Here is a 57,671-nt window from a genome sequence, read left to right on the forward strand (position 1 = left end):
TTCTTATGAAGATATATTGGCGATGCCAACGGTGACCGTGAACACGGACATCCACTGCGTTACCCGCTGGTCCAAGTTCGATACGGTATGGGAGGGAATCCTGTTCCGGGATTTCCTGGCGGGGCTGAAGATCAAGCCGGATGCCAAATACGTCATGTTTCATGCCGATCCCGATTACGATACGAATGTACCCATCGAGGATTTGCTTAAGGACGATGTGATGCTGGCCTATCGCTTTAACGGCGAGCCGCTGACGGACAAGCATGGCTGGCCGCTGCGTACGGTTGTACCGCATCGCTATTTCTGGAAGAGCGCCAAATGGCTGCGCGGCATCGAGTTTATGAAGGAAGACCGTCCGGGCTTCTGGGAACGCAACGGCTTCCACAATGAAGCGGACCCGTTCAAGGAAGAGCGGTTTAGCGGCGAGGCGCTGGATATACCTGAAGATGAATGGACACATAAGGAGTTTGACTAATATGTTGATGCCTATTTTGCAAGTGAACTCAGAGGATATACCTGAATTTGTGATCGTCTGCGGCGACCCCAAGCGTGCGGAGACCATTTCCCGCAAGCTTACAAACGCGCGCGAGCTCGCGTTCAGCCGCGAGTACCGCACTTTTGTGGGAACGTATGAAGGCGTTGAACTCGCGGTAACCAGCCACGGCGTTGGATGTCCGGGAGCTGCGGTTTGTTTCGAGGAGCTCATTCGCGCGGGGGCGAAAACCCTGATTCGCGTCGGCACGGCCGGATCCTATCGGGCGGATACCCCCGCGGGAAGCCTTGTTGTCAGCACGGCTGCGATCCGTACGGATGGCTTGACAAAACAGCTCGTGCCGGACGGCTTTCCAGCGGTTGCAGACAGCCAGGTAGCGGAGGCGCTGTACGAATCCGCGGTTGCAATTGGCGAAGGCGTGGTGCGTAAAGGGATTACTGTAACCCTGGACGTGTTCTTTAATGGCGTTGAAGAAGTACCGCACCAGAAGTATAAAGCAGCAGGAGCGCTCGGCGTAGAGATGGAAATTGCGGCGCTGTACGTCGTTGGGGCGATCCGCGGCGTTCGCGCCGGTGCGATTGTCGCCATGGACGGTTTTGCCGACGCCGATCTCGCGGCCGAGTACGACCCGAACACGAATGTGGTTGCCGACGCGGTGGAACGCGAAATTAACACGGCCTTGCAGGCTGTGGTGAAGCTGGCGAAGCAGGTTTAGTAAGGGGTAAGAAAGCCGGGTTTCCTGAGCGTAAGCTGCAGGAGACCCGGCTTTTTATTTTGCGTAAGATGAATTCGGGGGAGTATCAGGAACTTGCAGCTGCAAATCCAGGCATACCCATCTTTACTGTTTGGACGGCTGGACCGTGAAGAAGGGAACCTTCTCAATACCCACAGCTCGAACATAAGTGAATAGTTGCCCTTTATGGTGGATTTCGTGATCGACCATGTTGCTCAGCCACACTTTTCCTGGGGCAACGAACCCGTTAAAGTCCAGCGGCTGCTCCAGCAGGATGTCGGACAATTCATTAAAAACCGCCGTAGACGATTCGGTCGAAGTTTGCACGATATTTCTAATGTCATCAATGGTTTCGAATTCGGTGGAAATAGAGGGTGGAGAGAACGAGCCTTTTACAATGGAGCGCAGGAACATGTCTGAGGACGCCGCGATATGAACTGCTAATGCGCCCAAGGTATAGGCGTTCTCCCACGGTTTATAATCCAAATGCTCGTTCTGAACGTCCTGCAGCAGATGAAGCAAGACCGTGCGGTGTTTATGCCATCGTTCGAATAGCTGTTGACCTTCATGACTCATGATTTGTCCTCCTTGATCGATCACAGAATAAATTTCTTATATGATGCGGCTTAATTTGCGGTTCATAAAAACAGTTCGATAAGAAATAGCGGATTCCTTCCCTATGCGCAAAGCTATAGCCAGATGTTGAATTTAATAATTTTGGAAAAAGCAGTTGCAAAAATAAAGCGTACCGTATATACTGAGTTTGATTAGTTATTGGTCAATCAATAACGATAAGGAAAGGAGGAGGAGAAATGGCTAGAGCTTCAACCTCTGCGAATCGGCGCAATGATATCGTGGCGGCAGCCATCGAAGTGTTTGCAGAAATCGGATATTATCGCGCGACCACGGCTCAGGTTGCCGAACGGGCAGCGATATCCCAGCCATACGTATATCGGTTCTTTACCAAGGAATCGCTGCTTGTGGAATCACTGGCTGTTTCCTGGGAGCGCATTGTGAAGGCATTTCAAGCGGTGATCGAATCCGCTTCTCCAGAGAATCTGGAGCTGGGTTTGATTCAGGCATACGAAGGGATTGTGCAATCGCATCGCAGCGAGATCCTGCTCCAGATGCAGGCGCAGACGATTCAGGAAGCGCCCATCCACGAAGCGATGCAGCAGGGAATGAATGAGGTGAAGGATCTCGTGGAGAATGCCTTTGTGCGAGCGGGATTTGAGGATGCAGATAAGAAAACCTCCGATTTTCTGGCCCGCGGCATGCTGTGCAATGTAGCCATGGCGATGGATATGCCGAATATGATGCCCATAAGATAGAGCATGCCCGGTCGTGCTCTGAAGTGCCGCACCGCGTACCTCAAGGCTGGTGCGCGGTGGAATAAGGGCACTTTTTTATAGATTATTATGAAAGAGAGATTGATGGAAAAAACGATTCTTTTGCAAGGAAGTAATTGATCAATCAATAATTAACTGAAAATTGAATGTAGATTAGCTTTAGGAGGTGATATGGTTGGCTAAACTTCATTTTAAATTCGTTGATGGGATATTCGTTACAGTCACGCTGTTGTGCGTGCTCAGCTGGTGGGATTAAGGACAAGGGACGTAATGTCATATCGGATTAACTAAATGATAGGGGGTGAAATGATCATGAAGGAAAATATGGACTCCATGTGGTTCTCAAAGTATTCGTTCTTGTTCGGGGTTATAACGGTACTGCTGGTATTGTTCTCGATGTGGGATTAAAGGATCGAAGCACGCTGACCACGGGGGTTAGCGTGCTTTTGTGGTTTGCAGTGCTGAGTCAACTAATGAAGAGGCTTAGCATTCGTATCGAGAGATGCCGTTTTTTTCTGTTTGAGCGTAACGAAAGCTACAAGGATACCGATTAATGTTGTTACTGTATTTATAATGAAAGCGATCCGAATGGCTCCGTTCAAATCACCAGGATCCATTGATTCCATAGGCGTATTTGTACCCAAGCTTGACGAGATGATTGCCATGATGACAGCTAATCCCACGGCTCCTCCAATTTGCTGTCCGGTCGAGACGATCGAGGATGCAAGACCTTGCTCGTTCATATGAATATTTGAACTACCGGCAATATACATCGTCGTAAATACGAACGCCTGACCCAGACCGATAATAACCATGCCCGGGATGATTCCCCACGCAGAGCCTGTCTCCGACAATCCGGTAAGAAGCATAAACCCGATAGCACCAAGGCCCATACCTTCGGCAATGGTGCCGGCAACGCCAATGGTAGATATCATTTTGTTTATCAGCTTGGCACCCAGAAGAGCGCTTAAGGTCAGTGGCAAAAAGCTGAGACCCGACTGGATGGCAGTATAGTGAAGAACCTCTTGGGTATACAGCGTTAAGAAGTAGTAGAGCGTTCCGAATGACGCGGAAAAAATGGTGGCGGTTAGAGCGGCTCCGGTTAAACTGCGCAACCGAAACAGTCTAAAGGGAATCAAAGGCTCCCTCGTCCGGGTTTCGATAATAACAAACAAGATGAGCAGGATTATCCCTATGACGCCGGGGATGATCGTTCTGGAATTCAGCCAGCCATCTACCGGGGATTGAATCAGATAATAGACAATCAGCAGCATGCCTGCCGTTACAGACAGCGAGCCAGCCACATCAAAATGGCGTGAACGAGACGATGTTCTGCTCTCCTTCAGGGCGATCGGTGCAAGAATAAGGACAAGAACGGCAATCGGTACATTCACGAAGAACGTGGACTCCCAACCAATGTAACTCGTTAATACTCCGCCGAGAAGAAGTCCAAGCGATAAGCCGACTCCACCCATCGCAGCCCAGATTCCCATGGCACGATTGCGTTCTTGGCCTTCTTCAAAGTTAGACATGATCAATGACAAGGTAGCGGGCGATAGAAGGGCGCCTCCAAGACCTTGAAGTCCCCTTGCAATAATTAACAGGGACTGGGAGTCAGCCAAGCCGCCAAGCAGAGAACCCAGACCGAATAACCCCATGGCGATCATAAACATTCGGCGTCTGCCGAGCAGATCGGATAATCTTCCTCCGATGAGGAGGAACCCCCCGTAGACTAATGAATAAGCGCTGACTACCCATTGCAGATGCAGGGTCGAGAAACCAAGTTCCGCTCCAAGGGACGGTAAAGCGACAAAAATAATGGTGTAATCCAGCGCAAGAATAAGCTGGGATACGGCTAATAGCACCAATGCTAGTCCTTTATAGTTGTTTGGATTCATATCGAACGAACATCCTTTCATCATTATTTTTTTAGACTAAACAGTCTATAATTTGCAAAAAAATTAGGTGTTGAAAATATTCATTCCTAGATAAGTAAAAGGCATAACTACCACCCCCTTTCTAGACTGAATAGTCTGAAATGTCTAAAAAATGATGAAGCGAAACCAATCGCTTCATTATTTTTTCCAGTCTTTATTAGGCATCCAGTGCAGACAGCGTGACTGCAGCGATATCGTCCAATACTGCCGGATTCGTCGAAAGCTTCGCGGCTTGCGTTAACGCATATCGCGCATGATATAAATATCTGGCAAGCGCCCGCAGGTCATGCTGCCGATCACTTAATTCGCCTTGCTGCCGGGCACGGATCAGAGCCGCGTAGAAGGCTCCTTCCAGTCGCTCCGAATCCTGTCGGAACAATTGCGCAATCTCCGGATTGTGAGGAACCTGGTCAACGGCACTGTGCAGGATAAAGCATTCATTGCGGCGTTGCTCATCCTTAAGCACGGTCACGATCTCTTTAAAGATCGCGGCCACAGCCTCCTTCACCGAACCGGGACGTTCCAGGATGGAGACGGTCGTCGCTGATTTTTCATTCACGTAGTGCTTCACAGCTAATATGAACAGATCCTTTTTCGTCCCATAGGTGTCGTATAAACTTTGTCGTGCTATGCCTAACCCGTCAAGCAAATTTTGCAGCGATGTGCCCTCGTAGCCGTAGTGGCCAAAAATCTCCATGGCCTTATGAAGAACAAGCGTTGTGTCGAACTCTTTGCTTCTTCCCATGGTCTTCATGACGCCCCCTTTATTTACACATCATATATTTTCCGGACTGTTTGGTCAAGAATTTTTTTTTTGAGAATCCATCAGTTTCTTTTGCCCAAACGTTATATTAACAGAAAAGACAAAACGAAAAGTGAGAGGTTGGCTAATGCAAGTATGTGATCTCTATGAAAATCTGAAGGACGATGTCCAGCGTTATGCCAGATCCATCGCCAAGCATGCTTACGAAGCGGATGATCTGGTCCAGGATGCCTTTATGAAGGCCATCAAGGAGCCGAACCTGGCAGCTCTGCCCATTCACAAGCAAAAGGCCTGGTTCTTCAGAGTCGTCAAAAATCGCATGATCGATATTAGCTGCCGGGAGAAGCGGCTCGTATCGTGGGAGGATGACCTGGACGTCGCCGAGCTCCCCGTTTCAAGCCGCAATATAGAAATGACGGAATGGCTCGCCCGTTTGCCGCAATCGCAGAGCGATATCGTGTTTAAGCGCTTTTGGCTCGGAATGTCCAGCCAGGAAATCGGCGAGCAGCTTGGCATGCCGGCAGCCACCGTTCGGTACAAATTGCAAACCGCCATCAAAAAATTGAGAAAACTATGGGAGGAAGATATGAAATGAGCAGAATCATTGAGAACGTAGGAATGTTGGATCTTACACAGGCAACGGAGGAAACCGTAACAAGCATCGAACGGATCGGAAACGTGGGTCTTGTGATATACCGGGCAGAGACGGCACACCTGCTCACGCTGTTGAAAAACACAGGCAATATTGGCAAGACGATAGAAATTCCCGAGGGACACCGTTATTACAGCGGCACGCTGCGGCTGGACGAGGAATATTTCCGGCTCTTGGAGCAGCCGGATCGCGTATTCGTTAACGGAACGGTCATCATCGATAAAGGAGTATCCCTTGAAGCATTCCAGAACGGCACGCTGCACCTGGTGGTCAACGGCGAGGTCTATGCTCCCCGGCATCTGGCCGCTGCCGTTACCTCTGCACTCCTCAAAGTGGGAGGTGCCAGCGCGGAGATTCACGCTTACGATTACGAACCCAGGTTCGAGTCCGGGAAAGTGCAGTTGAACAATGCATACCTGTCCTCCAGCAGCGAGCCTATGGAGCTGGTCCTAAACGGCATGGTTCACTTGGATAAGGAGCTGGATATGGAGCAGTTCACGGCCCGGATTGAACGGATCCAAGTTAACGGCAAGGCGATTATCCATGAACATCAATCCCCATATTTCTACGAAAAGTTGAAAACGATAAACGGCTTGGTCGAGGTGATCCCGGCAGGGTTCGAATATGTAACCAAACCGTTAAGGCTAAACGGAAGAAACGTTCGGCGCTTTAAAGGACATAAGCTCTACACGAATAAGCCGCTCATTATCGAGGCGGACGTGACCCGAGACGCCTTCAGCCAGGCCGTGTCGGAGATACAGTCGACTTCCTTTATCATTTGCAGCGAGGAGATCGAGGATCTGGTTTGGGAGCGCTGCCCTAACCTGAATACGGAAATCGTAAGTTACGAGCGGCTGTTTGTGTTCATCAGCGGCGAGGAGACCTGGTCGAAGGATCAACTGGCGGCTTTGGGCCAGCCGGCGAGCTTCATCGTTGACGGAACGTTGACCTTTGACGATGACGTCACCGAGGAAGATATTAAGGCCTCGGTGTCCTCCCTGGATCTTTTTGGCGAAGTCGTTGTAGGGGAAAAAAGAATTAAAGGCATTTTGTACCCTTACCTTCGGGCAAACAATGGAAGTATTATAGTGAAGGGGACGGAAGAGGAGCTTGCAGGTATTGGTAATGTCGGAATGTTGTCGCTATAAAAAGAAATGAGGAATGAAACCATGAATATCAATAATGAAGATATTGCCAAACAGCATGTTCGCGATCTCCGTCAGGAACTGGAACGATGCCGGATGGCAACGAAATGGCGCTCGAAACGCAATGAAGCGGTCCACACCGGAGCGGCTGCACGCACAGTCGAAGGAAAGTGGAAGTCGCTGCTTGAAACCATCACCATGATGGGAAGAAGTATGCTTTAATCGGTTGAGCGATTAAGGCACCAAACGAATTTATACGAATCGTCGACGCGGTAAGCGTCGGCGATTTTTAGTTTTTTTACCTACCGATTCTGGCACGGGAGAAGGCGATGGAGAACGAGGATAAAGAAGATGCAGCCGATCTGCGCCGGGAACTTACGAAGCTGGGCATTACGGTGCGGGATGACGGAAAAAAACAGTATTGGAGGCAGCACGGGCAGAGGCCATAACGCCTCAGCAGCTATAGCAGGCAAAGCCATCATAGCGACATAATGGCTCACTATATACCGGAAGCGTATAATCCCGGCTGAACGACAAGCGGTTCATTCAGATGGCAGTAGTCGCCCAGCTAAAACAGATGATCGCTATTGTCATTCATAAGCCGATGATGCGATCATCTGCTTTTTTATAGGATCTTCGCGTCGCTATGGTTTGTCATTACATTTGTCCCCCTTCTTATCGAACAAAATGACACCTTTCCCGCTCAGTCGAGCCTGCGGCAAACAATATCCCTCTATCGGCAAGACATCCGGCAGTCCTCTCTTCCCATGAGAAGTTTTACAATGAAAGCGATACTTCAGCGAAGGAGATGTCTTATGAATTTTGATCTGAATATCGTACCTTTCAGCCGTAGAGAGTCCTTCTTGGCAATTTCCTTCCTGCCCGCAGCAAAGGACCGCAGACCAGGACTTTACCTGCGCACCGTCCGCGGAGGGGATGACAAGTTTGGCGAGGCGTTTCTGATAGAACTGCTAAACCGGCAGAACGAGCCGGTTCCGTTTGAACCTATTGCATCACCCGACAAAATCAGGCTAACGGCCTCCGATTCGGAAGGCCATGCAGACATTTGCATATCGGACTCCCGGACCGCCCGGTTCCGCTCGGAAGGCTGCGGCATAAGGCTAACCTTTTTCCCCGCAGCGTATGACTACGCCTACGAAACAAATCCGGACAGCTGGGAAGTGAACAGCTTCACGCACGGCTGCCGCTTCATGCTGACCCGGCTTGTTGGCCAGATGAGCATGGAGGTCGAATGGAACGAGATCAAGAGCTCGCGGGTGACCGCCGACTTCTCCGTGGACACTGCAGCCAATACGGCTGAATTCGCCGTAGAAGAGTTCATGACCGTCATGACGCCGCGCACTGACTGGGAGTCCTTCGACGATGCGGTTGAAAGCGTACGCAAGGATTATGCCCATTGGTTGAACAATACCCTGACCGTCTCTGAGCGGTGGCAGGCAGCAAGGGGGCTCGCTGCCTATATTACCTGGTCCTGCGTAGTTCCGGCCGAAGGCTGTTTGACCCGCCCAGCCATGTATATGTCCAAGAATTGGATGACGAACATCTGGAGCTGGGACAACTGCTTTAACGCGATGGCCCTCGTGCGGCATCAGCCGGAGCTGGCTTGGGATCAGTTCATGATCTTTTTTGACCGGCAGGATGAGAGCGGCCTGATCCCGGACTTTGTGAACGATAAATACGAGCTTTGGAATTGCAACAAACCGCCGATTCACGGCTGGACGCTGGCCTGGATGATGCGTCGGACGGATTTCATTAAGGAGGCCCAGCTGCGCGAGGTCTATGGCCCATTATCCAAATGGACGGAGTGGTGGTTCACGCACCGGGACCATGACGGCGACGGCATTCCCCAGTATAACCACGGCAACGATTCAGGCTGGGACAACAGCACGGCGTTTAATAACGGCATCCCCGTCGAGAGCCCTGATCTTGCGGCCTATCTGATTATTCAGATGGAAACGCTGGCTGAAATCGCGGGTTTGCTGGGCCTGTCCGAGGAGTCGAGTCAATGGAGACGGAGAGCGGACGATACGCTGGAGCGTTTGATACGGCACTTCTGGAAGGATGGCCGGTTCACGGCCTGCCGTTCGGGAACGCATGAGCCGTCCGAAGGGGACAGCCTCCTGCTGTTCGTTCCCATCCTGCTGGGAAGACGACTTCCCGATTATATCCGCACGGCTCTGCTGGAAGGGCTTCGGGATGAAAGCCGATTCCTGACGAGCAACGGCTGGGCGACAGAGAGCGTAAACAGCCGCTTCTATAAGGCGGACGGATATTGGCGCGGGCCGATCTGGGCCCCTTCCACGATGTTGCTGGTCGAAGGGGTGGCGGCAGCCGGCGACATGGAGCTGGCGATGGAGATTGCGCAGCGGTACTGCCGGATGGTCAGCCTCAGCGGCATGGCCGAGAATTTTGATGCCCTGACCGGAGCGGGGCTGCGCGATCGGGCGTTCACCTGGACTTCCAGCGTATTTTTGATTCTTGGACATGAATACACCGAATAACGATGACGGACAAACACTTCTTCCCGGGCTTTTTGCCTTGCGGGAGAGGTGCTTTTTCCGTTTTCTCTCATTTTCCATTTGCCGCCTAATTACAAGCTCATTGTTCGGGTTTATAATGAAAGCGGTATCACGGACGGGTTCGCAGTCCTGCCGCATGGGGAACGAGTGGATGTAAGTTTCGCGATACGATACAACAATGGGGAGAGAAACCATGAATCTTCAGGGGATCAAAGATCGAGTGGGCCGGCTGTTCACCGGCACCTATCACAGTATACGAACCAAGCTGCTTACTTGTTTTTTAATCGTCACCCTGATTCCGCTGTTCTCGCTTGGCGGACTTTCTTATGTTCAATCCGCTAAAGTGATTAACTCCCAGTTCGGTAAATACGGCGATAATGCCGTAGCGCAGCTGGAGCAGCAGACCAGTTCGGCATTGGAGCGGATGAAGCAGACGGCGGAGACGATCTATTCCTATCTACTGGACCCGAGCCACTCGGGAATCGGAGCCGGGACGCCATCCACATACGGCGACATTATGGAGAAAAACGACTTCGAATCGTTGTTGAAGTCTCTTCGGACGCAGCTGACAGCAGGAATTTACATCATAACGTCCTCCGGATATTACTATGGGGAGAACAATCTGGATATGAATAAACTCGGCAATATCCCGATGTGGAACACGAGGCCGAAGGCATATGCCGGGACTTATTGGCTCGGTTTTTATAAACAGGATCATTCCATCAAGAGCAGCGATAGCGACAACGTGCCTGTCCTGGGATTGGCGGTGCCGATCCATCACCCGGACAAGGCTCAGGACGGCAGCGTCATTCTGATCGAGGAGAACGCCGAGGAGCTGCTGCGAAGTTATGCCAAGTTCGAGGCCGACACGCATGCCCACCTGCTCATTACATCGCCGGACGGCACGGTCGTGTATGAGACGGACGCTCCGTATACGCCCCATGACAACGATGTGACCTGGTCGCGGACGCTTGACGTTAACCAATGGACCATGGAAGCCAGAATTCCCGCCAAGGCGTTCTATCAATCCTCGGGCATTATCCGGGCGAACACGATGGTTGTTGCCATCGTCTCCTGCCTGCTCGCTTTTGGCATCGCTTATCTGTTCTCCTCCCGGTTCACCTCGCGAATCCGGACCTTGAAGGACTCGATGCAGAAGGTGAGCTTCGGCAAGCTGGATACCCGTACGCCAATCGAGGGCAGGGATGAGCTGGGCAGCCTCGATATGAGTTTTAACCGGATGGTTACGGGCGTGCAGACACTGATTGGCGAAGTGGAGCAGAGCGAGCGGCTGAAAAAAGAGGCGGAGCTGCGCGCATTCCATTATCAGATCAATCCCCATCTCTTGTTCAACACACTCAACTCCATCCAGTGGAAAGCCAGGCTGGAAGGCGCGGAAGACATCCGTCAGATGCTGTATCATCTGACGATGGTGCTGGAGGGGAATTTGGATATTTCACAAGAGCTCGTCACGCTGAACAGGGAGCTGCGCATGATCGGTCACTTTCTGAAAATCCAGGAGATCCGGTACGGCGAGGTGTTCCGTTATGAGCTGGATTGCGATGAGGCGCTGCTGCCTTATTTGATTCCGCGGATGACGCTTCAGCCGCTGTTCGAGAATATTTTTTTCCATGCCTTCACCGATGGTCAGGGAGAGATCCATGTCAAGGTCAAGGAGGATCATGATGAGCTGGTGCTTACGCTTCGCGATAACGGGGCCGGCATCAAGGAGGAGAAACTCGCCCGGTTATTCTCGCAGGAGATGAAGCGGAAGGGCCGCGGCGGGCTTGGCGTACGGAACGCCGATCAGAAGTTCAAGCTGCATTTTGGCCCTCTGTACGGACTCAAGGTGCATTCGGTTAAGGGAGAAGGAACAACGATTACTATACGCTGGCCGAAAAAGGAGGAGTCTTGCGATGATGAAAGCAGGGAACATTAGGGTGATGATTGCCGACGATGAGAGCATTGTGCGGAAGGGACTCCGCTCAACGGTCCCGTGGGACCGGTTCGGGATGGAGGTTGTGGCAGACAGCCCCAATGGTCAGGCGGCCTGGGAGGCTTTTCTGGAGTTTCGTCCGCAAGTGGTCATTACGGATATTGTCATGCCGGAGATGGATGGGATCGAGCTGTCGCGCAAGGTGAAGGAGGTTGCACCGGAAACCCGGATCATTCTGCTCAGCTGTCACCGGGATTTTGAATATGCGCAAGAGGGGATGAGGCTCGGCGCTTCGGGATATCTGCTGAAAACCGCCTTCGAGGACGAAGAGCTCGAAGCGATGCTGGGAAAATTCCAGCGTGAGCTGTCCGATACGCCAGCCTACGGGTACGAGTTGGAAGAGCAGGTATCCGCTCACCTGTTTGCTTGGCTTAACGGTCATAGCGATCGATTCCCGGGAGAACTCCGGCAGCTCTGCAGCCTTGCCGGGCAGGGGGAGGGCAATCCCATCTCGCTGTATCTGATCAAGACGGCGGGCTGCAGCAGCAATTGGGAGGGGATGCTTCAGGAGCAGGGCACCGATGAGCCGGGGTTATGCAGCAGCAAGTTGATTCCTTACGGCGCGGACAGCTGTTATTGGGCCGTACCGGAGCAGTTTAAGGGAGCGGCAGACAGCCTGCTGGTGGAGATCAAGAGCCGGTGCGGGAAGCTCACATGGAATTCGCGGGAATGTCTTCACGATTTAACGGATGTGCAGGCAGCCTTTCAATCCTTGCACAAGGAAGCCGAGCTGGAACGGGTGTACGGTCTGAGCGGCGAGCATTGGCCGGAGCCGATCCTGCAGGCGGTTCATCTGCTGCACGAGCATCCAGCGGACGAGTGGTCGGCAGCGGAGCTGGCCCAGCAAGTCGGGCTGAGCCGCAGCCATTTTTCGATCCTGTTCAAGAAAACGGTTGGCGACAGCTTCATCACATTCCAATATAAGCGCAAGCTCCGTCTCGCCTATGGTCTGCTGCGCGAAACCTCCTTAACGATGCAGGAGATCGCCGAGAAGACGGGTCTTGGCGACAGCAAATATTTCAGCAAATGGTTCAAGCGCTGCACGGGTCAGACGCCAAGCCAATATCGTGCCGAACAAAAAGGGGAATCATTGTAAACAAATGAACACCAGCACGTGCAAGTTCGAACAAAAATACGATCATCTGCGAATCAGCGCACGTTTTGAACCGCTTTCATCCGAGTTATGATGAAAGCGGTTCAATTCATATCAACTCAATACTTTAGGGGAGCTGACAATATGAAAAAGAAAATGTCATGGATCGCGTTGGTTTCGGTGATGACGTTAATGGCATCCTTGCTGGCCGCATGCGGCGGCAGCGGCGGGACTGGGGCATCGAAGGAGCCGGACGGCAATTCATCGGGCGCGGCAACGACGCTTCGCTTCGCTACCTGGGATACGGGAGATGCGCTGAAGATTGAACAAGAGATCGCCAAGAAGTTCGAGGAGTCGCATCCCGGAACCAAGGTACAGGTGGAGGCATATGCCGACGGCTTCGATCAGAAGCTGGCCGCGGGATTTGGCGCAGCCAATCCGCCGGACGTGATGTACATGTGGGATTTTCCAACGTATCACCAGTCCCTGGAGCCGCTGGATTCCTACGCTTCCAAGGACGAGGACTTGAATATTGAAGATTTTTACCAAGGATTGTTTAACTACGGCAAGATTGATAATCAACTGTACGGAATCCCGGCTGGCTTTACGACCCGGGTGGTGTACTACAACAAGAAGATGTTCGACGATGCGGGCATTGCCTACCCGAGCGATGGATGGACATGGACGGAATTCCAGGAGATCGCCCAGAAGCTGACGGATAAATCCAAGAAGCAGTACGGCTTCGGCGTTCGGGCCGAGAATGATACGTATGACCTTCAAGGGTTCGTATGGAGCAACGGCGGTTCCTTTATTTCGGAGGACGGGACAACGATTGAAGGCTACATGAACAGCAAGGAAACGGCGGAAGCCATTCAAATGCTGGGCGATATGCTGAAGAACGGCTCGGCCGTCCTGACCGGAGGCAAAGGGCAGCAGAGCGGTGAGGATATTTTCAAAGCCGGCAAAATTGCCATGTGGGAGAGCGGCATCTGGCCGCTGGAATCCTTCAGGGAAGCCGGAATCGATGTGGGTACGGTGGAAATGCCGGCCTTCGAGGGCAAGCCTGTGAAGGGCGTGTTGGCCGAATCCGCTCTGTCCATCGCGAAGGATTCCAAGAACAAGGATCTGGCGTGGGAATTCATTAAGTTCTACGTATCGGATGAAGCGATCAAAATGCGTGTGGCCGACCTGCCTGTCCGGGTCAGCGTGGTCAACGAGCTGAAGAAGGATCAGGATCCGCTCTACAAGCCGTATTACACGATGCTGGAGCGTTCGGACAATACGCCGGCCTTCCTGCTGAATCCGAAATGGAACGAAGTAAACCGACAGCTGTCGGCAGCCGTGGAAGCCGTCATGTTTGGCAGCGATGCCCAGGAGGTTCTGAACCAGGCGGTGAAGGATAGCGAACGCTATTTGAAATAAACGAAGAAAGAAGGTTCGCGAAAATGGCCCACACTCAAACTCCGTACTCACAACAACAGACAGCGGCCCCGAAGCGACTTGGACCAAAACGTTGGGGTGGGGCCGTGCCCTACCTCTTCATTTTTCCATGGATATTCGGATTCCTGGTTTTTACGCTTGGTCCGCTGCTGTTTTCCCTCGTCATTTCGTTTTTTGATTGGCCGATCGTTGGCCAGGTGACCTTTGTCGGCATCGACAACTATGTGGAGATGTTCTCGAATGATCCGCTGTTCTGGAAATCGCTGCTGGTTACGCTAAAATTCGCTGCTTTGTTTGTGCCGCTGAACATCATCGTGGCTTTGGGACTCGCCATGCTGCTGAATCAGAAGGTAAAAGGGAGCGCGTTCTTCCGCACCGCCTTCTATCTGCCGTCGGTCATTTCCGGCGTAGCCCTGGCCATGATCTGGTCCTGGGTATACAGCGGGGATTACGGGATCCTGAACTATTTCTTATCGCTGGTCGGCATCGAAGGGCCGGATTGGCTGAATGATACGAAGTGGTCCCTGGTCGCCATGGTCATTGCAAGCCTGTGGGGACAGGGCTCGATGATGCTTATTTTTCTGGCGGGTCTCAAGGGAATTCCGAAGGACCTGTATGAGTCGGCCTCAATGGACGGGGCGGGCAAGATTCGGCAGTTCTTCAACGTGACCATTCCGATGATTACGCCAACGCTGCTGTTCAACCTGATTACGTCCATCATTGCCGCATTCCAGCAGCTGACGCTGGCCCTACTGCTTACGGGCGGGGGCCCGCTGAAGTCGACGTTTTTCTATGCGATGTACATGTACGAGAATGCGTTCAAATATTTCAAGATGGGTTATTCCGCAGCCAACGCCTGGTTCATGTTCCTGATCGTGCTAACGCTGACGTTCCTTGTGTTTAAGTCCTCGGAGGCCTGGGTGTTCTATGAGGGTGAGATGAAGAAGGAGAAGCCGAAGCCGAAGCGTGCCAAAGCAGGCGTGCCTGCCGGCAGAGAGGGGCGTTCCGCATGAAAAAAGTAATTACTTACACACTGCTCATCTTGTGCTCGCTGTTGTTCATTGCTCCGCTCTTCTGGGCGATCACAACAGCGCTGAAGTCGCAGCAGGAGCTGTATCTGTTTCCTCCAAAATGGTTTCCTTCCGTGTGGAGATTCAGCAATTTTGCGGAAGCCTGGAGCATTCAGCCGTTTAACCTGTTTTTGAAAAATACGCTGATTGTGACGCTGCTGTCGACGCTCGGGCAGCTCATATCGTGCACGCTGGTGGCATACGGGTTCGCCCGGTTTCAGTTCAAGGGGCGGGATGCGCTGTTTCTGATCGTGCTTGCCACCATGATGATTCCGTGGGAAGTGACCATGATTCCGCAGTATATGGAATTCAACTACCTGGGCTGGATCAATACGCTCAAACCGCTCATTGTTCCGTCCTGGTTCGGTTCCGCCTACTTTATTTTTCTGCTGCGCCAGTTCATCATGACCTTGCCGAAGGAGCTGGATGAAGCGGCAACCATTGACGGGGCGGGCAAAATGACCGTTCTGCTGCGGATCATCGTACCGCTGATGGGACCCTCGCTCATTCTGGTGGCCGTGTTCCATATGATGAGCTGCTGGAACGATTATTTGGGTCCGCTCATCTTCCTGAATGATCAGACGAAATATACGCTGACGCTGGGGTTATCCCAATTCAAGGGCATGCACGGCGTCGACATGCAATCCATCATGGCGATCACCTGCCTGATCTCAATTCCGCCGCTGGCCGTCTTTTTCTTCGCGCAGCGTTATATTGTTGGCGGCATTGCCACGACGGGGATCAAGGGATAAACGGTGCCGGTTGATAATAGGCATCCAAGATCGTTATGTTGCATGATGCAATATCCGAACATAGAAATGCGTGTTCAAAAACTATGGAAAGATGACTTTTTGAACGACCTCTAGAAGCTTAGACAGCTTGGGAAAGGATGGAGAGACATGATGAAAGACCGTCATATAAGCCGCGACTGGGATGACCTGAGCGTGCTGGAACGGAACCGGGCGAAGAGCCGGGCCTATTTCATTCCGTTCGCGGATGAGGACGGAGCGCTCAGTTATGACAGAGGCAGCTCGGCCTGGTACCAATCGCTGAACGGGGTGTGGAAATTCCACTATGCCGAGGAGCCGGAGAGCGCTCCTGAAGCATTTTATCAAGAGGATTACGATGTATCGGCCTGGGATGACCTTCCGGTTCCGGGGCACTGGCAGCTGCAGGGCTACGGGCATCCGCATTACACGGACCTGTACTATCCGTTCCCTGTGGATCCGCCGCATGTGCCAAATGCGAATCCGACCGGAAGTTACGTACGCGAGTTCGAGCTTCCGGAACATTGGGACGGCAGAAAGATTTGCGTCAAATTCGACGGGGTGGACAGCGCGTTTCATGTGTGGCTGAACGGGTCGTTTATCGGTTACAGCCAAGGCAGCCGGCTGACCTCGGAATTCGATCTGACGCCTTATTTAAAGCCTGGGGTAAACAGGATGTCCGTCCGGGTATACCAGTGGTCCGACGGAAGCTATCTGGAAGACCAGGACATGTGGTGGATGAGCGGCATTTTCCGGGATGTGTATCTGGTTGCCGAGCCATCGGCGCTTCGCTTCAACGACTTCCGCGTAACGACCGAGCTGGATGCGGAGTATCGGAACGCCAAGCTGCAGGTGCGATTGGAGCTGGAAGGAACGGAGTCCGGGTTGGTACAGCTGCAGCTGCTGGATGGAACCGGTGCGGTGGTGGGTTCAGTCGAAAAGGACGTCGCACACTCCGCTGCCGAGGATTTTGCGATAGAGGTGGCGGCCCCGGATTTATGGAGTGCCGAGTCACCGGCACTGTACCATCTGGTGGTCACCCTGCGGGATGCCCAGGGAAAGACGCTGGAGACGGTGGCGCAGCGAGTCGGCTTCCGCACCATCGAAGTAAAGGACGGGCAGCTCATCGTTAATGGCAGGGCGATCCTGCTGAAGGGGGTCAACCGCCACGACCATCATCCGGACACGGGCCGAACCGTCACCCTGTCCACGATGCTGGACGACATCCGCTTGATGAAGCAGCACAACATCAATGCCGTACGGACGGCGCATTATCCGAATGATCCGCGGTTCTACGAGCTGTGCGACGTGTACGGACTGTACGTGATGGAAGAGACGGATCTGGAGACCCACGGCTTCGAGCCGCTCGGCAACATATCCCGCCTGAGCGACGATCCCGAGTGGAAGGAAGCGTACGTGGACCGCGTCCGCCGGATGGTGGAGCGGGATAAAAACCATCCGTCCGTGCTGTTCTGGTCCCTCGGCAACGAGTCCGGCTTCGGCTGCAATTTCCGTGCAATGGCGGACTGGTGCCGGGAGAATGACCCCACGAGGCTGATCCATTACGAGGAGGACCGCGAAGCCGAGGTGTGCGACGTGGTGAGCACCATGTATTCCTCCGTCGAGAAGATGGAAGGCTTCGGAAAAATGACCGATCATCCCAAGCCGCATATTCTGTGCGAATTCGCGCACGCGATGGGCAACGGGCCTGGCGGACTGCGCCCCTACTTCGATGCCTTTGAAGCGCATCCCCGCCTGGCGGGCGGCTTCGTATGGGAATGGATCGATCACGGGCTGAGCAGAAGGACCCCGGACGGCAGGAAGGATTATGCATACGGCGGCGATTACGGCGATGTGCCGAACAACAGCAATTTTGTCATTGATGGTTTGGTCCGTCCGGACCGGACGCCTTCACCTGGACTTCTGGAATACAAAAAGGTCATTGAACCTGTCCGCATGTCGATGCCGGGACACGGTGTGCTTCATATCATGAACCGTTATGATTTCAGTTCGCTGGATCATTTGCAGGCCCATTACCGGGTATTGGCCGATGGACAGCTTGTCCACAGCGGAGCGCTGGACCTTCCCCGCATCGAAGCAGGCACAAGCGCGGAGCTAAGCCTCTCGAAGGTTTTGGAGCAGGCGACAATAGGCGTGAGTCCTTATGCCGAGCTGTGGCTGGAGGTATCCCTCTCGCTGGCTGCGGACTGCCGCTGGGCGGAACAGGGACATGAGGTGGCGTGGTCTCAGCTTCTGCTGCGGGAATGGTCGAAGCCTGAAATCGAGTCAACGACTGCCCTGCGGCGGGGAGCTTTGCAGATAAGCGAGGAGAAGCATAGCCTTCAAGTGGGGAATGGAAGCTTTCAGTTGTCCCTCAGCGCCCTACATTCCGGCTTTGAAACCTTGTCCATGGATGGCAAAAGAATCATGCTTGGCGGACCCGCGCTGAACTTCTGGCGTCCGCCGATCGATAACGATATGTACGTGCTCCCGGATTGGCGCAAGGCCCATCTGGACCGGCTCTCTGAACGGATCGATCATTTCGAATGGAAGCGGTTAGACCAGGAATGCGTTGAGGTACGGCGGGTTTCCCGCATTGCCCCGCCGGTATATGACTGGGGCTTCCGCTGCGAAACGACCTATACGATCACCTCCAGCGGTCTGATGATTTTGGACGTGAAGGGCGAGCCGATCGGCACGCCGCCTGCCATGCTGCCGAAAATCGGATTGCAAATGCAGGTCGCGGGCGATATGGAGCATGTCCGGTGGTACGGCAGAGGACCTGGGGAAAGCTACCCGGACAGCCGTGAAGCGGGACGGTTCGGGGAATACCGCAGCACCGTGGACGGGTTGTTCACGCCTTATATTTATCCGCAGGAGAATGGGAACCGATCGGATGTCCGCTGGATCTCGCTCGCGGATGGCGCTGGTTTGGGGCTTCTCGCCGTTGGCGAGCCCTCCTTGAACTTCAGTGCGAGCCGTTACACCGATCAGGATGTCGAGGCCGCGGCGCATGCAAGCGATCTTGTTCCGCGCAGCTTCATTACGCTGAACCTGGATTACCGGCAGAACGGGCTTGGCAGCAACAGCTGCGGTCCGGCACAGGCTCCCGAGCACTCGATCAAGCCGGAGCCGTTCTCGTTCCGCATGCTGCTGAAGGCTTACGCCGCCGAGGATACCGACCCGGTACGGCTGAGCCGGCGGATGCGCTCGGAAGCGCTCGGAAGCGGAATTATACAAGTAAGCGACTGATTTCATTTCAGATCGTCATCGGATTTTCTGGAGAAGGGGAATAACATGTCCTTTTACATCAAAGACCTGCTGCAGCTGTCTACGGGGGTGCGCCGGTTCCTGATAAGCGAGGCCTTCTACGGCATCGGAATCGGTCTCTATACACTCGTCCTGAATCTGCATCTGCTCTTCCGGGGGCTAAGGGAGGACGAGATCGGCGCGTTGGTATCGATGGGCATACTGATCATGGGCGTTCTCGCCATTCCGGTATCGCTGCTCGCTAACCGGACCGGAAGAAAGAAACTGCTGGTTACCGGCGTATTCTTTATTGCCGCGGGCAATGTGCTGTTTGCCGCCAGCGATGAATTGCTGTGGTTTTATGCCGCTCAAATATTGGTGTCTGCCGGCTTGACGCTGGTGGAGACGACGGAGATCCAGCTTCTCTTCCATTATTGCCGTTCCCGTAAGGAGGAAGCCCGTGCATTTTCCTTGATGTTTGCCGTCTTTACGGCTTTCACGGGTCTCGGAACGCTGGCGGCAGGATATATTTCGAAGGGGTTCGAAGGAAGCAGAGGTTATGAAGTGTCGCTTCTGCTGACCGGGCTGGTGCTTGTGCTTCACGGCGTCATCCGGGCGTTCTGGCTTCCTGCCGAGAACAAGGCTTCGGAGGAGGCAGCGGCGACAGTTTCGCCTTCGAGAGGCATCTCCAGGCTTATGGGGCCTCTATCCTCCGGGACCTTGTGGCTGTTCGCCGTGTTTACGGCGCTGCTCGGCGGCTGTATCGCCATGACCGGCTCATTCCTGAACGTCATCGTGAAGTTCCGCCTGGATTGGATGGACGACCAGGTATCCCTGATTCTGGCCATCGGCGCGATCCTGCTGTTTATATGCTCGTTGATGACGCCGTACGTCATGGAGCGGTTCGGTTATAACACGGCCATTATCTCGGTATTTATCGTTAATATTTTGCTGTTTGCCGCTCTATACATGATTCTCCCCGTATGGCTGTTTGTCGGGCTGTTTCTGCTGCGGGGCGGTGGCGTAACCATGCTGTCCAATCTGCTGGACAGTCTGCTGATGTCGGCCTTCAATGAAAAGGAACGGAATCTGTACGCCGGCATGAGGTCGGTATTCCGAAGTTTAGGCTCGTCCGGGGCAACCTTTGTTGCCGGACTGATCCTGGCCCGGCAGGATTATCGGCTTCCCTTTCTGGCCACGGCCGGCGTGCTGCTCCTATGCGGCCTGTATTACGTATGGTGGATTCGCCCGGTCTTATCCAAGAGAATAAACAGCGGTATCGAGCCATGATTGTGAAGGGCCGTCTAAAAGGGAAATCCGCCTTTTAGGCGGCCTTTTTGCCGATTGCAGCAGGCTCTTTCTTATTCATCTTACGGCGTCTGCTTCACCGCTGCAGGCTGAATCCATATTTGTCCCAGGGAAAGTCTTTAAACATATTGACATCAAAAATTGGTACATGTTTAAATAGAAGAAGTGTTAGCACTCTGTTGTAAAGAGTGCTAAAAAGAAACCTCGTTCAGATTGGAAGGGAGATTTTTTCATGGCGAAAAAACAGTTTAAAGCTGAGTCCAAACGGCTGCTCGAGATGATGATTAACTCCATCTATACGCAGCGCGAAATTTTTCTGCGTGAGCTGATTTCAAATGCCAGCGACGCGATCGACAAGATTTACTATAAAGCGCTGACCGACGACAACTTGACCTTTAATAAAGAAGACTACTACGTTAAGATTACTGCAGATAAAGCAAACCGTACGCTGACCATTACCGACACGGGGATCGGAATGACAAAGGAGGACCTCGAGAACAACCTCGGCGTCATCGCAAAGAGCGGTTCCCTTGCATTCAAGAGTGAGAACGAAGCGAAGGACGGCCACAATATCATCGGCCAATTCGGCGTAGGTTTCTATTCAGCCTTCATGGTTGCCGATGTCGTTACCGTGACGAGCCGTGCCCTCGGCAGCGACGAAGCATTCAAGTGGGAATCCGAAGGCGCGGATGGATATACCATTACGCCGGCCGATAAGGATTCCGTCGGAACCGAGATCGTTCTGAAGATCAAAGAGAACACGGAAGATGATCAGTATGACGAGTATTTGGAAGAATATCGCTTAAGAGCGATCATCAAGAAGTATTCGGACTTCATCCGTTATCCGATCAAGATGGACGTGAAAACGCAGCGTCCGAAGGCTGATGCCGAGAATGAGTTCGAGGAAGTCCAGGAAGAACAGACCATCAACAGCATGGTGCCGATCTGGCGCAAGAACAAAGGCGAGCTGACGGACGAAGATTACGTGAATTTCTACAACGAGAAGCGGTACGGCTTCGATAAACCACTCAAACACATTCATGTCAAAGCCGACGGTGCCGTCGTATATAACGCGATTCTGTTCATTCCCGAGAATACGCCGTTCGATTATTACACCAAGGAATACGAGAAAGGGCTTGAGCTCTATTCCAACGGCGTCCTGATCATGGACAAATGCGGCGATTTGCTGCCGGACTACTTCAGCTTCGTGAAAGGGATGGTCGATTCCGAGGATCTGTCGCTGAACATCTCACGCGAGATGCTCCAGCATGACCGTCAGCTGACGCTGATTGCCAAGAACATCAAGAGCAAAGTGAAAAGCGCGCTGCAGGGCATGATGAAGGACGAGCGGGAGAACTACGAGAAGTTCTTCGCATCCTTCGGCAGAGGCCTGAAATTCGGCGTCTATAACGATTACGGCATGAACAAGGAAGATCTTCAAGATCTGCTGCTGTTCACTTCCTCCAAGGAGAAGAGGCTGGTCTCCCTGGACGAGTATGTATCGAGAATGCCGGAGGATCAGAAGTATATCTATTATGCTTCCGGTGATTCCATCGACCGGATCGAGAAGCTCCCGCAGACGGAAATGGTGCTCGACAAAGGTTATGAAATTCTGTACTTCACCGACGATGTCGATGAGTTTGCGATCAAGATGCTCATGAAATACAAGGAGAAGGAATTCAAGTCGGTATCCAGCGGCGATCTTGGCCTCGATTCCGAGACGGACAAACAGGAGAATGATGCTGAAGAGAACGACAATAAAGAGCTCTTTGAAGCTATGGGCAGCCTCTTGGCCGGCAAGGTGAAATCCGTTAAAGCCTCCAAACGACTGAAATCCCATCCGGTATGCCTGTCCACGGAGGGCGATGTATCGATTGAGATGGAGAAGATCTTGAAGGCGATGCCGAACGGACAGGATATCCAAGCCGACAAGGTGCTGGAGATTAACACGAACCATGAGGTGTTCAAATCCCTGAAGGCACAGCAAGCGGATCAGGATAAGCTGAAGCTCTACACGAATCTGCTGTACAATCAGGCGCTGTTGATCGAAGGCTTGCCGATTGCCGATCCGGTGGAATTCACGAACGATATTTGCAAAATCATGGTGTAACCGTCGTAGCTAGCTCATGCGATGATAATAAACAAACCCGAAACGCTGGTAAGGCACCAGGGAATCGGGTTTGTTTTTTTGTGCATATCACCTGAACGCGATGCAGCTCCCTACGCCACGTCCGCGGCAAGATCCGATAACAATCCGTTCTCGGGCGCAATACCCAAGAGGTCATATACCGATATGGGAAACATCGGAAAGCCGACATAGTACGGCGTGATGGCATATAACGGATAGAAGATGACCAGTGACTTATCTGCCAGATAGAAGTCCTGATTCGGCGAAACGGTGACCGGACCGTTCTCCAGCACGGGAATGCCGCGTTCCTTGATCTGACGGTTCACTTCGGCGGCCAAAACGGCTTGATAGCTGGAGCCCGGACGGAACAGGTCGGATAAGGCGTAGGATTTACCGGTGGCCGTGGAGAAGGTCAATCCTTTGGTCACCGTATACCCGTGCGCCATATGCTCGGAGTAAGTGTAGTTGGCCAGCACGAGGCTAAGAATGCCACGCTCGTTCGTTTTAATCTCAAAGGTGCCCGTCGTTTGCGGGTTGGTGCCGGTCTGAACGTGCTGCTGTTCACGCTGCATATCCTGGATTTTAACAATAATGGCCCGGTTGATGGCTTCTTCTGCTCCAGGATTCATAAGGCCGTATACCTGCGGATAATGAATCACGAGACCGGGTGCCGTATGCGTGAGGGTATGGATGCTCACCGGCGGTACATATTGTGCCATGCGTACCATCGCTCCAATCTAACATCAGATACGTTAGCCTATTCGGAAACGGGCGCGGAGGTTACGCAGCCGGAGGGGAGGAAGTTCGGACTCCCGAGGCTGGTGGGCTTAGAGGGTCGGCAGCCCGGTCAACCCGGCAGAACGGCTTCGGTCAGGCAGAGAGCTCCAATGCGACAGAACGCTCCAATGCGACAGCGGGAGTCCAAGTCCGTGGGCGTGTTTGTTGTAAATCGGACGGCCCTCACTCCTTCTCTGCAATACCAGACGTAAGCAGTCTTCTAACAAAGATCGTGAATATGGCCAAGGATACGACAACCGATACTGCCGTAACCGTAAACAGATATGCATAGCCGATACGCTCGGAGACCAGGCCCAGCAGGATGGCGCCAAGCCCGATGCCGAGATCGAATGCGGTCATGAAAGAGGCGTTGGCTGCGCCTCTCCGATCTTCGGGAGCAATGCGCAGGGTGGCTGCTTGAAGAGCGGGCTGGGCCGAGCCGAAGCCGATGCCGTACAGAATGGCCGCCGTAATCAGTCCGGGCAATCCGCTCGACAGGCTTAAGACGATCAGAGCGCCGGCCGTTACGACAAGGGACGGAATGATGACAGCCGCTTCGCCGAAACGGTCCGACAGCTTCCCGGCAAAGGGCCGAATTAACGTAAGAGCGACGGCGTACACCAGGAAAAAGGTTCCCGGATTGACCCGGATGGACTCGGCGAACAGCGGGAGAAAGGTTGTAATTCCCCCATAAGCGACAGCCAGAAAAAAGATGGCGACGGTGACCGGGAGAACGGATTTCTCGACAAGCTGAATTCGTCCTGCCGAAGGTTTGGCTTGATAAGGGGCTCTGGTCATGTAGGCCAGTATGAAGGCAATCAGAGAGAGCCCGGTAGCGACAAGAAACAACGTCCGAAACGAATACCCGCTAACGATATAAGTACCCAGCATCGGGCCGATGGCCATTGCCACCGTCATCGCCATACCGTACCAGCCCATGCCTTCCCCACGACGGGAGGTCGGAATTAAATCCGTAATGACCGTTCCGATAGAGGTTGTCGAGAAAGCCCAGCTCGCGCCGTGAAGGATTCGCAGCGCGAGCAGAAGCAGAATGCTGCCAACCCAATCGTAGAGATACATCGAGAGAACAAAGAAGATAAGACCCCAAATGTAAAAAGCTCTCCTGCCGTACCGATCCACCAATCCCCCGACCATTGGGCGAAACACAACCGCCGTCAGCGTGAACGCACCGGCCGCCAAGCCCACCTGGGTCTCGGAGCCGCCTAAATGCTTGATATACAGCGGAAGCGTGGGCAGCAGCAGATAGAAGCCCGTAAACAGAAACAGCATCCCGACCGTCATCTGAATAAACGGTTTTGTCCATAAACGTTCCATCTTCCTATCCCTCCTTATATCCAATGTGAAAAACGCTTGAACGCTAGTCCTCTTCGGACTTAACGGCCGTTATTTCTTTCTTGACCCACTCGATATTCGTCATTCCCATCTGCTTCCGGTGATCCAGCACCCTCAGCAATTGAAGCCGCTGTTTCGCTGGCTCAGGCTTGTAGAACGTGATCTCGGCTTCAAAGTCCGTCACATGTTTCAGGTTGGTCTCCAGATAAATCAAATATTGCTCTAGACAATCGAGCCGAACCTTCTTCGGTACATACCTGAAATACACCATTTTGAAATGGAATATTTGCTCCGTGTCCATGTTGTAGTCCAGGGGGGTCTCCATAAGATCGAGAAACTTCTTCCGTCCGGAATCGGTAATCCCGTAGATTTTTCGGGGGCGTTTGCCTCCGCCGGATTCGTCCAGACGAAGATGGATCCACCCGTGATCCACCATCCGGGAGAGCAGGGGGTATAACGTTCCGGAACTGATCTGACGGTAAGGCCCACCTGCATTTTTAAGAATCTCTTGGAGCATATAGCCGTGTTTATCCCCGGTCATCAATTCACCCAGAACAAAAATTTCATACATATGAGCTCCTCCATAAATATATCGTATCGATATAAATATATATCGATACGATACAAAAGTGCAATACCTGGAGAGTATTTTAGCAATCGCTCTCCAAGTAACAGTCGTCCGAATTTCAGGATGGAGAGGTGCAACGATTGAAGCCGATCCCAGAAGGATCGGCTGGAAGAATGCGAAGGGGGAGGAAAGAAGCCAACTCAAATTGAGAAATATAGCAGAACTTGGATGCGTTGTGCACAGCAGGGAGTAGATGCATGTGCTTGCAGAGGCGAGCCGTCCCTGGCAAGAGCACTAAGGGTTTTGCTTCCTGCGTTTACAGTCCGCCTGCGTTTTTTCCATGACTTTCACCTTGTTGTCCGTTGACCTTCTCGACATAATCCAAATGTTGAAATCCCCATGTGCACATGTCGGTCAGAACGCTGTCCAAGCTCTTTCCATGCTGCGAGATGGAATACTCCACCTTGGGCGGAATCTCCTGATATACCTTGCGTACGACCAGCCCATCCTGTTCCAGTTCGCGCAGCTGATTCGTGAGCATGCCTTGGGTCACGCCCGGAAGCAGACGCCGGAGCTCCCCGAATCGTTTGGTTCCGTCCTGCAGCAGTATAAATAGAATCAGCGGTTTCCACTTGCCGCCGATTAATTGCAGAGTTGTCAGGATGCCGTCGGTGTTAGGCCGTTCATGATCGGTTGTTCTCATATTCTCATCTCCCATAGGAAGTGTGTCATCGGTCTTTGTTCATTTGATGTTAGTAATGTAGCACAGTATTCGGTTTAAACCCAGTACTATTCTTCTTCGTACTTAGTACGTTTTATCGTACTATGCATGGGATGTATAGGTACGCTAAAACTGACTAAGTACATAAAAAGAGCGTACTTTTCAACGAAACGGATCCGAAACATAATGGGGGTGTCAAACAAACCAAATGGGACAGGAGAGACCTGAATATGAAAATCATGGTGATTGTGGTTCATCCGAATTTAGACAACTCGCGTGCGAATCGAGTGCTGATGCAGCACAGCAGGCTGTATGCGAATGGAAATGTAGATATCCGGGATCTTTACAAGGAGTATCCGAATTGGATTATCGATATTGAACGCGAGCAGCAGCTTCTTCTTCAGTATGATCGGGTAGTGTTCCAGTTCCCGTTTTACTGGTACAGCTGCCCGCCCCTATTGAAGAAATGGTTCGATGACGTTCTGACCTTCGGTTGGGCGTTCGGACCGGAAGGCAACAATCTGAAGGGCAAGGAATTTATGCTGGCCACGACGGTGGCAGGCTTAGAGCAAGGGTATCAGGCAGGTGGGGACAATTGGTATACCGCCAGTGAGCTGCTGCGTCCGATTCAAGCCACGTTGAACCGGTGCAAAGTCCGATATTTGCCGGCCTTTGCGACCTATAACGTAGAGAAGGTAAGCGATGAGGAGCTCCAGGCGGAGGCCGGCAGATATGCCGACCAGGTTCTAGCACCTGCAGCCGAAAGCCGATACTGAGGAATGCTTCTCGGCCGTGAACCGATAGAAGATTGGCACTTGTCGGCCGGAGCCATAAAGGGCATGATGGAGTCATACCACGAGCATGACCTGAAGCAGTGCTTATGCGCTTCGAGGCAGACCATAACGGTTTGGCTCGAAGCAGCTTCATATGCATATGCGTACCAAATTCGAAGGAGGCAGCTTCATGACGATTGATGAAGCCATTCACTTGGAGTCCTATGACAAGCAGTGGGCGGATCGGTTTAGCGACGAACTTCAGACGTTAACCAAGGAGATCGGTCCCTATACGGCTGCCATCGAACATTTTGGAAGCACATCGGTACCGGGGATGATGGCCAAACCCATTATCGATATTCTGGTGGGCGTGGAGAGCACGCAGCATACGAATGAAATCATCCCCAAGCTGACCGCTATGGGTTACGAGGACTTGGGCGAAGCGGGGATCCCCGGTCGTTTATATCTCCGCAAAAGAGGCAGCGTTGCCTATAACGTTCATATTGTGTTATACCGTGGCGACATCTGGAATCATAACATCATGATCAGGGATTACCTGCGGGCACATGCCGTGGAAGCCGAGCGTTACAGCGAGATCAAACGACGGATCGTTTCGCAAGGGACCCGGACCCTGCTCCGATACTCCGATGAGAAGAATGCGTTCGTTGAGCAGCTGCTTGTCAGGGCGAAAGCATGGAAGAACGGTGTGCAATTCGAATAAGCGCCTGCGAATTTATCCTCCATTCATGGCCTTGCACTGCTTTCGGTAAGCGGAAGGGGTGAGGCCATGAAATTTTTTGAACGTCTTGCTGAAATGGACATAGTCCGAGAAGCCGACGCGGTAGGCTGTTTCCTGGGCGGAAAGCTCAGACTCCGCCAGCAATTCCCTCGCTTTTTCCATACGGACCTGCACCAGGTATTTTACGAAGTTCATATTCGTTTCGCTCTTGAAGGTACGGCTTAAATATGTGACCGACATCCCCACCGAATCAGCTACCTCCTGCAAGGACAAATCCTCCATCGCGTAATTCTCTTCAATGTAACGTTTGGCCTTCTGAATATTGTGGCGAGACCCTAGATTTCGGGAGCCCTTAATCAACGCCAGCATTTCCTTGATCTTATCTTGTATTTGACGGCTGCAGGCAATGGGATCGTCCTGTGGCCATTGATCCTCGCCAATCTCCATCGCAAGAAGCAAACCGCGTTCTTTCATCGCCGTCAGCAGATCCTGCATCAGCATTTGGGCGTACCGTGACACGCTGACTTCTTCTGGCCCGCTCGTCTCGAAAAGAGTCATGATCTCGCGAATTTGTTCCAGCGCTCTCTGTTCATCGGCAGAATACAGCAGCTCAGCCAGCCTGGCTTTGTGGCGCTGCTGCGAAAGCGTCCATTCCGTTTGCCGGGAGAACCGCGCTTTCCGCTCATCCAGCTCCCTGCAGGCACGTTCCAGCGTCGTTTGGAACTGGGCAGGGTCGATGGGCTTCAGCAGGAAGTCCGAAACGCCATAGCGCAGGGCCTGACGTGCGAATTCGAAGTTGTCATGGCCCGACAGGATAATGAAATGCATCTGGGGATGGGATTCCCGGACACGGCGGATAAATTCCAGACCATCCATTTCAGGCATGCAAATATCGGTTACGATGATGTCGGGTCGGCTATTTTCCAGCATTTCCAAAGCCTCAACCCCGTCCTCGGCTTCGCTGGTGACGACAATTTGAAGACCCGACCTCTCAACAAGCTTTCGCAAACTCAAATGAATGGCGTATTCGTCATCTATCATCATGATCCGGTACATGGTGTCCCTCCTCGCTAGTCCTGTACGGCAATCTGATTTCAAATATCGTGCCTTCCAAGGGCACGGATTCCACAAGATGCAGGCCATACTCGTCACCGAAGGTAAGCTGAAGCCTTTGATGAACGTTCAAGAGGCCGATGCCGCTGGTGGTTTCCTCCCCGTCGTTTTGTTGCATGCCTTCACCCGGCTTCTCGCGGGTTTGCAGGATTTGCCTGATCTGCCACAGCGTTTCCGCCGTCATGCCAATCCCCTTGTCCCGGATGATGATGGCAAAATAGCCCGATTCCGCACGGGAGCTGATCCCCAGGTAGCTTGGCTTCTTGCCTCGGTATCCGTGTATGAATACATTCTCTACAATCGGCTGCAGCGTGAGCCTTACGGCGTTTACGCGATTCAGGTCCCGTTCGTTCAGGTTCATATCGATCCGGAGCCTGCGGAAACGGGCGCTTTGAAGATCAAGATAATACTGGACATGCGTCATTTCCTCCCGCAGCGAAACGACGGATCCGGCATGACCGATATTGTAACGAAACATATGGGCCAGCGCCCTCGTCATGCGGCTGATTTCCATATGATCGTCCGCAATGGCATATGAATTAATAATCTCCAATGAATTGTACAAAAAATGCGGGTTGATGTGGGACTGCATGGAGCGGAGCTCGGATTCCTTCTGCTTGATCATGAGCTCCCGTTCCTTCAGCTGGGAATCCTGGACCTCCCGGATCAGCCGCTTCAGCTCTCCCGTCATGCTGTAGAAGCTTTGAAATACGGCGGTCATTTCATTGTTGCGGAACCGGTTCATGTTGGTAGGAAGCACAAAATCCCCTCGCTCGACGCGGGCCATTAGCTTCTGGAGCATGGAGAGCGGCCTTGTTAAAGACAAGGAGAAGCCGCCCACAAGCGCCAATGCAATGATCATAAGGAGGGCTGCGGCCGCAAGCGAGTAATTCCGCTGGGTGATCAAACCGCCGATGAGATTGTTCAGCGGCAGGTCGGCGACAACCGTCCAGCCGGTGAGCTGCGAGCGTTCATGCAGAACCATCTTTTCGGTGCCCGAAACGGTGTCTTGATGCCGGAAGAAGGAGGAGTCCCGGTTTTGAATTCGTGTTAACAGCCCCGGTTCGACTGGGGTTCCGACCCGGCTCGGATCCGGGTGGTAGATCATCTGCCCATCCTTGCCCATGATCCAGACATCAAAGCCCCCCAGCGAATCGTTAGAGCAGATGGCTCCGATTTGCTTCAGATTGAGGTCGACAATCAATAAGCCTTTATAGAGAAAGGACGAATTGTCATACAGCTTCCGGGCCACGGTAAGGGCTGGTGTGTTTCCTACCCGGCTGAGGCCGATGATTTGAAAATCGTTGAATTGATCCAGCTGCGCCTGATAGGATCGGTTGCGTTTGCGGATTTCACTCATGTCGAGCAGTCCCGGTGCGCTTTCGTAATCGGTAATTTGTCTTTTGTTCTCGGCGACGAGCGAGATTCCAATAATGTCGGACCTGCCGTAAATCATCTGGGCAAACAAGTCGTCCTCCACTTTTTTGGCAAGCTGAAAGTACGCATAAGGAGTAAGCTGTGTGGTCGAGAGAAATTGCTGGATCTGCGGGTTGTGGATAAAGGGATAGGTGGAATTCTCCAGATTGGATATGTACGAATCCAGCGAGACGTTGGTTTGTTCGATGATACGCTTGTTAGCACCTGCGGCAAACTGTTCAATCGCTTTGGTAGACGACTGGTACCAAAAGCTGCCGAGCAGAAAGAAGGGGAGGCCAATGAATAGGATGATCAGCACGAACAAACGTTGGTTAATGGTCAGATTACCGGTGGAAACGCCTTGGATGTTCATCGCTCTTCCGCCTTCCTCGCTTTGAAGTAGGGAATGTAAGGAACATTGTAGCAAAAAAACACAAGTTGTAAATAAAAAACCATGATGCCGCAGCAAGAAATCACAAGTGGGCTAAGAAAGCACATGGGCGCATTCGGTCGTTATCAACTACAATCGCATTAATCCATTCAAACAATAGGGGGCGAGGATTTGTGAAAAAGAGAAAAGGGTTTTACAGCTGGTTAACGGCCTTATTGCTGATATCCGTTATGGTAAGCGGTTGCGGCAATGCTGATGAGGGTAAGACCGGCACTGCCACACCCGGCACCGGAGGGGATGAAGGGAAAAAGGTAGAAATCCTGCTCGGGTATTATTCCAGCGACAGCTCCGATGCGAAGATGAAGGAGCTGATCGAGCAGTTCGAGGAAAAGCATCCGAACATTACGGTGAAGACGCAGAGTGCGCCTTACGGGCAGTTCTATCAGAAGCTGGATACGCAGATCGCGGCCGGCCAAGCGCCGGACGTATGGCTGTCCGACGGCGTCTACGTGATGAAATACGCCCAGCGGGGCGCGGCCAAGGATCTGACCGATTGGATTGCAAGGGATCTGAAAGCCGATGAGTACTACGGCCTCGATTTCAACAAGGACGCGGACGGGCGCTATTGGGGCGTGCCGCAGGGCATACAGGTCGGCGTGTTGTTTTACAACAAGGATCTGTTTGATAAGGCCGGCGTAGCGTATCCTTCGGATGAATGGACCTGGGAGGATCTGAAATCATCGGCAGCCAAGCTGACGGTGGATGCCGGCGGAAAAACGGCCGAGGACAGCGGGTTCGACGCAGCCAGCGTGAATCAGTTCGGGCTTACGTTCTTCAGCATTACCGAGGGCTGGTTCTCCGTGATGAAATCCTACGGCGGCGGAACCCTTGACGAGAAAGCGGAGAACTCGATCATCAATTCCCCGGAGAACAAGCAGGCGTTCGAATGGATGGTCGACGGCATGCAGCGCGGCATTATTACGGATCCGGTCGACCTGAAGAGCTTCCAGAGCAATACCGCCGTGTTCCCTAGCGGATCGGCAGCCATGCGGATCGGCATCTATGCCCGGGTGCAGGCAGCGAATGAGGCCGGTCTGAATTACGATGTGACGCTGCTGCCGAAGGGACCTGACGGCAAGCGGGTGTCCCCCGTCATTGCCAACTCGTGGGTGATTAATCAGAAGTCAAGCGATGAGAAAGCGGAAGCTGCCTGGGAGTGGATTAAATATTGGGCGACGGAAGACGATGTGCAGAAGCAGTGGACCGAGCTTGGCGAAGCCGTGCCCGTGAAAAAATCCGTAGCGGAATCCGAAGTGTTCCTCAAGGCTGGAGAGCAGCCGGCTAACCGCCAGGCCTTCCTGGATAGCCTGGAGTTCGCGCAGACGCTCGACAATAACGCGGTCTGGGAAGAATGGGTAGGCAAATTCAACGAGCATGCGGAGCGTGCCTTCCTGGGGGATGCGACCATCGATCAGGCTTTAAGCGAAGCGGACGCAGCCGTTCAGGCGGTCCTCGATGATTTCTATAAAAAATAAAACCAAGGGTGGAAGAAAGGCGGGAGTGAAATGGACAATACGCTAAACGACAATGCAGCACTCAAAGCCGATCCGATGCCGCACGGAAAGCCCGCCCGAAAACGGAAATGGGATCATGAGGGGAGATGGGGGCTGCTCATGGCCTCCCCCTATGTTCTCCACTTTATCATTTTTGTGGCGGGGCCTCTCGCCGCATCCCTGTATTTCAGCTTTTCCGATTATGACATGCTGAATCCGCCCGAGTGGAGCGGACTGGATAATTTCCGGCGCATGGCCGATGATTCGATGTTCTGGCGTTCCCTGTGGAATACCTTGTATTTTGCTGTTCTGTTCGTGCCGCTCCAGACCTTCCTGGCCTTGGTGCTGGCCGTCGCGCTAAACCAGCGTTTGAAAGGGCTTAAATGGTTCCGGATGGCCCATTTTATCCCGGTGATCTCCTCATGGACCGTCATCCTCTACGTTGCTGACGCTATATTCAACCCTCGCTTCGGTTTGGCAAATACGCTGCTTGCCAAGCTTGGGCTGGAAGGGCAAGGCTGGCTGCAGGATCCGAAGCTGGCGATTCCGCTGCTCGTGTTCATCGCGGTCTGGAAAGGGATCGGCTATATTATGGTCATTTATCTGGCGGGTCTGCAGAGTGTTCCCGGGGATCTGTATGAAGCCGCGGAGATCGACGGTGCTGGAGCCCTGCGCAAATTCCGGTACATTACGGTTCCATTGATCTCGCCGACGACCTTCCTGGTTGTCATCATGAGCACGATCTCTACCTTCCAGGCATTCGAACAGATCTACGTGCTGACCGGCAGGGGCGACATCAGCTCGGCGGGAGGCCCGAATAACTCCAGCCTGGTCATGATGCTGTATTTATATCGCGAAGGGTTCACCTTTATGAGGATGGGGTATGCTTCCGCCATTGCCTGGGTGCTGTTCATGATCCTGTTCCTGCTGACGCTGATACAGCTTCGGGCCCAAAAGAAGTGGGTGCATTATGACTGATCAAGCGATCAAGATGGAACTGGGGATTTGGAACCGCATCGGAGGAAGGAGTGGCCTCAAATGAGAAGAAAGCTGCTGGGAAAAAGTATCGGATACGTGCTGATCGGGATCAGCTCGCTCATCATGATCGTGCCGTTTCTGTCGGCGCTCATGAACTCATTGAAAACCTACAAGGAATATACAACGGTTCCGCCCCGCTGGATTCCTGAAGTATTCCAATGGTCCAATTACGCCCAGGTGTTCCAGCTTGGGAATATTGGGGGCTACACGCTGAACAGCATCTTCGTAGCCGCATTGTCCGTCATAGGCGCCCTGATCTCCTGCTCGATGGTCGGGTATGCGTTCGCAAGACTGCGCTTTCCGCTGAAAAGTGCGTTATTCGTAATGGTGCTGGGTACGATGATGATTCCGGCGGTGGTCATCATCATCCCACATTTCATCATTTTTAATAAGCTGAACATGCTGGATACGCTCACGCCGCTGTGGATTATCGAATGGCTGGCTCAGCCGTTTGGGATTTTCCTCATGCGTCAGGCTTTCATGAATATACCTAAGGAGTACGAGGAGGCGGCCAAGATGGAGGGCTGCAATCCGTTCCAGATCTACCTGCGAATTTTTATTCCGATGGCCAGGCCTACGCTGGCGACGCTGGCGATCTTTACGTTCATGGGCAAGTGGAACGAGATTCTGACGCCTGTCATTTATTTGACCTCGAATGAGAAGTATACGCTGCCCATCGGCATTCTCTCCTTGTCAGGCCAGTGGACCGGCAATGAACAGCTTATGATCGCAGCCGCACTGGTCAGTCTGGTTCCAATCCTGCTGGTATTCCTGTTTGCCGAGAAATATTTTGTGCAGAACCACAATATGGCCGGGATTAAATAATGGAACGTTACTAACGTTGCTATCGGCTCCGGAAGGGGCCATGTCTGTGATGGAAAGGATGAAAGAGAAGATGAGAATAGCGGCATTCAGCGGATCGTTAATCGATTACAGCATCCATGAAGCGTTGTCGATCGCGGCCGGGCTCGGTTTCGACGGAATCGAAATTGCCTGCCGCGAACCGCACTTAAGTCCGGAAGCTTCGCTGCCGCGGGTTCGCGAAATGAAGGCTGTTGCGGAAGACCATGGCTTGGATATTCCTGCATTGGCGGGTTATATGGGACATTTCTCGACAAGCGGAGATGCGGAATGCGCTGAGGCTTACGATCAGTTTATGGGTCTGCTTGAACGCGCAGTAATGTTGGAGGCGGGGATGATCCGGATCTTTCAGGGGGGGCCGAATGCCTTCCTGGCGGAGGATTATCATTATGCCAAGGCGGCCTTCTGGATTCGGAAATGCGCGGAGGAAGCTCGTGCTGCGGGAAAACGGATCGTGCTGGAGATTCACAATCAGAGCCTGGTGGAGACGACAGATAGCGCTCTGCGACTGCTGGATTTGATCGGCGATGACCAGGTTGGTCTGATTCATGACGCAGGGAATATGTACATTACCGACACGGAATTTGGGGAAGAGTCGGTCCGGCAGCTCGGAAGCCGTTTGTTCCATGTGCACATCAAGGATGAACGGCGGATCGCACAGGGAGGCGCACCGGGAACGTTTAAGAACTTGACCCGTCACGGGGAAGAGTTCTTCCTGCAGTGCCGCCTTGGTGAAGGAGAAGTGGATCACGGCGGGCTGCTCAGGGGACTTCGGGAATACCGGTATGGGGGTTGGCTTACGCTGGAATGCGCAGCTCCCTATCCGCCGAAGGAACGGCTTGCTTATGATCTGTCGGTCATCAAGGAGTGGCTGCAGGCTGTGGAGGTGTCGACCGGATGAGCGGAAAAGCACGGAAATTTGGAATCATCGGCTGCCAGCATGCCCATATCGGCATGTTTATCGAGGAGATGCTGGCACTGGGCTACGAATGCGCAGGAGTATACGAACCGGACAATAAGCCTTTAGCCCGCACTCTTGCCGACCGGTACGGTCTGGAACTGACAGGGGATCAGGAATCGCTGCTGAGCGATGAAGGAGTGAGCGTTATCGGCTGCGCGGCCATCAACCATGAGAAGATCGATGTCATTGAGCTGTGTGAGCTCCATGGCAAGCCTGTCATGATCGACAAGCCTGCCGTGACAGATCGGGCGGGGCTGACCCGGCTGCGCAGCGTTCTGGAGCGGGGAAGAATCGAGATAGGGATGATGCTGACCGAGCGCTTCCGCCCTTCCCTGCATACCATTCATCGGATGATCCGGGCGGGAGAGTTAGGGGACATCGTCCACATCTCGATGCGTAAGCCGCATCGGCTGAATCCGGAATCGAGGCCAGCCTGGCATTTTGACAAGTCGCAATCCGGAGGCATCATTAACGATCTCTTCGTGCACGATTTTGACCTGTTACGATGGCTGACGGGCCGGGAGGTGGAGACGGCATCCGGTTATCTGGCGAAGCATATGCTGCCTGAATATCCGACCTTCTATGATGCGGCCGGCGTTCAGGTATTCATGGATGGCGGGATCACGGCACAGCTGTACGCGGACTGGCACACGCCCGCCGGCAGCTGGACTTGGGGAGATGGACGGATATTCGTAACGGGGACGCGCGGCACTGCAGAAATTCGGCTGGAAGGCGATCCCTTATTATCGAGTGATGAGGTTGCGCTTGTGATCACCGATCAGGAGCTGCGTTCTTTGCCTTTAACGCCTCCCGCGTTCTCCCTTTCGCAGGATTTTCTGAACCGGGTGGAGGGAGTAGCGGGCCTGATCACGCATGACGATATTTACAAAGCCTCGGAGGCTACGGTGATGGCGGATGAGGGAGCACGGGTCCTGATCCGGGAATAGGGAATGTATACGGCTTTCATCGAAAACAGAGCGTATTGAGGAGGCGTAGGGAACATGACGAAGGAAAAGCTGCCCGTCCGATTCGGTATTATCGGCTGCGGGATTATTGCGGATATTCATGCGAAGGGCATTTTGAATACGGAGGAGGCTGAGCTTGCCGCCGTATTCGATACGAAACGGGAATCAGCCGTCAAGCTTACCGAAACGTACGGAGGAGACATCTGCAACACCTTGGAAGAACTGCTGGCACGCGAGGATGTGGAGGTAGTCTGTATCTGCACGCCAAGCGGCATGCATGCAGAGCAGACGGCGATGGTCGCCCGGGCGGGCAAGCATGTGCTGGTGGAGAAGCCGATGGCGATCCGGCTTGACGATGTCGAGCGCATGATTGAGGTATGCGCCGAGAACGACGTGCTGCTCGCAACCGTCTTTCCGAGGCGCATGTCCCCGCAGGCTCGATATGCCCGGAAGGTCATTCAGGAAGGACGGCTTGGGAAGTTCAGTTTATGCTCGGCATATGTCATGCTCTACCGCGATCAAGCCTATTACGACAGTGCGGGCTGGCGTGGGACCTGGGCGATGGATGGCGGCGGAGCGATGATGAATCAGGGAATTCACACGGTGGATATGCTGCAATGGCTCGTTGGGCCCGTAGCATCCTTGTCCGCGAAGGCCAAAGCCGTGCTGCGAAATATCGAAGTCGAAGATACCGTTATCGCTGCACTTGAATTTGCGAGCGGGGCGCTCGGCGTGTTGGAGATCACGACGACGGCCTGCGACGGCAAGGGACAGCGGCTGGTTATCCATGGGGATAAGGGCGTGCTCGTCATTGAAGAGGATACCATCGTTTCCCTTGAGATCGATGGCCAGCAGATTCAGCTGCCTGAGTTCGAACCATTTAAAGTCATACCTGACGGTCATCGCCTGCAAATTCGAGATATGGCGCTTGCCGTTCGCGAAGGCCGACAGCCTGTTATTACCGGGAAGGACGGCAGGCATTCGCTGGAGATTATTCTCTGCACCTACGAGGCTTCCCGCCAGCGCAAGGAAATTCAACTGCAGACCGGAACGCCGGTGTTGTAAGGGATGGAGGTGACTATGATGTCTCAGCGCAGCGTAAAGCCTGTGCTTGAAAAAGTTCAGGATCAACTGAAGGTCCGCGTTTATGACCAGCGCAAAGCGATGGGGAAGGCGGCCGCCGCCGATATCCGCGGGGCCATGCAGCGCCTGCTGGACGAGAAAGAGCGCATTCGCATCGTCTTTGCGGCCGCCCCGTCCCAGAATGAGTGCCTGGAAGCGCTGGTGCAATCGGACGGATTGGACTGGAGCCGATTCACGGCTTTTCACATGGATGAATACATCGGCCTTCCCAAGTCGGCCCCGCAGCGGTTCGGGAACTTTTTATCCCAGCGGCTGTTTGATCGGGTATCTCCAGGAGAGGTGCATCTGATCGACGGTTTGAATGATCCTGAAGCGGAGTGCGACAGATATAGCGGATTGATTACCGCTGCGCCGATTGATATGGTGGTCCTGGGCATTGGCGAGAACGGGCATATCGCCTTCAACGATCCGCCCGTTGCCGATTTTGCGGATCCGTTATGGGTAAAGCGGGTGAAGCTGGACGAGGATTGTCGCCGACAGCAGGTGAATGACGGCTGTTTCGCGAGCTTGGAGGAGGTTCCGAAATACGCGCTTACGCTTACCATTCCGGCCTTAATGTCGGCTGCCCATCTGTTCTGCGTCGTTCCGGGCGCAAGCAAGCGAGCGGCGGTTCAAAGGACGCTGTACGGCGATATAAGCGAGGCCTGCCCGGCCAGCATTCTTCGGCGGCATTCGGATTGCACGTTGTACGTGGACCGGGAGTCTTATGGGGAAATCCGGAATGGATAGCCATGAACTTGTTCGTATGGGTCGCCATTACGGAACAGGGGAGCGAATAAGGCTAGAATGGGACTCTGGCGGCCGGATAGAACGGATACTTCCTCACGATGGTGAAGAGGAGACGTGGATCGCTCCCGGATTGATCGATCTTCAGATTAACGGCGGTTACGGACATGATTTCAATTCGCTGCCGCTCACAACGGATACGATCATTGGGGCAACCCGGCGCTTATGGGAGAAAGGCGTAACGCTGTACTACCCCACCGTCATTACCAACGGAGACGAAGAGATCGAGCAATTGCTGCGAGTTATCGACGCGGCTTGCCTGGAGGATGAAGCGGTCGGTTCGACCATAGGCGGGATTCATTTGGAAGGCCCTTTTCTTTCTCCGGAGGAAGGGCCAAGGGGAGCACATGATTCCCGGTACATCAAGGAGCCGGACTGGGCATTGTTCACGAGATGGCAGGCGGCATCGGGGAACCGGATTCGGATCGTCACCCTATCGCCGGAGTGGCCGAATGCCGCGAGTTTTATCCGGTCGTGCGTAGAGGCGGGGATTACGGTATCGATCGGGCACACTGCCGCGACGCCTGCGCAAATTCGGCAAGCCGTGGAAGCAGGAGCCACGATGTCCACCCATCTGGGTAATGGTGCACATCTGACGCTGCCGCGGCATCCGAATTATATATGGGAGCAGCTGGCGCAAGATCAGCTGTGGGCAGGCATAATTGCGGACGGGAACCATCTGCCGGATTCGGTCATCAAAGTGATGCTCCGCGCCAAGTCGTCCAAAGCGCTGCTCGTCAGCGATGCCGTCTATTTAAGCGGGATGCCGCCAGGAAAATACGAGACCCATATCGGCGGAAATGTTGTCTTAACGCCTGAAGGCCGATTGCATCTCGCCCGCAAGCCCGAGTTGTTGGCCGGCTCAGCCATGATGCTTGCCGATGCGGTTTGGCGGCTGGCTCAGTCGGAGCTGTGCACGTTTCCTGAAGCTTGGGACATGGCTTCCATGCGGCCCGCCGAGGCGATGGGGCAAGCGGAACCCTATGGCCTGAAGAGAGGAGCACAGGCCGACTTCGTAGTGCTGGAGAAGCGCAAGGGGTGCCTCCGCATAGTGGAGACCATCAAGGGAGGGCGTTCAGTTTACCAAGGGGATTGATAGATGTTAAAATATAGAAAACGTAACCAAAACCCAGATTGCGATCTGGGTTTTTCCTTATCACGGAACAGGAGGGAGAGGAGACATGCCATTGAAATGGAGAGTTCCCGTTGTACGGAAAATCTCAGCATGGACATTTGTGCTGCCTATCCTCTTATTCACTATAGAGATTCTGTTTATCCGCGACGGACACTGGTTTCACTTTTATGGACTTCTGTCCACTGTCGTTATTCCGCCATTTGGTATCGCGCTATCCATACGTTCCTATGGCGTAACCGATTCAGCCAAGGACCTGCTATTAATAACCTGCAATGCGCTTGCGCTATTCTCTTATTTTATCTACACCTTTTTAGGATATCTAATACTGGGTCCATAGGTTGTAACGATGCAGCTGCAGATTTCTTCGCTCTTTCATTTTATGTTAAAGACCACGTATAAAAAATCCCTTCTTGAGTTCAAGAAGGGATTTTTGCATTCATTTTTTATTCTTATGGGGAGTCTGAAATTAAACATATGGTTTTATTTCTTTTTGATAAAAGTCATATAATTGATTTACGGAAGAACTGGACAAGATCTGAGCGGCTCGTTCAATTCGCTCGCGTTCCCAATCGAACCATCGCATTTCCTTTAACTTCTCAATTTCTCCATCCGTAAAGCGTTTCTTAATCTCTTTAGCAGGGTTACCGCCTACGACCGTATAGGGCGGGACATCTTTTGCAACAACCGAACCAGCCGCCACAATAGCACCTTCGCCAATGGTCACACCTGGCATAATCATGGCGTTCATTCCAATCCAGGCATCACTTTCGATGATGGTATCGCCTTTTGGCGCGTAAGAAGTTTCAATCTGATCGACAAAAGGATACACGGTTATCCATTCAGGATGATGATTGTGATTTCCACCCATTAGTATAATAACACCACTTGCTATACATACGTAATTGCCAATAATCAACTTATCTATATGCCAACCATGGTCTTCGATGGGATTAAACAACCTTCGGGATTTCTCATCCCCCCAAAGGTATCTAACGCAACCATCTTCAAAATCATGATGATCGTAATAACCAGAGTAGTAAGAGTACTCTCCTACTGTAATCATTGGGTTAGTGACAATATCCTTCAAATACTTAATTTCGGACCAGTGTTCGAACCGATGTTGTTTCATTCTTTTACCTCGCTTCTAAGTAGAGTAGATCATTTTTACTTAGAAGCTTAATACAGTAGCGACATTCTTAAACCTTATCAAGCGACGAACCATCGTCCTCATCCTTTTCCTCAGTATTGGTGAGATTGTAACAAAAGGTTGATCTTTTCGTCAAACGTACAGCATTCCGATAAAGTAATCCGTACCCTTTGCCAAAAGGAGAGTTTGCTGCCCCTAACCATACTTCGCCATCATCTCCTTCAGAATTCCCTTCATGCGATCCACCAGCTCCTGCGGCTCCTTCGCGGTCGCTTCATTTCCTAAACCGATAAAAAATTTAGCAAAATACAAAAGCTCGCTGGCAGGGACGTTCTGATCAAGCCGTCCGCTTCCATCCGGCCGCTTAGCAATATGGGGGACAGGACATAATTCAGATTCACAGCGCTGAACGCCTTCCCGGCTCAGATCAACGACCATCCGAATATAGACGGATTTCTCCGTCCCGTATTCCCTCCAGTTCCCCAGATGGATATGGCGGTGATCCCGCGGCTCGATGCCGGTTGTATCACAGGCCACGGACTGCATGCGGTCGCAGCGAAACAGGCGGAAATCATCGCGCAAAAAACAATAAGCGGCACAATACCAGAAGCCGTTGCTTGCATAGATGCCCACGGGCTGGATGCTTCGCGCGGCATAGCCTTCCCTGCCCTCGTATAACACCGTAACGACCCGCTGGTCGACGGCGGCATCCAGCAGAACCCCGAGAGATTCAACCTTCTGCTGCCTTGTATGCGTCAGAAAATCCACCCGATTCTTCATCTGGTCAATCCGGTCGCGCACATCCCCGGGCATGTAATAATAAAATTTCTGTAGCGCGGTAGAGGACTCGGCTTCAAAGGGAAGAAATAAATAGTGACGCAGGGCGTGGCTGGCAAAAAACATCGCAACGGCTTCTTCCTCGCTGAAGGCGATCGGGGGGAGAATCCGTTCTTTGAGCACCTGGTATCCGCCGTGAGGTCCTACCTCGGAATAAAGGGGAACGCCGAGCTCGCTCAGCTCCTGCAGGTCCCGCAAGATCGTGCGAGAGGACACGCTGAATTGATCGGCCAATTCCCTTACCGTGAATTTTCGCATCCGGTTCACGGTCATCATCAGCTCCATGAGACGTTTGGATTTGGACATAAGATCAGCTCCGTATCTGTTTGATGACTATGACAATAGTTGTCACTATTATACGCTATACTGGCCGTAGAACCCAGAGACCCCTTATAACTAAAAAATGGAGTGATGAAACGTGAATCAATTGCATGAAATGAAACAGCTGTTGTTCGAGGAACTGGAGCTTATCGTTAGGACGAGTTCGAATCTGATCGGTAAAATTTCACCGGAGCATTGGGATTACAGGCCTGCCCACAATATGAGATCGCTTCAGGAACTCGTGCACCATTTGGTGTCGGTGCCTGCCACGGACCTGTTGATTCTGCAAGAGAAGAGCGAAGCGGAGATCCGGGAGCTGGAAGCTAGCATCGCCGCTGACGGCGTGGACAAGGACAAGCTGATATCCTGGATGACGAAGGGACTTGCGGATGTAAAGACATACATGGACGGACTGACAGATGAAGAATTTATGCAGAAGAAAACCAAACCCTTCTACTTGGAGCACGGTTCAACCCAAGCCAAGTGGCTGATTGAAATCGTCACGCATGCCCAGCATCATCGGGCGCAAATGTTCAATTACCTGAAAGCCCAGGGCTATGAAGTGAGTATGTTTGATTTATATTAAAGTTATAGCACGGATACCTAGTCCATAATGAAAGGAGAAGTAAAGATGCTGAAATTGTTTTTAACATCTTCGTTTAAAGATGTTGTTGATCTCTTTAGGGAATTCGTTGCGGATGATCTGAAAGGGAGGAGTATAACGTTTATTCCTACTGCGAGTATTCCAGAAGAAATCACCCACTATATTCATACAGCAAAAGAAGCATTCGAGAAGTTGGGAATCGTCGTTGAAGAGCTTGATATATCTGTAGCGCCATCGCAGGAAATCAAAGAAACGCTGGAACGAAATGATTATATTTACGTATCTGGTGGAAATACGTTCTACTTGTTACAAGAGCTGCGGAAATCAAAGGCAGACAAGATCATAACAGATCAAGTTCATTCGGGAAAATTGTATATTGGAGAATCAGCTGGATCCATAATAACATCTCCTAATATAGAGTATGTAAAATTTATGGATGATATTGGTAAAGCGACTACATTGAAGTCGTTTGAGGGTTTAAACTTCATAAATGTTTATCCTGTTCCGCATTATAACAACGAACCTTTTAAAGACGCAGCTACTGATTTAATGGCTCACTACGATTCTAAATTAAATCTTGTGCCTATTTCCAATACGCAGGTAATCCAAGTTGAAAATAATAAAATAGTGGTTCGTTAAATTGATGTTTGATTCGATGATTAAAGGGATGGCAACGGCCATCCCCAGGCTGTTGAGAAACCCCCTGTTTTTTGCAGGGGGTTAAAATTTGCCTTAATAGTCTCAAAACTAGGGGTCTCAGATCGTTTTAAATCGATTTTTGGTTTAAAAGATGAGCCTCCCCATATAAAAAATAAAGTGTCGAAAAGTCCTCTGGACTTTCTCGACACTCTGGGGATGGCAACGGCCATCCCTTTTTTTATCTTATACCATAAATATAAATTACCTTGAAAGTGACGCAGCGTCATCCTGTACAATGGCTTCAATGTTGAAAAGGGGTGGAAAAGTAATGAAACGATATGCACCAGCTGCACTCCTATGGATCCTCTGCAGTTCTTGCTCAGTGCATGCGGTTCGAGGGGCGAAGAAGAGGAAGAGGAGCAGCTCCAACGTGCAACGCTTGAGGAGGTTGAAGTGCTGGAGATCGACCATGGCAGCACCACTTTATTCGTGGAGACAGGGGAGGTGGAAGCATTGGAGGTTTCGCTGCTCCAAAGCGGCAGTTCCGCAGGCTCCGGTGCTGGCCTGCATGAGGTGAAGCTCAAAACCTCCTCGGGGGAACATCTCGATAAAATAACATGCTAGAAAATAAGAAAAAGAAGCATCCCCACACTGGTCCGCTCCAGAGTTCACAGTTTATGTGCTCTAGAAGCAGACGATCAGGGGATGCTTGGCATGTTAACCTATTAAACTCTTATATGACAATGAAAAATGATAGCACCTTATTCTTCGGCAGGCACTGAAGCCTTGGATGAAGTGGAGGATCTCATATATTGAGGTGGGTTTACGTCATCGATCAGCAGAATACCGTCGTATTGGTCACGGGCAATGAGACTTTCGGGGATCATGCCCCAGCTATAGGCAAAACGCGGCTCGAACATCCAGGAATTACCCGCCTCACGTTTTTGGTAACGCAGGTCAACGAAGGTATACGGCGAGCCTGCGGCCGACAGGATCGATTCGATGGATCCCGGCTCTGCCGGCAGAACGTCATGCACATTCCCCATGTTATCTGCTGTTTGTCCGCTGGCTGGATACAGGCCAAGCACGTAACTGTATTTTTTCATTTCATCCGAGAGTTTTTCTCCCATTAAAGTCACCGGATATGGCGAACCCATCACCTCGGTTTGGGCTTTGCGGATATGGTCGTTATGTCCCCAAACGATGAATTTCTCTGTCGGGTATACTTCGGTTGCCAGCCACATGAGATTGTCATGCATTGCCTGATCCCGCCATTCCATCGATTCCAGGAACGGGGCATAATCGCCGCTTTCCATGCCAAGAGTCGATTGAATGGAGAGCTCCACGTATTCCCGAGCTACCCGAATCCGGTCGTTCAAGCTTCTTTCAAGCAATATGGAAAGTTTGGGGTTATCCGGATAGAGCTGCTTCAAATGAGCTTCGTTTGCCTCCGTCTTTAAGGATTTTAGGGCGTCTTTATATACTTGAATCAGCTGCTTTTTCTCTTTGCGGTAAGCGTCAAGATCCGTACCAAGAGAGAATTCGGACAATTTCTTCTCAGCTTCCGCTAGGCGCTTAGCCATGGCCTGATCCTGCAGCCATTGTCCATCCAACAGCGGATGCTGCAGCTGCATGTCAAAACCGGTCAGCACGAGCGGCTGCTTGCTCTTTTGTGCTGTTTGTATGTATTCGAACAACGGCAATATCTCCTTGGACCACCAGACGCCAAAGATGGAATCCTTCATCGTTTGTTCCGCGCTCTGCTGTCCGGCCCGGCCGTAAGCCAAGGAGCTATTACCAAGACCGCTCTCAAAGGCCAGAACGTTGTACCCCATCTCCTGATGCAGGAACTGGATCAAACGGGTCTTAGCCAGATTGAACTCGGCAACGCCGTGGGAGCTCTCGCCGAGGAACACGAAACGTTTATCTTGCAGTAATGGTTTTAGCATAGCCAGATCCTTATATTGATTTGGACCGCCCGCCGTGTCGGTGGGTTGAATCGTGTCCAGTCGGTACGCATGGTCTTTGGCCCAATTCTCCCACTCGGCAATTTTTTCATCCGAAGTTCGGGCTGTTTTAACTTCTGTAACCTGGCCTTGGATGGAATCGGCGGTAGAAGCATATGCTTCTCCGTGAGGGATTAGGGAAGTTCCTACAATAGAAGCGGTGAGCAAAAACACGGTGAATGCTTTTCTAGCGTTATGTAGTGGCATAGAGGATCACTCCTTATAAGATGTTGTATGGTTTTTAAATTGAATGAACGGACGTGTAAAGATGCCCGCCACTATGTGCTTCGTGCTTTGAATGTGGGAATCACCTCCTTAACATAGTCGAGATTACGGCTCTATGGATCAATGCTGTTATGCGGTGGTGCTTCATCCTCTTCCCAGAACAGATCGTTCAAAGTACGCGATAATGCCTTGCATATGGCAACGCACAGACTGAGTGACGGATTATATTTCCCCAGCTCGATCAGGCCGATGGTCTGCCTGGAAACACCGACGATCTGGGCCAGTTCTTCCTGCGATAAATCCTTCTCGACGCGGGCCATCTTCAATTTGATGTTTTTCATGCGGCAGTCACCCTGTTATCCCTTTCTACGAGTCGAACGGATCGTTCTGCGACATTTTCTGGCTTACCTTGTTGGCACCGTAGTGGATCAACCAATTCCCCCCGACAAAGAGCGGGATGTAGATGATCAGTGAGACGAAGAAAACGCTAAAGAAATATTTGAGCTCGGTCGCACTGTTGTCATTGCCAAACAGAATCGCGCTGCGGATACCGAAAAAAAGAGCAAGCGCAACACCGATAACGAGCCCCCATATCGCCGTACGCATGCTGAACGAAATTTTGCTCCGCTGGTCATGGACCTCCACTTCATCGGAGTATATCCCCAGCGCCACGCTGCGTATCCCAAAATATAAGCTTCCTCCCAGCATGATCAGCATTTCCAGCCAGACGGACTCCGTTCGCGGGAGCACAAAAGATTTGATGATGACGGAAATGCTGCATATGATCATGATCAAGGTATACACCTCTTTATATAACTTGTTCTTTAGATTGACGATACGCTCATCCTCAGCCGTGCTCTTCTTAAACCAATTCAAGCTCATCATTCCTTCCTTTTGGTTAGAGATAGGTTCTTGAGATTTTCTGAATACCTGCATTGTAATAGTATTTACGTCTTTTTGCAATATATATATGTCATTTTGAATTTAATATTTGTCTTTTTAAGTGAGGAGGTGGATAGAGTCTCAAGCACTCATCATAGTCCATAGTGGGAGCTTATTCTTGATATATTTTGCTGAACCGGATGCTTACCTCGGAGGTTTACATTCTGTGCTCGCGTGTTAAAATTGGATTAGGGCATCTCTTGCCCGAATCGATATCAGGAGCGTGTTTTATAAAGTGATCCATTTCATTCGTTTACGTTAATGTGAGGTACAGATCAAAGTAGGCTCGGCCCATTTTTTTGACAACTGCGGCCGGAGTTTATTTTTCTGTGCCTTTTTCATTGCGATCAATCGAATGAAAGGGTGATTTTGCTGTGTCTAACAATGAAAAATTGTTAAAAAAAGCGCAAAAACTTTCGATACACGAGAAGATGTTTCAATGCCCGATTTGCGGCGGTGCCATAAAGGTAGAACGGATGGCCAGCCTGGAATGCGAGAATAGGCATTGCTATGATATATCCAGACAGGGATACGTAAACCTATTGAACCATTCATCCAAAACCAAATACGATAAGGCTTTGTTTGAGGCTCGAAAAACAATCAGCGGCAGCGGCTTCTTCGGCCCTATGGTAGAAGCGGTAACGAGTCGCCTGATCCAGGCAATGAAGTCCAGGGAATCCCGGAAGTCTGTAAGGCTGCTTGATGCAGGCTGCGGGGAGGGCTCCCATCTATCCGCCATTTTGCGTAAGCTTCGGGAGCAACGAATGGTGCCGGACGTTCTCGGTGTGGGTATGGATATTGCCAAAGAGGGCATCGTTATGGCCGCTAAGACATCCCCGGACCCTATATGGTGCGTGGCTGATTTGTCTCAGAGCCCGTTTGCCGACCAACAGTTTGATTACATTTTGAATATTCTGTCTCCTTCCAATTATTCGGAGTTCAGGCGGCTGCTAACGAGTGACGGAATGTTAGTGAAGGTAATCCCGGGGAGCATGTATTTGCAGGAGCTTCGCGCTTTGTTTTATACAGGTACAGGTAAAGAGACGTATTCCAATGACGGCACGATGGAGCTGTTCAGCCGTAACTTTGAACGGATCGAATTCGATGAGCTTCGGTATTGCGTCATTCTGGACTCCGATCAGATGAAGCAACTGATTCACATGACGCCGTTATCCTGGAGCATCTCACCTGAGGTTATTGAACGGATGCCAGATGGAGAGATGGAGGTAACCGCCGACTTCACACTTCTGTATGGTTGGATATGAGGGAAGTAATGTTCCCGTCTTAGATTTGCGTCATATTTTGCTAAAGTGATCCTGTTGGGAGATAATATGAGTTATCCACTTCAATATGAAAATAAAAGGTGGTTAACGATCGCATGACACTTCGATTGAATCCGTATCTCATTATGGACGGGAATGCTAAGGAAGCTATTCAATTCTAAGAAAAGGCGTTGGATGCCCAGGTGGTCATGGTTCAGACTTTCGGCGAAATGCCGGCGAACCCTGATTTTCCGCTGCCGGAGAGCGCGAAGGATCGCGTTTCCCACGCTTTGCTGAGGGTAGGAGAGACGGATCTGATGTTTTCGGATACGTTTCCCGGCCAACCGGTTGAATCGAGCAATCAGGTTCAGATCTGCATCATGACCGATGCACCCGAACACGCGAAGCGGTTCTATGAAGCGCTGCTTGAAGGTGGTCAGGTGGTTATGCCGCTGCAGGAGACGTTCTGGAGCCCGGCCTACGGGATCGTAACGGACAAATACGGCGTATACTGGAATATATCAACCGAAGTTGAAGAGCAGAAGTAGATTCTGCTCCTGTAGGTATAATAAAAAGGGCCCTGACGATTTGCCGTCAGGGCCCTTTTTCGGTTATAGCAAAATTCAGCATCCTAAATTACGCCCGCGTTCCATCCCACCACTTATAGTAGATATGGACATGCCCGGCGGGGCTTGCCACGAGCGGATCGATAATAAGTGTCTTCCCGCTCACCTTCAGCTCGATCACCTTCTTGTTCTTCTCGGCGGAGTCTATCTTCGCGAGGAAGGCGGAATCGACCTGGAAGCCATACAGCTGGAGGAGCTCGATCAGCATGCTGCGCTGCGTTTTATCGGCGGCATTGGACAGCGCGATTCCGCTGAACTGCATAATCTGCGGCTCGAATTGAACGGACACGGCGTAATCCGTCTCGCCGGTTTGCTTCGTGCTGGTCATCACAATTTTGTTCGCTCCGTCGTCATAGATGCGGTATCCGCTGTAATTCGAGAATACCTTCTGACGAATCACGAGATACATCTCGTCCCGATACACATCCCAAGGCGTTGGCAGCTTCGGAAGCATCGCCTCCGCACTTGGCACGGCGGGACGATCGTACAGGTTCGACATTCCTCGATCGGTCAGGTTTTTGATCAACTGAAGCACTTCGGCGCGCGTGATGGTGCCGCTTCCTACATACCCTTCAATCGTGTTTTCGCCCTTGATTCGGCCTTGTGCGTACTTTTTGCCCAAAACGTATTGAATCGCTTGATTTCCGTCGTAGTTCACGCCGTCGGCGCTGGATATCAGCTCGGCCACATGGGCCCGCGTTATGTATTGGCTGCGCTTGGATTTGTCTGCGAATCCGTGAACGGGATAGTTCTTGAAGTGCAGAAAATGATAATATTTATCCGACCATAGCTCGGTCAAATAGTTCTCCTGCAGGTCTTTGCCCGTGATGCCGACAACCAGCATGCGGATGAATTCGGCCTCGGTCACATTCTGGTTGGGCATGAACATCCCATTGGCATAACCGTTGACAATTCCCTTATCGACGCCCCATTCGATGGTCGTTTTTGCCCAGTGATTATCAATATCCCGAAACGTAACCCCGGCGGAAGCGCTGCCAGCCCCAACGAATAAGAAGGCAACCAGGAGTATAGGCGCACATAGTGCCCTGAACTTCAACATCTGCAATCCTCCATCTATAATTTGCTAAAATACTACAAAATACATTGTATAAGTGTGTTTTTCGACTGGTCAAGCGTCTGGAAGCGCTTCTGGTCAAAGATGGGCTGTTATAACTAGCTAACTAACTTAATCGATACTTAGCGACTACAGGACTAAGGGAGTGCATAAATCCTCCACTTTGAAATATGGAATTACGAAAGGTAGACATGTTTTTCGCGAAGGAGCTAGGGAATGGAGTACGCTATACCATGAAATAATAGAGCGCGGAACAAGCAAGCTGTAGTCTAAAAGTTAGGGGTTCGGAATTCCTATTGGAAGACAACATGCCATTAGGTGAAATATCCCTTATTGACTATTTATAAAAGAGGGGCGAAATTCGATGAGATTGGTGCGAAAATCCGTATTGACCCTATGCAGCCTTTTGCTTGCAGTCTCGGTCCTATTTCCGCAAACAACGGTTCACGCAGCGGATCAGAAATGGATGAATCAAGTATGGAGCGAGTATAAATCCTATAACAAGAAGACGGTAAATGCGTATAACAATTACCAGAAACAAGTAGACAAGAAATATAAGTTATTTTATGATGCAAGCCATGCGTCCCTGGATCAGCTGGAGAAAAAAGTACTGGAGGATCAAAAGCAGTGGGACGAGAAGCTTCAAGCAGATCTGGATCAGCTGAAGCAGAAGTATGAAGGAAACCGTGACTTAAAAGATAAGCTGACACAATATGAAGGCTCATCAATCCAAGTCATTTAAACAGTCCGATGTGGAAGTATGCGAAAGCCGCAGATCGGGATTATTTGAACAGTACCCTCTGGAAGCTGAGCAAAGCAATGAACGAGGATTATTTGAACAGCTTGATGTGGACATATAAGAAGACGATCACCCCGAGCTATTTGAACAGTTCCGCATGGAAATTCAGCAAAATGGTCAGTGAAAGCTATTTGAATAGCCCGATGTGGAAGCTTCGTAACGGATCCAGTAAGTCGTACCTGAACAGTCCGATGTGGAAGTACAAACAGGGGAAAATCAGCAAGGCAACAGCTAAGAGACAATACAGCAAGCTGTTTAAGGAACAGACAACCGCGATCTCCAAGGGCAATGCCGCAAGAAAATCCGAAATAACGAAAATGGCAAGCGGTACGCAGAAGAAGATAGGCGAGCTATACAAGGAAACCGTAAACACGCTTGAGACACGCCGCGAGGAGGCACTGAAGAGCATCTCCGACCTCCGGATCGAAATCACCGGAGAAGGCTTGCAGTGGGAAGCGCTGCTCGTGGAGAAACCATAATATCGTAATATTATCTCTTTACAAGAGAGGAGCTGTCCTGCTGGTCTGAACATGACCAGAGGACAGCTTTGTTTTTGTAAAAATGAAAACAAGAAAATGCAGGATATTCTTTGACTTTGACTGCTTTTTCAAATAATATTATGTCTGTAACCTAACAAAAACTAACATAAATAACATGAGAAATGAACGACAAATTCGCACTTAAGTAGGTAGATAATGATGAAAACGAAAGTGACGATTCAGGAAATTGCCGATTTTACCGGCGTGTCTAAATTCGCGGTATCCCGTGCTTTGTCGGGAAAGTCGGGCGTCAGTCCGCAGACCAGGGACATGATTCTGAAGGCAGCGGGGCAACTGGGGTACTTTAAGGATCAGCCGAACCAAGCCGCGGGGAAAAACCAGCAGCTTCAAGATCCGGAAAACAGAAAATGGGCGGGGGCGGTGCTTGTTCTGTTTCCGAATGTCCGTTATCAAAATCGGGAATCCCTTTATTGGGGACCGGTGTTTGACGGCATATCCGCTCGCTTGAACCAGAAGGGGTTGGACATTCTTACGCTGACGGAGCCATCGAATGACCATATGTTCACTCTGCTGAATCCCCAGGGCATTCTCGGGATTGTGACGGTGGGATCGGTATCCACCCAAAATTTAATGGACATCAAGAAGCTGAACATTCCCGTGGTCATGGTGGACCACATGGACCCGGCTTTTCAATCGGACACGGTGTTCACCGACAATATGCACAGCATGAAACAAATCATGACCAAGCTGATCAGCAGAGGTTATAAAAAGTATCAGTTCATCGGCAATATCGAAGATGCCCAGAGCTTTTATGAGCGCTGGATCGGCTTCTCGTCCGCGCTGGCCGATTACAAAATCGAACATCGTCAGCTGCCTTCCCTGATCAGCCCGGAGATTGAGAATATACACGTAGCGTTAGAAAAGGCCCTTGCCGGAAACGAGCTTCCGGAAGTGTTTGTTTGCGCCAACGATATCACCGCCATGTTTGCCATGGAAGCGCTCAGGAATCAGGGCATCGACGTACCGGGCCGCGTACAGGTGACCGGATTTGATAATACGTACGATAACCTGCCGATTATGGCAACCGTCAATATCGATAAGGAACTGCTCGGGATGCGTGCCGTCGATCAATTGCTCTGGCGGATATTGAACCCGGATTCCAATTACGAGCGGCTTCTAATTCAAGCGGATGTCATTGTTAGGGAGTTGAATAACGCAACACGCGATACGGATGAACCGTAAGCTGCATTGTCATATTCTCACGTTAGCCCCGATGTCTTCATGACATCGGGGCTTTTATATATTCATAACAAAAAAATAACAAAAACTATGATCATATAAAGGTCCGATTCGCTAGGTGGTTTCGAAATATATCGTTGATATATAAGGGGTTTTATCGAATAAAGCTGAGTTATGCAGATTCAAATTGTAATCGTTACCACTAAATATTTATATAATTTTAAATAATTTATTTAGGTTTATTGTTATTATTATCATAAAATATATTGACGAGATTACAATCAGAGTGTTATATTTTTTGGCAAACAGGGATAACGGATTGGGGGGGAGCCAAGGGGAGAACAACAGGGATGCCGGGAACGAGGAATCCAACATCATCTTGGGGGGACATACAGCATTTATACAGGGCGTTTAACAAATAGGGGAGGTTTTTAGCATGAGAAAAATGAAAGGGCTTTCTTTAATGCTTGTCTGTTTATTATTTTTGATTACAGCCTGCAGCGGCGGAGGGGCTAAACAAGCGGAAACACCGCCTACGGCTCCGGCTACCAGCACGGAAACCGCAACAGAGACTCCTAAAGAAGAACCCGCTGAACCTGAAGCAGAACCTGTTGACCTAGGCGGCCGCGTGATTAAGGTCGCTGCGTGGTGGGACTTGAAGCCGACCGGCGAAACAGCCGGTGAGAAAGCCCGACTGGAGAAGATTGCTGAAATCGAGAAGAAATACAATTGCAAAATTGAGTTCGTGAACGTACCCTTTGAGGAATATATGAATAAATTTACGACAAGCGTGCTGGCAGGCGAGCCGTTTGCCGATATCGTGCAGCTGGAATACAAATCGGCACTGCCTGCCATTATGAAAGGACAAATCCTGCCGATCAGCGAGTTTACGACGGATCAGAACAATATTAATAACGAAGCTGATCTGCAGACAAAATATCCTTCCATAGGCGGAGGGGAATACGGGTTTGATAATCCGACCTCCGTCGGACTGGGACTTCACTACAATCGCGATTTGTTTAAGAAGAACGGCCTCCCAGATCTTCAGGAGCTGTATGCCAAGGGAGAATGGAACTGGGATAAACTCATGGAGATTGCCAAGCAGGCAACCAAGGATACGAATAACGACGGGAAAACCGACGTATGGGGCTTCTCCGGTGGGGCGATTGATGCGGTTAAGCATTTCACCGCCGCTAACGGGGGCAAAATCGTAGATGATTCCAATGGCAAAGAGGGCTTGTCCGATCCCAAAACATTGGAAGCAGCCGAGTTCGTGAACAGCCTCTATAACGTGGAGAAGGTTGTAAAAGTGAAGAGCGGCAACAAAACGAACTGGGAAGAAAGGAACACCTTTAAAGACGGCGACGTGGCCATGTTTACGGCGGCGGAATGGATGCTCAAGGACATTACGTTCGAGGTTGGCGTTGTTCCGATTCCAAACGGTCCGCAGGGCTCGGCAGAAGCAACGTATGCTAATACCGGCGCGTCTGCAAAGTTCATTCCTAAAGGCGTGAAAGATCCGGCCATCGTCTATCAAATTTATGAAGAGACGTTTGATATACCGCCAACGGAGGAATATCCGGGTCAGGATTATCTGGAGAGCATCTATACCAATCAGGAAGACATCGATATGATTCGTGAACATATTGCAGGAACGGGCGTCATAACGGTTGACGAAGCGTACACGGATTATCCTACGAACGCTTTTATAGAGGATATAATTGTGAACAATCAATCGGTAACCGCAACGGCCGAGAAGTATAAGCAACAGGCACAGGCTGCTGTCGAAAAAATGGGCAAATAAGATGGACAGGGGGCGAACGCTGCAGCCCGCCCCCTTCTCCTGAATAGGGGGATGAACATTGATACTTCATGTGCAGCTGAAAAAATGGATTAGCAGACTCGTGATTCTTCTGGTGGTAATTGCCGCCTTGTTTCTGCTCTTCAATAGAGGAGGAAATGAACCCGGCGGAAGGGCGGAAGGCAGCCTGACTGAATTGTCAATGGAACGTCCCGCATCGCTGGTCAATCTCAGTAATCAGCCGGAAAAAAGCATTTCCTATGCCCAGTATTTGTCGGATCATGACGGAAAAAGTCGACCGGATCATGAAATCATCATTCCTGCCGCGGATTACAGCCGTATTGAGGGCGGGGATTTCCGCAAGCTGGAGGCCTATGAGGGTCGGCCTGGAACCTCGCTATTTACGGGGGAGAAGGGTGAGGTGGAATGGAAGGTTCGTGTAGAGGAAGAGGGACTGTACAATCTATCCTTGCTCTACTATCCAGTGGAAGGAAAGAGTTCCTCCATTGAACGCTCCATTCGCATCAACGGGAAGGTGCCTTTTCAGGAGGCCGCCTATTTGCAATTCGACCGGATCTGGGATAACGCCAAGGACAGCATTGATCAGGATAACCAGGGGAATGACCTGAGACCGAAGCAAATCGAACGTCCGGCTTGGGTCGAGACGGTGCTTAAGGATGCGGACGGATACATCACGGAGCCCTTTCTTTTTTACTTTGATAAAGGGGTGCATACCGTGTCCCTTACGGCAGCGCGGGAGCCGATGGTCATCGGGGAACTGAAGCTGTTCAAGCAGGAACGCCCGCTAGCGTATGCCGAGCTGCACCAGCAGTATGAGGCAGAAGGGATTCGAAAGACTGAAGGAACTTTGCTTACGATTCAGGGAGAGGACGCAGTTGCCAAATCATCACCAACCTTGTACCCGTTAAGCGAGCGCTCGAGTCCGAGCGTCAGTCCATACAGCGCATCACAGGTCCGGATCAATACCATTGGCGGTTTCAACTGGCGGCTGCCCGGACAGTGGATCGAATGGGAACTGGATGTACCCGAGAGCGGGCTCTACAAGATTGCATTCAAATCCCAGCAAAATTTTGTAAGGGGCATTTACTCCACGAGAAAGCTGACAATCGACGGCAAGGTTCCGTTTGAGGAAATGAACCACGTCGCTTTCCATTTTAAGAACGGATATCGCATGGACGTGCTTGGGGGCGATGAACCTTATCTGTTCCGGTTGGAGCAAGGGAAGCATGTGTTACGCCTCGAGGCGAGTCTGGGTGAATTCGCTCCGCTCATTCATGAGGTGGAGGACAGTCTGCTGAGCCTGAATGCCATGTACCGCAAAATATTGATGATTACCGGTACGAATCCGGATGAATTCCGGGATTACCGGGTGGAACAGCGGATACCGGAGCTGCTGGAAATCTTCCGGTACGAGAGCGACAGACTGAAAGCCATCGCGGCCCGATTAGTTGAGCTGTCCGGTCAATCCGGAGACCAGGAGGCATTGCTGAAGACGATGGCCGTTCAGTTGGATGAGATGATCGAGAAACCGGATACAATTCCGCGCAGGCTGGAGGCCTACAAGACGAATACCGGCGGACTCGGAACATGGCTGCATCAGGCTAGGGAGCAGCCGCTGGAGATCGATGCGTTGTATGTTGCATCCGCCGATGCCAAGCTGCCGAAGAGCGGAATGGGTGCCGGTGACAAGGTAATGCATGAGTTATCCACGTTCTTTAGCTCCTTCTTCATTGATTATAACAATATCGGTAACGTTACGGATGAGAAGAATCAGCGTTCGATTACCGTATGGATCGGTAGCGGGCGAGATCAAGCGAATACCGTCAAGGCGATGATTGACGAGACCTTTACGCCGGAAACCGGCATCAACGTCAATCTGAAGCTGGTGAATATGGGAACGCTGCTGCCTGCAACCTTGTCGGGGCAAGGGCCTGAGGTCGCGATGCAGATCGGCAATGACCTGCCCGTGAACTTCGCCATGCGGAATGCCGCAGCGGACCTGACGCAATTCAGCGATTTTGATTCGGTAGCGGAACGATTCAGGGACAGCGCCTTAGTGCCTTACCGGTACCGCAGCGGCGTATACGCACTGCCGGAGACGCAAACCTTCAACATGATGTTCTACCGGAAGGATGTGCTGGAGGAGCTTGGTCTTGAAATTCCGCACACTTGGGACGATGTGGCCAGTATGCTTGCCGTATTAAACAAAAATCATATGCAATTCGGCCTTCCCGTCGTTGCTCAAGCACCGGATCAGTGGACCACGCTGCCGCCGAATTCGTTGTATGCGGCACTTCTGATGCAATCCGGCGGTCAATTCTACCGCAACAACGATTCGGAATCGGATCTGGATTCCAAGATTGGGCTGGAAGCGTTTAAACAATGGACGGAATATTACACGGATTACAAGCTGGAGCGGGAGTACGATTTTGCCAACCGGTTCCGTACAGGGCAGATGCCGATCGGCATATCCGACTATACCACCTATAACCAGCTGTCGGTGTTCGCGCCGGAAATTCGCGGTGTATGGGGCTTCGCGCCGGTTCCGGGAACCGTTCAGGCGGACGGCACTATTGACCGTACCGTGCCGAGCGGAGGCAGCGCTGTTCTGATGCTGGACGATGCCAAGGATAAAGATGCGGCTTGGGAGTTCCTGAAGTGGTGGACCAGCGATGCTACGCAGACGAACTTTGGCCGCGAGATGGAAGGACTGATGGGAGCGGCAGCCCGTTATCCAACCGCCAACATCAAAGCGCTTGACAGTCTGCCATGGCCGGTAGCCGATTATGAGAATTTGAAATCCCAATTTGAATGGGTACAGGGAATTCCGGAGGTGCCGGGCGGTTATTCCACGGGCAGACATCTATTCAATGCGTTCTACCGTGCGGTGATCAGCGGCATCGAGCCGCGGGAGGCATTGATGGATTCCGTTCAGTACATTCACGACGAAATCCGGACCAAGCAAGAAGAATTCGGCGAGCCGCAGGAATAGGGGGAATCCAAATTGCATAATGCCAGCCTTCAGGATCCTGAGGTTACGATGTCTGCAGCTATCCGCCCCGTTAAGCCGCAATCCTGGTGGAAGCGGAAGCTGGCGGAGATGAAGGCCAGCAAGCATTCCTATATTTTGCTTGCGCCTTACATGATCCTGTTCACGCTGTTTACCGTTTTTCCGGTCGTCATTTCGATGATTCTCAGCTTTACTTACTTCAACATGCTGGAGTTTCCGCGGTTTGTCGGCTGGGATAATTATACGCGCCTGTTCCTGGAGGATGATATCTTCCTGGTAGCGCTGAAGAATACGCTTCTCTTCGCCGCCATAACAGGACCCATCAGTTATTTGGCCTGCTTCCTGTTTGCTTGGGTCATCAATGAGCTGGGTCCGCGGCTGCGGGCATTTATGACCCTGATCTTCTACGCGCCGTCGATCTCCGGGAACATTTACTTCATATGGCTGATGATCTTCTCGGGTGACCGGTACGGGATAGCGAACGGCATGCTGATCAAGCTGGGCATCATTCTGGAGCCGATCCAATGGCTGAAAACAGAGGCCTTGATCATGCCGATTATCATTCTGGTCCAGCTGTGGCTCAGCCTTGGAACAGGCTTCTTGGCTTTCATCGCAGGTCTTCAGACCGTTGATAAAACGCTCTATGAAGCAGGTGCAGTTGACGGGGTACGCAACCGATGGCAGGAGCTGTGGTACATTACGCTGCCTTCGATGCGGCCGCAGCTCATGTTCGGTGCGGTCATCCAGCTTACGACTTCGTTTGCCGTGGCCGACGTATCGATTGCGCTTGCCGGTTTCCCGAGCGTAAACTACGCGGCGGAAACCATCGTGACACATCTCATTGATTTCGGCACGACGCGCTTCGAGATGGGCTTTGCTTCCGCGATTGCAACTGTGCTGTTCATCCTGATGGTGGGAACCAACTTGATCGTCCAAAAATTGCTGCGCAAGGTAGGTGAGTAGACGCATGAGAGCTACATACGAACTTCCGAAAAAACGGGGCGGCCGCTTGCTGAACATAAGGCTGAACGCTCGCAGCAAACGGGTAAACCGGTCTTTCATGGGCACCTTCTCCCTGTTTGCACTGCTGGCGGTGTTCGGCGCTTTCATGGCACTCCCCTTGGTGTACGCCATCAACAATGCGTTCAAGCCGCTGGACGAGATTTTCCTGTTCCCGCCGACGCTGTTTGTCCGCAATCCCACGTGGAATAACTTTTCCGATTTGATCAATCTGCTCGGTCAATCCTGGGTACCGTTCTCGCGGTACATCTTCAATACCGTCTTCATTACCGGCGTCGGCATTGTGGGCCACGTGATCTTTGCGTCCGCCGCGGCTTATCCGCTGGCCAAGCACAAGTTTCCGGGCAAGGTTTTCCTGTTCCAAATCGTGGTGTTGTCCCTGATGTTTACGCCGGTCGTTACGGCAACGCCGAACTATATGATTCTGTCGTGGCTTGGCTTGATCGACACTTACTGGGCCGTCATTATACCGGCATTCGGTTATTCGCTCGGCCTATACCTGATGAAGCAGTTCATGGAGCAAATTCCGGATGCTTTACTTGAAGCGGCCAAGATCGACGGAGCCAGCGACTACCGGATTTTCTGGTCCATCGTGATGCCAAACGTGAAACCGGCGTGGCTTACGCTGATCATACTGCTGT

General features: G+C 51.7%; 53 protein-coding genes and 1 pseudogene (2 of these 54 running past the window's edge). 39 read left to right on the forward strand and 15 right to left on the reverse strand.

Annotation, left to right across the window (positions count from 1 at the left end; all coding sequences use genetic code 11):
• Window positions 1-475 carry the 3' portion of a sulfite oxidase-like oxidoreductase gene (locus tag ACQKPA_RS16575; RefSeq protein WP_427493697.1) on the forward strand. It extends 200 nt beyond the left edge of the window, so the window shows 475 of its 675 coding nt (coding positions 201-675); the start codon falls outside the window, past its left edge; its stop codon occupies window positions 473-475.
• A 1-nt stretch (window position 476) separates the two neighbouring features.
• Window positions 477-1,208: a nucleoside phosphorylase gene (locus ACQKPA_RS16580; RefSeq protein WP_427493986.1), complete on the forward strand. Its 732-nt coding sequence runs from the start codon at window positions 477-479 to the stop codon at window positions 1,206-1,208.
• 123 nt (window positions 1,209-1,331) lie between these two features.
• On the opposite strand, the gene ACQKPA_RS16585 is transcribed toward ACQKPA_RS16580, so the two are convergent.
• Window positions 1,332-1,802 (reverse strand): DinB family protein, encoded by a 471-nt coding sequence (locus tag ACQKPA_RS16585; protein WP_427493698.1) that lies wholly within the window; start codon window positions 1,800-1,802, stop codon window positions 1,332-1,334.
• A gap of 236 nt (window positions 1,803-2,038) precedes the next feature.
• Between ACQKPA_RS16585 and ACQKPA_RS16590 the strand changes: the two genes are divergently transcribed.
• Window positions 2,039-2,557, forward strand: a complete 519-nt coding sequence (locus tag ACQKPA_RS16590) for a TetR/AcrR family transcriptional regulator (RefSeq protein ID WP_427493699.1) — start codon at window positions 2,039-2,041, stop codon at window positions 2,555-2,557.
• 488 nt (window positions 2,558-3,045) lie between these two features.
• Here ACQKPA_RS16590 and ACQKPA_RS16595 read toward each other — a convergent pair whose 3' ends face one another.
• Together ACQKPA_RS16595 and ACQKPA_RS16600 are read right to left on the reverse strand one after the other, a co-directional pair.
• Window positions 3,046-4,473, reverse strand: coding sequence for an MFS transporter (locus tag ACQKPA_RS16595; protein WP_427493700.1), 1,428 nt, complete (start codon window positions 4,471-4,473; stop codon window positions 3,046-3,048).
• Between the two features lie 196 nt (window positions 4,474-4,669).
• Window positions 4,670-5,257 (reverse strand): TetR/AcrR family transcriptional regulator, encoded by a 588-nt coding sequence (locus ACQKPA_RS16600; protein ID WP_427493987.1) that lies wholly within the window; start codon window positions 5,255-5,257, stop codon window positions 4,670-4,672.
• Window positions 5,258-5,402: 145 nt separating this feature from the next.
• On the opposite strand from ACQKPA_RS16600, the gene ACQKPA_RS16605 reads away from it, so the two are divergent.
• The 13 genes from ACQKPA_RS16605 to htpG all read left to right on the forward strand — a co-directional run bounded on the left by ACQKPA_RS16605 (window position 5,403) and on the right by htpG (window position 22,645).
• A complete protein-coding gene (locus tag ACQKPA_RS16605; protein WP_427493701.1) occupies window positions 5,403-5,870 on the forward strand; it encodes an RNA polymerase sigma factor in 468 nt (155 codons plus the stop codon).
• A complete protein-coding gene (locus ACQKPA_RS16610; protein WP_427493702.1) occupies window positions 5,867-7,075 on the forward strand; it encodes a hypothetical protein in 1,209 nt (402 codons plus the stop codon). Before ACQKPA_RS16605 ends, ACQKPA_RS16610 begins: the two co-directional genes overlap by 4 nt.
• 21 nt (window positions 7,076-7,096) lie before the next feature.
• On the forward strand, window positions 7,097-7,294 hold the full coding sequence (locus tag ACQKPA_RS16615; protein ID WP_427493703.1) for a hypothetical protein: 198 nt from the start codon (window positions 7,097-7,099) through the stop codon (window positions 7,292-7,294).
• A gap of 89 nt (window positions 7,295-7,383) precedes the next feature.
• A complete protein-coding gene (locus tag ACQKPA_RS16620) occupies window positions 7,384-7,521 on the forward strand; it encodes a CysS/YqeB C-terminal domain-containing protein (protein ID WP_427493988.1) in 138 nt (45 codons plus the stop codon).
• A gap of 366 nt (window positions 7,522-7,887) precedes the next feature.
• A complete protein-coding gene (locus ACQKPA_RS16625) occupies window positions 7,888-9,594 on the forward strand; it encodes an amylo-alpha-1,6-glucosidase (RefSeq protein ID WP_427493704.1) in 1,707 nt (568 codons plus the stop codon).
• Window positions 9,595-9,805: 211 nt separating this feature from the next.
• Window positions 9,806-11,551, forward strand: coding sequence for a cache domain-containing sensor histidine kinase (locus tag ACQKPA_RS16630; protein ID WP_427493705.1), 1,746 nt, complete (start codon window positions 9,806-9,808; stop codon window positions 11,549-11,551).
• Window positions 11,529-12,704, forward strand: a complete 1,176-nt coding sequence (locus ACQKPA_RS16635) for a response regulator (protein WP_427493706.1) — start codon at window positions 11,529-11,531, stop codon at window positions 12,702-12,704. Before ACQKPA_RS16630 ends, ACQKPA_RS16635 begins: the two co-directional genes overlap by 23 nt.
• A 141-nt stretch (window positions 12,705-12,845) precedes the next feature.
• The gene (locus tag ACQKPA_RS16640; RefSeq protein ID WP_427493707.1) at window positions 12,846-14,123 is read left to right on the forward strand and encodes an ABC transporter substrate-binding protein; all 1,278 of its coding nucleotides are present in this window, start codon (window positions 12,846-12,848) and stop codon (window positions 14,121-14,123) included.
• 23 nt (window positions 14,124-14,146) lie between these two features.
• Complete coding sequence (locus tag ACQKPA_RS16645) at window positions 14,147-15,154, forward strand: carbohydrate ABC transporter permease (RefSeq protein WP_427493708.1); 1,008 nt, start codon at window positions 14,147-14,149, stop codon at window positions 15,152-15,154.
• The gene (locus ACQKPA_RS16650) at window positions 15,151-15,963 is read left to right on the forward strand and encodes a carbohydrate ABC transporter permease (RefSeq protein ID WP_071221250.1); all 813 of its coding nucleotides are present in this window, start codon (window positions 15,151-15,153) and stop codon (window positions 15,961-15,963) included. The genes ACQKPA_RS16645 and ACQKPA_RS16650 overlap by 4 nt, the downstream gene beginning before the upstream one ends.
• A 150-nt stretch (window positions 15,964-16,113) precedes the next feature.
• Complete coding sequence (locus ACQKPA_RS16655; RefSeq protein ID WP_427493989.1) at window positions 16,114-19,230, forward strand: glycoside hydrolase family 2 TIM barrel-domain containing protein; 3,117 nt, start codon at window positions 16,114-16,116, stop codon at window positions 19,228-19,230.
• 45 nt (window positions 19,231-19,275) lie between these two features.
• Window positions 19,276-20,517: an MFS transporter gene (locus tag ACQKPA_RS16660; protein WP_427493709.1), complete on the forward strand. Its 1,242-nt coding sequence runs from the start codon at window positions 19,276-19,278 to the stop codon at window positions 20,515-20,517.
• 250 nt (window positions 20,518-20,767) lie between these two features.
• Complete coding sequence (htpG, locus tag ACQKPA_RS16665; RefSeq protein ID WP_427493710.1) at window positions 20,768-22,645, forward strand: molecular chaperone HtpG; 1,878 nt, start codon at window positions 20,768-20,770, stop codon at window positions 22,643-22,645.
• Between the two features lie 110 nt (window positions 22,646-22,755).
• Here the strand turns inward: htpG and ACQKPA_RS16670 are convergent, their stop codons facing one another.
• The 4 genes from ACQKPA_RS16670 to ACQKPA_RS16685 all read right to left on the reverse strand — a co-directional run bounded on the left by ACQKPA_RS16670 (window position 22,756) and on the right by ACQKPA_RS16685 (window position 26,064).
• Entirely contained in the window at window positions 22,756-23,382 is a 627-nt protein-coding gene (locus ACQKPA_RS16670) for a DUF3298 domain-containing protein (protein ID WP_427493711.1), read from the reverse strand.
• Between the two features lie 241 nt (window positions 23,383-23,623).
• On the reverse strand, window positions 23,624-24,775 hold the full coding sequence (locus ACQKPA_RS16675) for an MFS transporter (RefSeq protein ID WP_427493712.1): 1,152 nt from the start codon (window positions 24,773-24,775) through the stop codon (window positions 23,624-23,626).
• 43 nt (window positions 24,776-24,818) lie between these two features.
• Window positions 24,819-25,364: a PadR family transcriptional regulator gene (locus ACQKPA_RS16680; protein ID WP_427493713.1), complete on the reverse strand. Its 546-nt coding sequence runs from the start codon at window positions 25,362-25,364 to the stop codon at window positions 24,819-24,821.
• Between the two features lie 313 nt (window positions 25,365-25,677).
• Window positions 25,678-26,064, reverse strand: coding sequence for a winged helix-turn-helix transcriptional regulator (locus tag ACQKPA_RS16685; RefSeq protein WP_427493714.1), 387 nt, complete (start codon window positions 26,062-26,064; stop codon window positions 25,678-25,680).
• Between the two features lie 248 nt (window positions 26,065-26,312).
• Between ACQKPA_RS16685 and ACQKPA_RS16690 the strand changes: the two genes are divergently transcribed.
• Together ACQKPA_RS16690 and ACQKPA_RS16695 are read left to right on the forward strand one after the other, a co-directional pair.
• Window positions 26,313-26,858, forward strand: a complete 546-nt coding sequence (locus ACQKPA_RS16690; protein WP_427493715.1) for an NAD(P)H-dependent oxidoreductase — start codon at window positions 26,313-26,315, stop codon at window positions 26,856-26,858.
• Between the two features lie 187 nt (window positions 26,859-27,045).
• A complete protein-coding gene (locus ACQKPA_RS16695) occupies window positions 27,046-27,576 on the forward strand; it encodes a GrpB family protein (protein ID WP_427493716.1) in 531 nt (176 codons plus the stop codon).
• A gap of 12 nt (window positions 27,577-27,588) precedes the next feature.
• On the opposite strand, the gene ACQKPA_RS16700 is transcribed toward ACQKPA_RS16695, so the two are convergent.
• Both ACQKPA_RS16700 and ACQKPA_RS16705 read right to left on the reverse strand, forming a co-directional pair.
• Window positions 27,589-28,650 (reverse strand): response regulator transcription factor, encoded by a 1,062-nt coding sequence (locus tag ACQKPA_RS16700; protein ID WP_427493717.1) that lies wholly within the window; start codon window positions 28,648-28,650, stop codon window positions 27,589-27,591.
• Window positions 28,625-30,496 (reverse strand): sensor histidine kinase, encoded by a 1,872-nt coding sequence (locus tag ACQKPA_RS16705; RefSeq protein WP_427493718.1) that lies wholly within the window; start codon window positions 30,494-30,496, stop codon window positions 28,625-28,627. Before ACQKPA_RS16705 ends, ACQKPA_RS16700 begins: the two co-directional genes overlap by 26 nt.
• A gap of 191 nt (window positions 30,497-30,687) precedes the next feature.
• On the opposite strand from ACQKPA_RS16705, the gene ACQKPA_RS16710 reads away from it, so the two are divergent.
• From ACQKPA_RS16710 to ACQKPA_RS16750, 9 genes are all read left to right on the forward strand, one after another.
• Window positions 30,688-32,049, forward strand: a complete 1,362-nt coding sequence (locus ACQKPA_RS16710) for an ABC transporter substrate-binding protein (RefSeq protein ID WP_427493719.1) — start codon at window positions 30,688-30,690, stop codon at window positions 32,047-32,049.
• Window positions 32,050-32,079: 30 nt separating this feature from the next.
• Window positions 32,080-33,045, forward strand: coding sequence for a carbohydrate ABC transporter permease (locus ACQKPA_RS16715; protein ID WP_427493720.1), 966 nt, complete (start codon window positions 32,080-32,082; stop codon window positions 33,043-33,045).
• A 60-nt stretch (window positions 33,046-33,105) separates the two neighbouring features.
• Window positions 33,106-33,930 (forward strand): carbohydrate ABC transporter permease, encoded by an 825-nt coding sequence (locus tag ACQKPA_RS16720; protein WP_071221237.1) that lies wholly within the window; start codon window positions 33,106-33,108, stop codon window positions 33,928-33,930.
• Window positions 33,931-34,000: 70 nt separating this feature from the next.
• Entirely contained in the window at window positions 34,001-34,867 is an 867-nt protein-coding gene (locus tag ACQKPA_RS16725; protein WP_427493990.1) for a sugar phosphate isomerase/epimerase family protein, read from the forward strand.
• Window positions 34,864-35,874: a Gfo/Idh/MocA family protein gene (locus ACQKPA_RS16730; protein ID WP_427493721.1), complete on the forward strand. Its 1,011-nt coding sequence runs from the start codon at window positions 34,864-34,866 to the stop codon at window positions 35,872-35,874. The genes ACQKPA_RS16725 and ACQKPA_RS16730 overlap by 4 nt, the downstream gene beginning before the upstream one ends.
• Before the next feature lie 54 nt (window positions 35,875-35,928).
• On the forward strand, window positions 35,929-36,957 hold the full coding sequence (locus tag ACQKPA_RS16735) for a Gfo/Idh/MocA family protein (RefSeq protein ID WP_427493722.1): 1,029 nt from the start codon (window positions 35,929-35,931) through the stop codon (window positions 36,955-36,957).
• Between the two features lie 18 nt (window positions 36,958-36,975).
• Entirely contained in the window at window positions 36,976-37,764 is a 789-nt protein-coding gene (locus tag ACQKPA_RS16740; protein WP_427493991.1) for a glucosamine-6-phosphate deaminase, read from the forward strand.
• Window positions 37,757-38,917, forward strand: coding sequence for an N-acetylglucosamine-6-phosphate deacetylase (locus tag ACQKPA_RS16745; protein WP_427493723.1), 1,161 nt, complete (start codon window positions 37,757-37,759; stop codon window positions 38,915-38,917). The genes ACQKPA_RS16740 and ACQKPA_RS16745 overlap by 8 nt, the downstream gene beginning before the upstream one ends.
• A gap of 85 nt (window positions 38,918-39,002) precedes the next feature.
• Complete coding sequence (locus ACQKPA_RS16750) at window positions 39,003-39,293, forward strand: hypothetical protein (protein ID WP_427493724.1); 291 nt, start codon at window positions 39,003-39,005, stop codon at window positions 39,291-39,293.
• 129 nt (window positions 39,294-39,422) lie between these two features.
• On the opposite strand, the gene ACQKPA_RS16755 is transcribed toward ACQKPA_RS16750, so the two are convergent.
• Both ACQKPA_RS16755 and ACQKPA_RS16760 read right to left on the reverse strand, forming a co-directional pair.
• A complete protein-coding gene (locus ACQKPA_RS16755; protein ID WP_427493725.1) occupies window positions 39,423-40,085 on the reverse strand; it encodes a CatB-related O-acetyltransferase in 663 nt (220 codons plus the stop codon).
• Between the two features lie 213 nt (window positions 40,086-40,298).
• Window positions 40,299-41,246, reverse strand: a complete 948-nt coding sequence (locus tag ACQKPA_RS16760; RefSeq protein WP_427493726.1) for a helix-turn-helix transcriptional regulator — start codon at window positions 41,244-41,246, stop codon at window positions 40,299-40,301.
• Between the two features lie 112 nt (window positions 41,247-41,358).
• Between ACQKPA_RS16760 and ACQKPA_RS16765 the strand changes: the two genes are divergently transcribed.
• The 3 genes from ACQKPA_RS16765 to ACQKPA_RS16775 all read left to right on the forward strand — a co-directional run bounded on the left by ACQKPA_RS16765 (window position 41,359) and on the right by ACQKPA_RS16775 (window position 43,128).
• Complete coding sequence (locus ACQKPA_RS16765; protein ID WP_427493727.1) at window positions 41,359-41,847, forward strand: DinB family protein; 489 nt, start codon at window positions 41,359-41,361, stop codon at window positions 41,845-41,847.
• A 45-nt stretch (window positions 41,848-41,892) separates the two neighbouring features.
• Window positions 41,893-42,504 (forward strand): Type 1 glutamine amidotransferase-like domain-containing protein, encoded by a 612-nt coding sequence (locus tag ACQKPA_RS16770; RefSeq protein ID WP_427493728.1) that lies wholly within the window; start codon window positions 41,893-41,895, stop codon window positions 42,502-42,504.
• A 357-nt stretch (window positions 42,505-42,861) separates the two neighbouring features.
• Entirely contained in the window at window positions 42,862-43,128 is a 267-nt protein-coding gene (locus ACQKPA_RS16775) for a hypothetical protein (protein WP_427493729.1), read from the forward strand.
• A gap of 137 nt (window positions 43,129-43,265) precedes the next feature.
• On the opposite strand, the gene ACQKPA_RS16780 is transcribed toward ACQKPA_RS16775, so the two are convergent.
• The 3 genes from ACQKPA_RS16780 to ACQKPA_RS16790 all read right to left on the reverse strand — a co-directional run bounded on the left by ACQKPA_RS16780 (window position 43,266) and on the right by ACQKPA_RS16790 (window position 45,617).
• Window positions 43,266-44,717: an erythromycin esterase family protein gene (locus ACQKPA_RS16780; RefSeq protein WP_427493730.1), complete on the reverse strand. Its 1,452-nt coding sequence runs from the start codon at window positions 44,715-44,717 to the stop codon at window positions 43,266-43,268.
• A gap of 131 nt (window positions 44,718-44,848) precedes the next feature.
• Window positions 44,849-45,076, reverse strand: a complete 228-nt coding sequence (locus tag ACQKPA_RS16785) for a helix-turn-helix transcriptional regulator (protein WP_427493731.1) — start codon at window positions 45,074-45,076, stop codon at window positions 44,849-44,851.
• Window positions 45,077-45,101: 25 nt separating this feature from the next.
• A complete protein-coding gene (locus ACQKPA_RS16790; RefSeq protein WP_427493992.1) occupies window positions 45,102-45,617 on the reverse strand; it encodes a DUF6773 family protein in 516 nt (171 codons plus the stop codon).
• Between the two features lie 434 nt (window positions 45,618-46,051).
• Between ACQKPA_RS16790 and ACQKPA_RS16795 the strand changes: the two genes are divergently transcribed.
• Together ACQKPA_RS16795 and ACQKPA_RS16800 are read left to right on the forward strand one after the other, a co-directional pair.
• Window positions 46,052-46,942, forward strand: coding sequence for a putative RNA methyltransferase (locus ACQKPA_RS16795; RefSeq protein WP_427493732.1), 891 nt, complete (start codon window positions 46,052-46,054; stop codon window positions 46,940-46,942).
• A gap of 113 nt (window positions 46,943-47,055) precedes the next feature.
• A pseudogene (locus ACQKPA_RS16800) lies at window positions 47,056-47,487 on the forward strand (VOC family protein).
• An 88-nt stretch (window positions 47,488-47,575) separates the two neighbouring features.
• Here the strand turns inward: ACQKPA_RS16800 and ACQKPA_RS16805 are convergent.
• Window positions 47,576-48,625, reverse strand: a complete 1,050-nt coding sequence (locus ACQKPA_RS16805) for an S-layer homology domain-containing protein (protein ID WP_427493733.1) — start codon at window positions 48,623-48,625, stop codon at window positions 47,576-47,578.
• A 379-nt stretch (window positions 48,626-49,004) separates the two neighbouring features.
• Between ACQKPA_RS16805 and ACQKPA_RS16810 the strand changes: the two genes are divergently transcribed.
• The 7 genes from ACQKPA_RS16810 to ACQKPA_RS16840 all read left to right on the forward strand — a co-directional run.
• Window positions 49,005-49,382, forward strand: a complete 378-nt coding sequence (locus tag ACQKPA_RS16810) for a hypothetical protein (RefSeq protein WP_427493734.1) — start codon at window positions 49,005-49,007, stop codon at window positions 49,380-49,382.
• 77 nt (window positions 49,383-49,459) lie between these two features.
• Window positions 49,460-49,918, forward strand: a complete 459-nt coding sequence (locus ACQKPA_RS16815) for a hypothetical protein (RefSeq protein WP_427493735.1) — start codon at window positions 49,460-49,462, stop codon at window positions 49,916-49,918.
• Between the two features lie 219 nt (window positions 49,919-50,137).
• The gene (locus ACQKPA_RS16820; protein ID WP_427493993.1) at window positions 50,138-51,181 is read left to right on the forward strand and encodes a LacI family DNA-binding transcriptional regulator; all 1,044 of its coding nucleotides are present in this window, start codon (window positions 50,138-50,140) and stop codon (window positions 51,179-51,181) included.
• Between the two features lie 433 nt (window positions 51,182-51,614).
• Complete coding sequence (locus ACQKPA_RS16825) at window positions 51,615-52,982, forward strand: ABC transporter substrate-binding protein (RefSeq protein ID WP_427493736.1); 1,368 nt, start codon at window positions 51,615-51,617, stop codon at window positions 52,980-52,982.
• A 58-nt stretch (window positions 52,983-53,040) separates the two neighbouring features.
• Window positions 53,041-55,992 carry an extracellular solute-binding protein gene (locus ACQKPA_RS16830; RefSeq protein ID WP_427493737.1) on the forward strand — a complete coding sequence of 984 codons (2,952 nt, stop codon included), beginning with the start codon at window positions 53,041-53,043 and terminating at the stop codon, window positions 55,990-55,992.
• A gap of 12 nt (window positions 55,993-56,004) precedes the next feature.
• Window positions 56,005-56,973, forward strand: a complete 969-nt coding sequence (locus ACQKPA_RS16835; protein ID WP_427493738.1) for a carbohydrate ABC transporter permease — start codon at window positions 56,005-56,007, stop codon at window positions 56,971-56,973.
• A gap of 4 nt (window positions 56,974-56,977) precedes the next feature.
• Window positions 56,978-57,671, forward strand: partial view of a carbohydrate ABC transporter permease gene (locus ACQKPA_RS16840; protein ID WP_427493739.1) — the 5' portion only. The gene runs 218 nt beyond the window's last position; only the first 694 of its 912 coding nucleotides appear in the window; its start codon is at window positions 56,978-56,980; its stop codon lies off the right edge, out of view.

Origin of the sequence: Paenibacillus sp. NPDC093718 (assembly GCF_050279985.1) — a bacterium.
Lineage (GTDB): Bacteria > Bacillota > Bacilli > Paenibacillales > Paenibacillaceae > Paenibacillus_AQ.

Excerpts from the sequence above, each read along its gene's own strand:
- ACQKPA_RS16580 (WP_427493986.1), top strand. The coding sequence starts at position 477 with ATGTTGATGCCTATTTTGCAAGTGAACTCAGAGGATATACCTGAATTT.
- ACQKPA_RS16585 (WP_427493698.1), bottom strand. The coding sequence starts at position 1,802 with ATGAGTCATGAAGGTCAACAGCTATTCGAACGATGGCATAAACACCGC.
- ACQKPA_RS16590 (WP_427493699.1), top strand. The coding sequence starts at position 2,039 with ATGGCTAGAGCTTCAACCTCTGCGAATCGGCGCAATGATATCGTGGCG.
- ACQKPA_RS16595 (WP_427493700.1), bottom strand. The coding sequence starts at position 4,473 with ATGAATCCAAACAACTATAAAGGACTAGCATTGGTGCTATTAGCCGTA.
- ACQKPA_RS16600 (WP_427493987.1), bottom strand. The coding sequence starts at position 5,257 with ATGGGAAGAAGCAAAGAGTTCGACACAACGCTTGTTCTTCATAAGGCC.
- ACQKPA_RS16605 (WP_427493701.1), top strand. The coding sequence starts at position 5,403 with ATGCAAGTATGTGATCTCTATGAAAATCTGAAGGACGATGTCCAGCGT.
- ACQKPA_RS16610 (WP_427493702.1), top strand. The coding sequence starts at position 5,867 with ATGAGCAGAATCATTGAGAACGTAGGAATGTTGGATCTTACACAGGCA.
- ACQKPA_RS16615 (WP_427493703.1), top strand. The coding sequence starts at position 7,097 with ATGAATATCAATAATGAAGATATTGCCAAACAGCATGTTCGCGATCTC.
- ACQKPA_RS16625 (WP_427493704.1), top strand. The coding sequence starts at position 7,888 with ATGAATTTTGATCTGAATATCGTACCTTTCAGCCGTAGAGAGTCCTTC.
- ACQKPA_RS16630 (WP_427493705.1), top strand. The coding sequence starts at position 9,806 with ATGAATCTTCAGGGGATCAAAGATCGAGTGGGCCGGCTGTTCACCGGC.
- ACQKPA_RS16635 (WP_427493706.1), top strand. The coding sequence starts at position 11,529 with ATGATGAAAGCAGGGAACATTAGGGTGATGATTGCCGACGATGAGAGC.
- ACQKPA_RS16640 (WP_427493707.1), top strand. The coding sequence starts at position 12,846 with ATGAAAAAGAAAATGTCATGGATCGCGTTGGTTTCGGTGATGACGTTA.
- ACQKPA_RS16645 (WP_427493708.1), top strand. The coding sequence starts at position 14,147 with ATGGCCCACACTCAAACTCCGTACTCACAACAACAGACAGCGGCCCCG.
- ACQKPA_RS16650 (WP_071221250.1), top strand. The coding sequence starts at position 15,151 with ATGAAAAAAGTAATTACTTACACACTGCTCATCTTGTGCTCGCTGTTG.
- ACQKPA_RS16655 (WP_427493989.1), top strand. The coding sequence starts at position 16,114 with ATGAAAGACCGTCATATAAGCCGCGACTGGGATGACCTGAGCGTGCTG.
- ACQKPA_RS16660 (WP_427493709.1), top strand. The coding sequence starts at position 19,276 with ATGTCCTTTTACATCAAAGACCTGCTGCAGCTGTCTACGGGGGTGCGC.
- htpG (WP_427493710.1), top strand. The coding sequence starts at position 20,768 with ATGGCGAAAAAACAGTTTAAAGCTGAGTCCAAACGGCTGCTCGAGATG.
- ACQKPA_RS16670 (WP_427493711.1), bottom strand. The coding sequence starts at position 23,382 with ATGGCACAATATGTACCGCCGGTGAGCATCCATACCCTCACGCATACG.
- ACQKPA_RS16675 (WP_427493712.1), bottom strand. The coding sequence starts at position 24,775 with ATGGAACGTTTATGGACAAAACCGTTTATTCAGATGACGGTCGGGATG.
- ACQKPA_RS16680 (WP_427493713.1), bottom strand. The coding sequence starts at position 25,364 with ATGTATGAAATTTTTGTTCTGGGTGAATTGATGACCGGGGATAAACAC.
- ACQKPA_RS16685 (WP_427493714.1), bottom strand. The coding sequence starts at position 26,064 with ATGAGAACAACCGATCATGAACGGCCTAACACCGACGGCATCCTGACA.
- ACQKPA_RS16690 (WP_427493715.1), top strand. The coding sequence starts at position 26,313 with ATGAAAATCATGGTGATTGTGGTTCATCCGAATTTAGACAACTCGCGT.
- ACQKPA_RS16695 (WP_427493716.1), top strand. The coding sequence starts at position 27,046 with ATGACGATTGATGAAGCCATTCACTTGGAGTCCTATGACAAGCAGTGG.
- ACQKPA_RS16700 (WP_427493717.1), bottom strand. The coding sequence starts at position 28,650 with ATGTACCGGATCATGATGATAGATGACGAATACGCCATTCATTTGAGT.
- ACQKPA_RS16705 (WP_427493718.1), bottom strand. The coding sequence starts at position 30,496 with ATGAACATCCAAGGCGTTTCCACCGGTAATCTGACCATTAACCAACGT.
- ACQKPA_RS16715 (WP_427493720.1), top strand. The coding sequence starts at position 32,080 with ATGGACAATACGCTAAACGACAATGCAGCACTCAAAGCCGATCCGATG.
- ACQKPA_RS16720 (WP_071221237.1), top strand. The coding sequence starts at position 33,106 with ATGAGAAGAAAGCTGCTGGGAAAAAGTATCGGATACGTGCTGATCGGG.
- ACQKPA_RS16725 (WP_427493990.1), top strand. The coding sequence starts at position 34,001 with ATGAGAATAGCGGCATTCAGCGGATCGTTAATCGATTACAGCATCCAT.
- ACQKPA_RS16730 (WP_427493721.1), top strand. The coding sequence starts at position 34,864 with ATGAGCGGAAAAGCACGGAAATTTGGAATCATCGGCTGCCAGCATGCC.
- ACQKPA_RS16735 (WP_427493722.1), top strand. The coding sequence starts at position 35,929 with ATGACGAAGGAAAAGCTGCCCGTCCGATTCGGTATTATCGGCTGCGGG.
- ACQKPA_RS16740 (WP_427493991.1), top strand. The coding sequence starts at position 36,976 with ATGTCTCAGCGCAGCGTAAAGCCTGTGCTTGAAAAAGTTCAGGATCAA.
- ACQKPA_RS16745 (WP_427493723.1), top strand. The coding sequence starts at position 37,757 with ATGGATAGCCATGAACTTGTTCGTATGGGTCGCCATTACGGAACAGGG.
- ACQKPA_RS16750 (WP_427493724.1), top strand. The coding sequence starts at position 39,003 with ATGCCATTGAAATGGAGAGTTCCCGTTGTACGGAAAATCTCAGCATGG.
- ACQKPA_RS16755 (WP_427493725.1), bottom strand. The coding sequence starts at position 40,085 with ATGAAACAACATCGGTTCGAACACTGGTCCGAAATTAAGTATTTGAAG.
- ACQKPA_RS16760 (WP_427493726.1), bottom strand. The coding sequence starts at position 41,246 with ATGTCCAAATCCAAACGTCTCATGGAGCTGATGATGACCGTGAACCGG.
- ACQKPA_RS16770 (WP_427493728.1), top strand. The coding sequence starts at position 41,893 with ATGCTGAAATTGTTTTTAACATCTTCGTTTAAAGATGTTGTTGATCTC.
- ACQKPA_RS16775 (WP_427493729.1), top strand. The coding sequence starts at position 42,862 with ATGGATCCTCTGCAGTTCTTGCTCAGTGCATGCGGTTCGAGGGGCGAA.
- ACQKPA_RS16780 (WP_427493730.1), bottom strand. The coding sequence starts at position 44,717 with ATGCCACTACATAACGCTAGAAAAGCATTCACCGTGTTTTTGCTCACC.
- ACQKPA_RS16785 (WP_427493731.1), bottom strand. The coding sequence starts at position 45,076 with ATGAAAAACATCAAATTGAAGATGGCCCGCGTCGAGAAGGATTTATCG.
- ACQKPA_RS16790 (WP_427493992.1), bottom strand. The coding sequence starts at position 45,617 with ATGAGCTTGAATTGGTTTAAGAAGAGCACGGCTGAGGATGAGCGTATC.
- ACQKPA_RS16805 (WP_427493733.1), bottom strand. The coding sequence starts at position 48,625 with ATGTTGAAGTTCAGGGCACTATGTGCGCCTATACTCCTGGTTGCCTTC.
- ACQKPA_RS16810 (WP_427493734.1), top strand. The coding sequence starts at position 49,005 with ATGAGATTGGTGCGAAAATCCGTATTGACCCTATGCAGCCTTTTGCTT.
- ACQKPA_RS16815 (WP_427493735.1), top strand. The coding sequence starts at position 49,460 with ATGAACGAGGATTATTTGAACAGCTTGATGTGGACATATAAGAAGACG.
- ACQKPA_RS16820 (WP_427493993.1), top strand. The coding sequence starts at position 50,138 with ATGAAAACGAAAGTGACGATTCAGGAAATTGCCGATTTTACCGGCGTG.
- ACQKPA_RS16825 (WP_427493736.1), top strand. The coding sequence starts at position 51,615 with ATGAGAAAAATGAAAGGGCTTTCTTTAATGCTTGTCTGTTTATTATTT.